The 57,671-nt window shown below is 50.1% G+C and carries 52 protein-coding genes, 1 tRNA gene and 1 pseudogene (2 of these 54 running past the window's edge); 27 read left to right on the plus strand and 27 right to left on the minus strand.

Going from position 1 to position 57,671, the window contains the following annotated elements; genetic code table 11:
- The 3 genes from guaB to GO984_RS01555 form a co-directional block, all read left to right on the plus strand.
- Positions 1 to 652, plus strand: partial view of an IMP dehydrogenase gene (guaB, locus tag GO984_RS01545; protein ID WP_157020820.1) — the 3' portion only. It extends 797 nt beyond the left edge of the window; the window shows 652 of its 1,449 coding nt (coding positions 798-1,449); the start codon falls outside the window, past its left edge; it ends in the stop codon at positions 650 to 652.
- 51 nt (positions 653 to 703) lie between these two features.
- Positions 704 to 1,882, plus strand: a complete 1,179-nt coding sequence (locus GO984_RS01550) for an RsmB/NOP family class I SAM-dependent RNA methyltransferase (protein ID WP_167740181.1) — start codon at positions 704 to 706, stop codon at positions 1,880 to 1,882.
- A gap of 92 nt (positions 1,883 to 1,974) precedes the next feature.
- The gene (locus GO984_RS01555; protein ID WP_157020821.1) at positions 1,975 to 4,281 is read left to right on the plus strand and encodes an ATP-binding protein; all 2,307 of its coding nucleotides are present in this window, start codon (positions 1,975 to 1,977) and stop codon (positions 4,279 to 4,281) included.
- 57 nt (positions 4,282 to 4,338) lie between these two features.
- On the opposite strand, the gene GO984_RS01560 is transcribed toward GO984_RS01555, so the two are convergent.
- Positions 4,339 to 4,935, minus strand: coding sequence for a gamma-glutamyl kinase (locus GO984_RS01560; protein WP_157020822.1), 597 nt, complete (start codon positions 4,933 to 4,935; stop codon positions 4,339 to 4,341).
- A 190-nt stretch (positions 4,936 to 5,125) separates the two neighbouring features.
- Here GO984_RS01560 and recA point away from each other — a divergent pair, with 190 nt between their 5' ends.
- From recA to GO984_RS01575, 3 genes are all read left to right on the plus strand, one after another.
- On the plus strand, positions 5,126 to 6,193 hold the full coding sequence (gene recA, locus GO984_RS01565) for a recombinase RecA (RefSeq protein ID WP_138163049.1): 1,068 nt from the start codon (positions 5,126 to 5,128) through the stop codon (positions 6,191 to 6,193).
- Positions 6,194 to 6,342: 149 nt separating this feature from the next.
- Positions 6,343 to 8,997 (plus strand): alanine--tRNA ligase, encoded by a 2,655-nt coding sequence (alaS, locus tag GO984_RS01570; protein WP_157020823.1) that lies wholly within the window; start codon positions 6,343 to 6,345, stop codon positions 8,995 to 8,997.
- A 2-nt stretch (positions 8,998 to 8,999) separates the two neighbouring features.
- Positions 9,000 to 9,287, plus strand: a complete 288-nt coding sequence (locus GO984_RS01575) for a DUF1330 domain-containing protein (RefSeq protein ID WP_157021193.1) — start codon at positions 9,000 to 9,002, stop codon at positions 9,285 to 9,287.
- A gap of 106 nt (positions 9,288 to 9,393) precedes the next feature.
- Here the strand turns inward: GO984_RS01575 and typA are convergent, their stop codons facing one another.
- The gene (gene typA / locus GO984_RS01580; RefSeq protein ID WP_157020824.1) at positions 9,394 to 11,214 is read right to left on the minus strand and encodes a translational GTPase TypA; all 1,821 of its coding nucleotides are present in this window, start codon (positions 11,212 to 11,214) and stop codon (positions 9,394 to 9,396) included.
- 123 nt (positions 11,215 to 11,337) lie between these two features.
- A complete protein-coding gene (locus GO984_RS01585; RefSeq protein ID WP_157020825.1) occupies positions 11,338 to 11,673 on the minus strand; it encodes a DMT family transporter in 336 nt (111 codons plus the stop codon).
- A 256-nt stretch (positions 11,674 to 11,929) separates the two neighbouring features.
- Between GO984_RS01585 and GO984_RS01590 the strand changes: the two genes are divergently transcribed.
- A complete protein-coding gene (locus tag GO984_RS01590) occupies positions 11,930 to 12,709 on the plus strand; it encodes a class II glutamine amidotransferase (protein WP_157020826.1) in 780 nt (259 codons plus the stop codon).
- Here GO984_RS01590 and GO984_RS01595 read toward each other — a convergent pair.
- The 4 genes from GO984_RS01595 to GO984_RS01610 all read right to left on the minus strand — a co-directional run bounded on the left by GO984_RS01595 (position 12,699) and on the right by GO984_RS01610 (position 15,583).
- A complete protein-coding gene (locus GO984_RS01595; protein ID WP_157020827.1) occupies positions 12,699 to 13,268 on the minus strand; it encodes a TetR/AcrR family transcriptional regulator in 570 nt (189 codons plus the stop codon). The genes GO984_RS01590 and GO984_RS01595 overlap by 11 nt on opposite strands.
- 256 nt (positions 13,269 to 13,524) lie before the next feature.
- Complete coding sequence (locus GO984_RS01600; RefSeq protein WP_167740182.1) at positions 13,525 to 14,685, minus strand: HD domain-containing protein; 1,161 nt, start codon at positions 14,683 to 14,685, stop codon at positions 13,525 to 13,527.
- Positions 14,682 to 14,930, minus strand: coding sequence for a hypothetical protein (locus GO984_RS01605; protein WP_157020828.1), 249 nt, complete (start codon positions 14,928 to 14,930; stop codon positions 14,682 to 14,684). Before GO984_RS01605 ends, GO984_RS01600 begins: the two co-directional genes overlap by 4 nt.
- Positions 14,930 to 15,583, minus strand: a complete 654-nt coding sequence (locus GO984_RS01610) for an alpha/beta hydrolase (RefSeq protein WP_138163040.1) — start codon at positions 15,581 to 15,583, stop codon at positions 14,930 to 14,932. Before GO984_RS01610 ends, GO984_RS01605 begins: the two co-directional genes overlap by 1 nt.
- Positions 15,584 to 15,774: 191 nt before the next feature.
- Between GO984_RS01610 and iscR the strand changes: the two genes are divergently transcribed.
- The 8 genes from iscR to GO984_RS01650 all read left to right on the plus strand — a co-directional run bounded on the left by iscR (position 15,775) and on the right by GO984_RS01650 (position 23,340).
- A complete protein-coding gene (gene iscR, locus GO984_RS01615) occupies positions 15,775 to 16,236 on the plus strand; it encodes a Fe-S cluster assembly transcriptional regulator IscR (protein WP_157020829.1) in 462 nt (153 codons plus the stop codon).
- Positions 16,237 to 16,291: 55 nt separating this feature from the next.
- Positions 16,292 to 17,335 carry a cysteine desulfurase family protein gene (locus GO984_RS01620; protein ID WP_157020830.1) on the plus strand — a complete coding sequence of 348 codons (1,044 nt, stop codon included), beginning with the start codon at positions 16,292 to 16,294 and terminating at the stop codon, positions 17,333 to 17,335.
- A gap of 15 nt (positions 17,336 to 17,350) precedes the next feature.
- Positions 17,351 to 18,874 (plus strand): Fe-S cluster assembly protein SufB, encoded by a 1,524-nt coding sequence (sufB, locus tag GO984_RS01625; protein ID WP_157020831.1) that lies wholly within the window; start codon positions 17,351 to 17,353, stop codon positions 18,872 to 18,874.
- Between the two features lie 147 nt (positions 18,875 to 19,021).
- The gene (sufC, locus tag GO984_RS01630) at positions 19,022 to 19,777 is read left to right on the plus strand and encodes a Fe-S cluster assembly ATPase SufC (RefSeq protein WP_157020832.1); all 756 of its coding nucleotides are present in this window, start codon (positions 19,022 to 19,024) and stop codon (positions 19,775 to 19,777) included.
- Positions 19,778 to 21,058, plus strand: a complete 1,281-nt coding sequence (gene sufD, locus GO984_RS01635) for a Fe-S cluster assembly protein SufD (RefSeq protein ID WP_157020833.1) — start codon at positions 19,778 to 19,780, stop codon at positions 21,056 to 21,058.
- A complete protein-coding gene (locus tag GO984_RS01640) occupies positions 21,058 to 21,543 on the plus strand; it encodes a YIP1 family protein (RefSeq protein WP_157020834.1) in 486 nt (161 codons plus the stop codon). The genes sufD and GO984_RS01640 overlap by 1 nt, the downstream gene beginning before the upstream one ends.
- Entirely contained in the window at positions 21,540 to 22,127 is a 588-nt protein-coding gene (locus tag GO984_RS01645; protein ID WP_157020835.1) for a YIP1 family protein, read from the plus strand. Before GO984_RS01640 ends, GO984_RS01645 begins: the two co-directional genes overlap by 4 nt.
- The gene (locus tag GO984_RS01650; RefSeq protein WP_157020836.1) at positions 22,120 to 23,340 is read left to right on the plus strand and encodes a cysteine desulfurase; all 1,221 of its coding nucleotides are present in this window, start codon (positions 22,120 to 22,122) and stop codon (positions 23,338 to 23,340) included. Before GO984_RS01645 ends, GO984_RS01650 begins: the two co-directional genes overlap by 8 nt.
- A gap of 243 nt (positions 23,341 to 23,583) precedes the next feature.
- Here GO984_RS01650 and GO984_RS01655 read toward each other — a convergent pair whose 3' ends face one another.
- The 3 genes from GO984_RS01655 to GO984_RS01665 form a co-directional block, all read right to left on the minus strand.
- Positions 23,584 to 24,447: an acyl-CoA thioesterase domain-containing protein gene (locus GO984_RS01655; protein ID WP_167740183.1), complete on the minus strand. Its 864-nt coding sequence runs from the start codon at positions 24,445 to 24,447 to the stop codon at positions 23,584 to 23,586.
- A gap of 18 nt (positions 24,448 to 24,465) precedes the next feature.
- Positions 24,466 to 25,677: a serine hydrolase domain-containing protein gene (locus GO984_RS01660; RefSeq protein ID WP_157020837.1), complete on the minus strand. Its 1,212-nt coding sequence runs from the start codon at positions 25,675 to 25,677 to the stop codon at positions 24,466 to 24,468.
- A gap of 94 nt (positions 25,678 to 25,771) precedes the next feature.
- Entirely contained in the window at positions 25,772 to 26,800 is a 1,029-nt protein-coding gene (locus tag GO984_RS01665) for a phosphotransferase family protein (protein ID WP_157021196.1), read from the minus strand.
- Positions 26,801 to 27,271: 471 nt separating this feature from the next.
- On the opposite strand from GO984_RS01665, the gene aroQ reads away from it, so the two are divergent.
- Together aroQ and GO984_RS01675 are read left to right on the plus strand one after the other, a co-directional pair.
- Entirely contained in the window at positions 27,272 to 27,721 is a 450-nt protein-coding gene (gene aroQ, locus GO984_RS01670; RefSeq protein WP_157020838.1) for a type II 3-dehydroquinate dehydratase, read from the plus strand.
- A pseudogene (locus tag GO984_RS01675) lies at positions 27,718 to 28,444 on the plus strand (helix-turn-helix transcriptional regulator). Before aroQ ends, GO984_RS01675 begins: the two are co-directional and overlap by 4 nt.
- Positions 28,445 to 28,851: 407 nt before the next feature.
- On the opposite strand, the gene tsf reads toward GO984_RS01675, so the two are convergent.
- The 5 genes from tsf to GO984_RS01700 all read right to left on the minus strand — a co-directional run bounded on the left by tsf (position 28,852) and on the right by GO984_RS01700 (position 32,642).
- Positions 28,852 to 29,727 carry a translation elongation factor Ts gene (gene tsf / locus GO984_RS01680; RefSeq protein WP_157020839.1) on the minus strand — a complete coding sequence of 292 codons (876 nt, stop codon included), beginning with the start codon at positions 29,725 to 29,727 and terminating at the stop codon, positions 28,852 to 28,854.
- Positions 29,728 to 29,805: 78 nt separating this feature from the next.
- Positions 29,806 to 30,573 (minus strand): 30S ribosomal protein S2, encoded by a 768-nt coding sequence (gene rpsB, locus GO984_RS01685; RefSeq protein ID WP_157020840.1) that lies wholly within the window; start codon positions 30,571 to 30,573, stop codon positions 29,806 to 29,808.
- Positions 30,574 to 30,745: 172 nt separating this feature from the next.
- Complete coding sequence (gene olsA / locus GO984_RS01690) at positions 30,746 to 31,591, minus strand: lyso-ornithine lipid O-acyltransferase (RefSeq protein ID WP_157020841.1); 846 nt, start codon at positions 31,589 to 31,591, stop codon at positions 30,746 to 30,748.
- Positions 31,588 to 32,349: an L-ornithine N(alpha)-acyltransferase gene (gene olsB / locus GO984_RS01695; protein WP_157020842.1), complete on the minus strand. Its 762-nt coding sequence runs from the start codon at positions 32,347 to 32,349 to the stop codon at positions 31,588 to 31,590. Before olsB ends, olsA begins: the two co-directional genes overlap by 4 nt.
- Positions 32,350 to 32,456: 107 nt before the next feature.
- Positions 32,457 to 32,642 (minus strand): DUF3553 domain-containing protein, encoded by a 186-nt coding sequence (locus GO984_RS01700; protein ID WP_157020843.1) that lies wholly within the window; start codon positions 32,640 to 32,642, stop codon positions 32,457 to 32,459.
- A 29-nt stretch (positions 32,643 to 32,671) separates the two neighbouring features.
- On the opposite strand from GO984_RS01700, the gene GO984_RS01705 reads away from it, so the two are divergent.
- A complete protein-coding gene (locus GO984_RS01705) occupies positions 32,672 to 33,268 on the plus strand; it encodes a histidine phosphotransferase family protein (protein WP_157020844.1) in 597 nt (198 codons plus the stop codon).
- Positions 33,269 to 33,322: 54 nt separating this feature from the next.
- Here the strand turns inward: GO984_RS01705 and GO984_RS01710 are convergent, their stop codons facing one another.
- From GO984_RS01710 to GO984_RS01740, 7 genes are all read right to left on the minus strand, one after another.
- A complete protein-coding gene (locus GO984_RS01710) occupies positions 33,323 to 34,588 on the minus strand; it encodes a glutamate-5-semialdehyde dehydrogenase (RefSeq protein ID WP_157021197.1) in 1,266 nt (421 codons plus the stop codon).
- Between the two features lie 71 nt (positions 34,589 to 34,659).
- Positions 34,660 to 35,766: a glutamate 5-kinase gene (gene proB, locus GO984_RS01715; RefSeq protein WP_157020845.1), complete on the minus strand. Its 1,107-nt coding sequence runs from the start codon at positions 35,764 to 35,766 to the stop codon at positions 34,660 to 34,662.
- Positions 35,754 to 36,788, minus strand: coding sequence for a GTPase ObgE (gene obgE / locus GO984_RS01720; protein WP_157020846.1), 1,035 nt, complete (start codon positions 36,786 to 36,788; stop codon positions 35,754 to 35,756). Before obgE ends, proB begins: the two co-directional genes overlap by 13 nt.
- A gap of 128 nt (positions 36,789 to 36,916) precedes the next feature.
- Positions 36,917 to 37,453: a GNAT family N-acetyltransferase gene (locus tag GO984_RS01725; protein WP_157020847.1), complete on the minus strand. Its 537-nt coding sequence runs from the start codon at positions 37,451 to 37,453 to the stop codon at positions 36,917 to 36,919.
- A gap of 157 nt (positions 37,454 to 37,610) precedes the next feature.
- Positions 37,611 to 37,880, minus strand: coding sequence for a 50S ribosomal protein L27 (gene rpmA, locus GO984_RS01730; RefSeq protein ID WP_138165500.1), 270 nt, complete (start codon positions 37,878 to 37,880; stop codon positions 37,611 to 37,613).
- Between the two features lie 11 nt (positions 37,881 to 37,891).
- Positions 37,892 to 38,485 carry a 50S ribosomal protein L21 gene (locus GO984_RS01735; protein WP_157020848.1) on the minus strand — a complete coding sequence of 198 codons (594 nt, stop codon included), beginning with the start codon at positions 38,483 to 38,485 and terminating at the stop codon, positions 37,892 to 37,894.
- 214 nt (positions 38,486 to 38,699) lie between these two features.
- Positions 38,700 to 39,551, minus strand: a complete 852-nt coding sequence (locus tag GO984_RS01740; RefSeq protein ID WP_157020849.1) for a DUF2059 domain-containing protein — start codon at positions 39,549 to 39,551, stop codon at positions 38,700 to 38,702.
- A 123-nt stretch (positions 39,552 to 39,674) separates the two neighbouring features.
- Here GO984_RS01740 and GO984_RS01745 point away from each other — a divergent pair.
- The 3 genes from GO984_RS01745 to GO984_RS01755 all read left to right on the plus strand — a co-directional run bounded on the left by GO984_RS01745 (position 39,675) and on the right by GO984_RS01755 (position 41,991).
- Positions 39,675 to 39,764: transfer RNA gene (locus tag GO984_RS01745), tRNA-Ser, on the plus strand.
- Positions 39,765 to 39,987: 223 nt separating this feature from the next.
- Positions 39,988 to 40,347, plus strand: a complete 360-nt coding sequence (locus tag GO984_RS01750; RefSeq protein ID WP_157020850.1) for a helix-turn-helix transcriptional regulator — start codon at positions 39,988 to 39,990, stop codon at positions 40,345 to 40,347.
- 375 nt (positions 40,348 to 40,722) lie between these two features.
- Positions 40,723 to 41,991 (plus strand): tyrosine-type recombinase/integrase, encoded by a 1,269-nt coding sequence (locus GO984_RS01755; RefSeq protein ID WP_157020851.1) that lies wholly within the window; start codon positions 40,723 to 40,725, stop codon positions 41,989 to 41,991.
- 239 nt (positions 41,992 to 42,230) lie between these two features.
- Here the strand turns inward: GO984_RS01755 and GO984_RS01760 are convergent, their stop codons facing one another.
- Positions 42,231 to 44,012 carry a putative Ig domain-containing protein gene (locus GO984_RS01760; RefSeq protein ID WP_280818066.1) on the minus strand — a complete coding sequence of 594 codons (1,782 nt, stop codon included), beginning with the start codon at positions 44,010 to 44,012 and terminating at the stop codon, positions 42,231 to 42,233.
- Positions 44,013 to 44,052: 40 nt separating this feature from the next.
- Here GO984_RS01760 and GO984_RS01765 point away from each other — a divergent pair, with 40 nt between their 5' ends.
- Positions 44,053 to 44,499 carry a hypothetical protein gene (locus GO984_RS01765; protein ID WP_157020853.1) on the plus strand — a complete coding sequence of 149 codons (447 nt, stop codon included), beginning with the start codon at positions 44,053 to 44,055 and terminating at the stop codon, positions 44,497 to 44,499.
- 303 nt (positions 44,500 to 44,802) lie between these two features.
- Here GO984_RS01765 and GO984_RS01770 read toward each other — a convergent pair whose 3' ends face one another.
- A complete protein-coding gene (locus GO984_RS01770) occupies positions 44,803 to 47,532 on the minus strand; it encodes an AsmA family protein (RefSeq protein ID WP_157020854.1) in 2,730 nt (909 codons plus the stop codon).
- 294 nt (positions 47,533 to 47,826) lie between these two features.
- Here GO984_RS01770 and GO984_RS01775 point away from each other — a divergent pair, with 294 nt between their 5' ends.
- A complete protein-coding gene (locus GO984_RS01775) occupies positions 47,827 to 50,532 on the plus strand; it encodes an AsmA family protein (protein ID WP_157020855.1) in 2,706 nt (901 codons plus the stop codon).
- Between the two features lie 8 nt (positions 50,533 to 50,540).
- Here the strand turns inward: GO984_RS01775 and GO984_RS01780 are convergent, their stop codons facing one another.
- On the minus strand, positions 50,541 to 51,035 hold the full coding sequence (locus tag GO984_RS01780) for a hypothetical protein (protein ID WP_157020856.1): 495 nt from the start codon (positions 51,033 to 51,035) through the stop codon (positions 50,541 to 50,543).
- A 462-nt stretch (positions 51,036 to 51,497) separates the two neighbouring features.
- On the opposite strand from GO984_RS01780, the gene GO984_RS23560 reads away from it, so the two are divergent.
- From GO984_RS23560 to GO984_RS01800, 4 genes are all read left to right on the plus strand, one after another.
- Complete coding sequence (locus GO984_RS23560) at positions 51,498 to 51,743, plus strand: potassium channel family protein (protein ID WP_280818020.1); 246 nt, start codon at positions 51,498 to 51,500, stop codon at positions 51,741 to 51,743.
- Between the two features lie 168 nt (positions 51,744 to 51,911).
- Positions 51,912 to 52,991 carry an AI-2E family transporter gene (locus tag GO984_RS01790; protein WP_157020857.1) on the plus strand — a complete coding sequence of 360 codons (1,080 nt, stop codon included), beginning with the start codon at positions 51,912 to 51,914 and terminating at the stop codon, positions 52,989 to 52,991.
- Positions 52,988 to 54,052 (plus strand): HlyD family secretion protein, encoded by a 1,065-nt coding sequence (locus GO984_RS01795; RefSeq protein WP_157020858.1) that lies wholly within the window; start codon positions 52,988 to 52,990, stop codon positions 54,050 to 54,052. Before GO984_RS01790 ends, GO984_RS01795 begins: the two co-directional genes overlap by 4 nt.
- A gap of 58 nt (positions 54,053 to 54,110) precedes the next feature.
- Positions 54,111 to 55,049 (plus strand): DUF2955 domain-containing protein, encoded by a 939-nt coding sequence (locus tag GO984_RS01800; protein WP_245230961.1) that lies wholly within the window; start codon positions 54,111 to 54,113, stop codon positions 55,047 to 55,049.
- 79 nt (positions 55,050 to 55,128) lie between these two features.
- On the opposite strand, the gene GO984_RS01805 is transcribed toward GO984_RS01800, so the two are convergent.
- Both GO984_RS01805 and GO984_RS01810 read right to left on the minus strand, forming a co-directional pair.
- The gene (locus tag GO984_RS01805; protein WP_425339636.1) at positions 55,129 to 56,874 is read right to left on the minus strand and encodes a SulP family inorganic anion transporter; all 1,746 of its coding nucleotides are present in this window, start codon (positions 56,872 to 56,874) and stop codon (positions 55,129 to 55,131) included.
- 783 nt (positions 56,875 to 57,657) lie between these two features.
- Positions 57,658 to 57,671, minus strand: the 3' portion of a protein-coding gene (locus GO984_RS01810; RefSeq protein WP_157020861.1) for an acyl-CoA dehydrogenase. The gene runs 1,210 nt beyond the window's last position; only the last 14 of its 1,224 coding nucleotides appear in the window; its start codon lies off the right edge, out of view; it ends in the stop codon at positions 57,658 to 57,660.

Here is a 57,671-nt window from a genome sequence, read left to right on the forward strand (position 1 = left end):
CTCGGTTCAAGTGATTGCTGGCAACGTTGCAACTGGTGCGGCAACCAGAGCCCTTATTGATGCTGGGGCGGATGCGATCAAAGTGGGCATTGGCCCTGGTTCGATCTGTACAACCCGAATGGTTGCAGGTGTAGGCGTGCCGCAGCTCACCGCCATCATTGATTGCTCTGCAGCTGCAGGCGACATACCTGTCATAGCAGATGGTGGTATTAAGTTCTCAGGCGATTTTGCTAAAGCGATTGCTGCTGGAGCCTCTTGTGCAATGGTTGGGTCTATGATCGCCGGAACGGATGAAAGCCCTGGAGAAGTCATTCTGTATCAGGGACGTTCGTTTAAGTCGTACCGCGGTATGGGAAGCATCGGAGCAATGGCGCGCGGGTCTGCTGATCGCTATTTCCAGAAAGACGCTGCCAGCGATAAGCTAGTCCCTGAGGGCATCGAAGGGCAGGTTCCCTATAAAGGATCTGCGGGCACGGTTGTTCACCAATTGGTCGGCGGCCTGCGCGCTGCGATGGGGTATACTGGCTGTGCCACAGTCGCCGAGATGCGCCAAAATTGTGAGTTCGTTCGTATCACCGGCGCTGGGCTTAAGGAAAGCCATGTGCATGACGTTCAGATTACTCGCGAAAGCCCAAATTACCGGATTGGCTGACCAACAAGGAGCGTAGACGATGAGCAATGAGATAGACCAAAGGGTATCGGCGTGACCCCCGGTGCCCGTTTGCAAGCGGCGATTGAAATTCTCGATCAAATCCTGGACGGCGATGCCGCCGAGAAAGCTCTGACAGGCTGGGCGCGGCGTAGTCGCTTTGCTGGATCTAAAGATCGCGCAGCTGTTCGTGATCACGTATTTACCTCTTTGCGTTGTCTACGCTCACATGCTGCGTTGGGCGGTGCCAGCACTGGACGCGGACTGATCCTTGGCGCTTTACGCGAGGCAGGAATAGATCCTGATACTCTGTTCAATGGCGTAGGTTATGGTCCAACCGAGCTTAGTGACGACGAGGGTTTGATCGCGCGAGAACCGACCAGCCCAGCTGAACGCCACGATATCCCCGAGTGGCTATGGCCTCATTTCGAGGCCAGCCTAGGCGAGGCCGCCGAGGCAGCGGCTGGATCGCTGCGCCATAGGGCCCCTGTACATCTGCGTGTAAACGCACGTCGTTCAAATATTGAACAGGCAATTGAAGACCTAAAGGAAGAAGGAGTCACCTGCTCTGCTCATCCTGCTTCTGAAATGGCACTGGAAGTTAAGGAAGGTGCGCGTAGAATTCGCAATTGCGACGCCTACCAAACAGGTGTGGTTGAATTGCAAGATGCTGCTAGCCAGGCAGTGGTAGAAATTTTGCCACTAACCAATGGCATGAGAGTGTTGGACTATTGTGCCGGCGGAGGTGGAAAAAGTCTGGCAATGGCTGCGCGCGCAAGCCTATCACTTTTTGCCCATGACAAAGCACCGCAAAGGATGGAAGATTTACCGTTGCGCGCCGACCGGGCAGGGGTCGATTTGACAGTGCTTACAACTGATACGCTTGACCAAACAGAACCGTTTGACCTTGTACTATGTGATGCGCCCTGTTCTGGATCTGGATCCTGGCGGCGCTCTCCCGAGGGTAAATGGCGCCTAAGCTCAGAGCAACTGGCTGAGCTACAGGATGTTCAGGGTGAAATACTAGACAAGGCTTCGCAGCTGGTCGCGCCCAACGGAGTTCTCGCCTACGTTACATGTTCGGTCCTGGATGGCGAAAACACGCATCAAATACAACAATTTATGGAACGTTCAACAGGTTGGAAATTGGAAACGGAACAGGCCTGGCCGGTTCAAGAAGGCACAGACGGTTTCTATGCAGCTGTGTTGACGCGCACAATTACCGATTGCTAGGTGTTCTGTAGGGAAAGCTTCATTTTCTTAACGTGGTCTTAACCCTGAATGCCGCGAAGTAGGCGGCAAAGAATCCAGCTAACGGAGCCGTAATGATCGGTCGCCAAAACTCACCTGTTCCTGACTTTCGCGTTTCAGCCCCTGAAAATGCCCGGCTTGCTGCCACGGTGCTGCTTGCAATCATGATGGTTTCTGCCTCCTGGCTTTTTGGCTGGCCAGACTGGGTGGCGCGCGGGCTGATTGCAGTAGGGCTGACATTGGTTGCAGTTGCCGCAATGATGGCGGCACAGGCTCGGCTCCGGATTCGCGCGCGCGCGATGGCTACCGATCTGTTGACTGGGTTCATCGAAAAGGATGCGAGTCCTAGTTTTGTTGCCGATGATGACGGTGTGATTCATGCAAGAAATCCAGCAGCTGCTAAACGGTTTGCGGATGCTGAAAAGGAAACTCTTGCCGGAACGTTACGGGCCGTGCTGGCAAACCCTTCAGCTGTTTTGTTCCGGCTGCAAAGCCGGGCCCGTGCAGACGGTGCTGCGCAAGAGGATGTGATTACACGTCGTGGCCATGTCAGGCTATCTGTTCACCAGATGCACGGTGGCAGTTTTTTGTGGCGGGTAGAAGATATTGTTGAACGTAGCAGTACCGGCCGAAATGCAGAAAGCATTCCAATTCCGCTTATGACTGTGGGACGCACTGGCGCCGTTTTGTTCATGAACGAAGCAGCACGCAGCTTGATTGGCAGTCGTGTAAAATCATTGGACCGCTTGTTTGTCGATCTCCCGGTGAGATCTGGTCAGATCAACACAATGACGACTGCAAACGGACCAATTCAGGCGATGGTGGTTGAAAATACGCGTACACAAGGGCGTAACGAACTGTATTTTCTTGAAACGGATGGGGCAGAAGGTTCTGAGGGGAATACTACTTTTGAAAACCTACCGGTGCCATTCCTAAAAGTAGCGCCCAGCGGTGAGGTTTTGTCCGTAAACAAACTTGCCCTTGCCCTAATGGGCGTTGCCAATTGTAATGATAAAAAATTGGGCCAGTTGATGGAGGGGCTAGGGCGCCCAATGTCTGATTGGCTACGCGATACTGCAGATGGTCTTGCCCCTAACAAATCTGAGTTTTTGCGCCTATCACGCCGCGACAAGGAAGTTTTTGTACAGGTTACCTTGAGCCGGGCGGTTGAAGATGGCGTTACTGTCCTGATTGCAGTTCTGAATGATGCAACCGAACTAAAGACGCTGGAAGCTCAATTTGTGCAAAGCCAGAAAATGCAGGCGATTGGCCAATTGGCGGGCGGTGTTGCGCATGATTTCAATAACCTGTTGACGGCCATCTCAGGTCATTGCGACCTTTTGCTACTGCGTCACGATCAAGGCGATCAGGACTACGGTGATCTAATTCAAATTCACGAAAACGCCAATCGAGCTGCTGCATTGGTAAGCCAGCTGCTGGCGTTCTCACGTAAGCAAACACTACTGCCCGAAGTGCTTGATCTACGTGATACTCTTTCTGATTTGACACATCTGTTGAACCGCCTGGTGGGGGAAAAAGTTACGCTTACACTTAGCCATGATCCTGTCATGCGGTCCATTCGCGCTGACAAGAGGCAGTTGGAACAAGTGTTGATGAACCTTGTCGTGAACGCGCGCGATGCGATGCCTCAAGGGGGCGAGATTCGTATTGAGACAGAGGTTGTCTCCTTGGATCGACCAATCGAACGCAATCGCGCTACTGTGCCCGCTGGTGACTGGGTTACCGTCAAGGTGTTGGACGAAGGTGAAGGCATTGACCCAGATAAGCTACAAAAAGTGTTTGAACCGTTTTACACCACCAAACGGACAGGGGAGGGGACTGGCTTAGGGCTTTCCACTGCCTACGGAATCATCAAGCAAACCGGCGGCTATATTTTTGTCGATTCTATTAAGGGTTCGGGAACAGAGTTTACCCTCTATTTTCCTGTTCATAATGCACAGGTCTTGCAAGCCAAATCCGCCAAATCAAAGATCGAAGATACTGCTCCGAAGCATGGTGAAGGCGTTGTGCTCCTCGTGGAAGATGAGGCACCAGTGCGCGCATTTGCGTCACGTGCGCTGCGCCTTCGTGGCTACACTGTGTTAGAAGCTGAATCTGCTGAAGACGCTTTGCGTACTCTAGAGGACCCAGGTTTGAGCGTAGATGTGTTTGTCACTGATGTGGTGATGCCCGGCATGGATGGCCCCAGCTGGGTACGTGAGGCGTTAAAAACACGCCCGGACACCCGTGTCGTGTTTGTTTCAGGTTACGCTGAAGGGGCATTTGGCGAGTCACAGCCCAATGTTCCCAATTCAGTTTTCTTGCCCAAACCGTTTTCGCTTAATCAGCTGACCGAAACGGTACATGAGCAACTTAACTGACCCGCCATCCATTCGAACAGGTCCGGGCTACCTTAAAGGGTAGCCCATTTTTTTGGGCTATAAGCCTATACTGCGATATAGGGTAAACTCATCCGCATATTTGCGTCGAAGAATGGTTTCGGTTTTGGAAGACAATGACAGCTCCATAACAGGACTGACATTTTCCTTTTTAAGGCAAATTTCAGTGTTCAACCTTTGCTGCAGAAAGGCAATCAGACGCTCTTGTTTTTCATACTTAAACAAATGGTTCACTGAACACCCATTTGGTTGAGCTGCAAGAAATACAGCCTGACTTCCAACATTTGCAAATGGCGGTTGTTTGCCCTTGCAATACGCACGCACGAACTCATCAAATTCGATATTTGTGGTTGCGTTGTCCTTACCCAACATGAATGGCCGACGGCGAAAACGATACCAGCTTCCCAACCAACTGATCGGCTCTCGCATGACCGCAACAACTTCCATTTCGGCATCGCAAACTCTCTGAAACATCGGCCTGACCCAGCGATTGTATCTATAAAGAGGCGCGTGTTTTAAATCTGGGGGACTCGAAATCACCATATCAGCACGCGCACGCAAGGCGGTATGCAAAGCGGTTGTTCCGGTTTTTGGAACAGAAAGGAGAACAAGACGTTCTTTAAAGAATACCAACATTTATGAGTTCCGGTCGTAAGATCATATGGTTAACACTCATAAACCATTCTTTAACAGTATTGATGAACAGTAAAGGCGTGAAGAATTAATTTGCAATGTTCTCACTTTGATCTCATAAGGAACATTAAGGGAACAAAGCAGTGATTGCCGCCCGCTTTAGGGTGTGACACATAGGGAAGGACTGGGGACAATGGCGGATCTTTTGACCATGAAAGACAAGAAAAGCGGCGATAAACAAAAAGCCCTGGATAGCGCTTTAGCGCAGATCGAGCGTCAGTTCGGTAAGGGTTCAATCATGAAGCTCGGTGATGGCAACGCCATCCAGCAAGTCGAAGCGAGTTCGACTGGCTCGTTGGGGCTGGACATAGCTCTTGGAATTGGCGGTTTGCCAATGGGACGCATAATCGAAATTTACGGACCAGAAAGTTCCGGCAAAACTACCCTGACTCTGCATTGTGTTGCTGAACAACAGAAAAAGGGCGGTGTTTGCGCTTTTGTGGATGCCGAACATGCTCTCGATCCCATGTATGCGCAAAAGCTGGGTGTTAATCTTGATGAATTGTTGATTTCTCAACCTGACACCGGCGAGCAGGCTTTGGAGATTACCGACACATTGGTCCGTTCTGGCGCAGTTAACATGATTGTTGTCGATTCAGTTGCGGCACTTACTCCCAAGTCTGAACTTGAAGGTGATATGGGGGATAGCAGTGTTGGTGTTCAGGCCCGCCTGATGAGCCAGGCAATGCGGAAATTGACGGGTTCGATCAGCAAATCTAAATGCATGGTGATCTTTATCAACCAGATTCGCATGAAGATTGGCGTGATGTTTGGATCACCGGAAACAACCACTGGCGGCAATGCGCTGAAGTTTTACTCATCAGTTCGCCTTGATATTCGCCGTATCGGTGCAATCAAGGATCGAGACGAGGTTGTTGGCAACGCAACCCGGGTAAAAGTGGTGAAGAACAAAGTGGCTCCGCCCTTCAAGCAGGTTGAGTTCGACATCATGTATGGTGAAGGCATCTCCAAAATGGGCGAACTTCTGGATTTGGGGGTGGCAGCCGGTGTCGTCAATAAATCAGGCTCTTGGTTCAGTTATGGTGATGAACGCATTGGTCAGGGCCGTGAGAACGCCAAGACCTATTTGCGTGAACATTCGCATATAGCCTTCGACATCGAAGACAAGATTCGAGCCGCTCATGGATTGGAATTTGACCGTCCAGCAGTTGCGGATGGAGACGATATCCTAGAAGCCTGAAAGTGTAGACTACGGGTACAAGAGGGCGCAATTTTGATTGCGCCCTTTTTTCGTTTGTGTCGGGGCAATGGCAACTGTGGACAGTAACCGACGTGGCAGCTAAACCTGATTGAAATGCTGTCCAAAGCCCGCCAAGAGATCATAAAAACATGCCGACTCTGAACGAAATTCGATCAACCTTTCTGAACTACTATTCCAAACAAGGGCACGAAGTGGTTGCATCTAGCCCGCTGGTGCCGCGAAATGATCCGACATTGATGTTTGTCAATTCGGGGATGGTTCAGTTCAAAAATCTGTTCACGGGTCTGGAAACACGTGACTATAGCCGCGCGACATCGGCTCAGAAGTGCGTAAGGGCAGGTGGCAAGCACAACGATCTGGACAATGTTGGTTACACCGCTCGTCATCACACTTTTTTTGAAATGCTGGGTAACTTCAGCTTTGGAGATTATTTCAAAAAAGAAGCAATCCCTTTTGCTTGGGAACTGTTGACCAAAGAGTTCGATATTCCCAAGGATCGGTTGTTGGTGACTGTCTATCATACTGATGACGAAGCCGCAGAGATCTGGAAGAAGGTTGCAGGGTTAAGCGACGACCGAATTATTCGTATCCCTACAAATGATAATTTCTGGCAGATGGGGCCAACTGGTCCTTGTGGTCCATGTACAGAAATATTCTTTGATCATGGCGATCATATCCCGGGTGGCCCCCCAGGGAGCCCAGATGAGGACGGTGACCGTTTTATCGAGATCTGGAACGTAGTGTTCATGCAGAACGAGCAGTTTGAAGATGGCTCGATGACGGAACTTGATATGCAGTCGATAGACACTGGTATGGGGTTGGAGCGGATTGGTGCCTTGTTGCAGGGCAGCCATGACAATTATGATACGGATCTGTTCAAAACATTGATCGAAGCCTCGGCCAATGCCACCTCAGTTGATCCCTATGGCGAACAAAATGTGCACCATAGGGTGATTGCAGATCATCTTCGCTCTACGTCCTTTTTAATCGCTGACGGTGTAATGCCCTCAAATGATGGCCGCGGCTATGTTCTTCGACGTATCATGCGCCGAGCCATGCGGCATGCACATTTGCTCGGGGCTAAAGATCCTGTGATGCATCAGTTGGTTCCTACACTGGTGCAACTTATGGGTAGTGCATATCCTGAGCTTGGCCAGGCTCAGATGTTGATCGAAGAAACCCTGAAACAAGAAGAAACTCGGTTTAAGCAGACCCTGGATCGCGGGCTGAAATTGCTCGATGACGAGCTGGATGGGTTGGATGAAGGAGCACCTTTGCCAGGGAGAGCAGCCTTCAAGCTATATGACACCTACGGATTTCCATTGGACCTGACGCAGGATGCTTTGCGTGAAAAAAACCGCAGTGTCGATACCGAAGGCTTTGACAGCGCTATGGCTGAACAAAAGGCCAAGGCCCGCGCAGCTTGGACTGGTTCGGGTGAAGCAGCAGATAGCACCGTTTGGTTTGATATAGCCGAAGAACAAGGGGCAACAGATTTCCTAGGTTACGACACTATCGTTGCTGAAGGCCAAGTCGCTGCACTCGTCCAAAACGGAAATCAGGTTCAAACTGCAGCTCTTGGGGAAGAGGTTCAGATTGTCCTCAATCAAAGCCCGTTTTATGCAGAATCGGGAGGCCAGGTTGGCGACAGCGGTATGATCCGCAGCGACACTGGAACAGCACGTGTTACAAGCACGCGTAAGGTGGCAGGAGTGTTCATTCACTTTGCAAATGTCACCGAAGGCAAGATCGATGCGGGCACTGGTGCACAGCTAAAGGTCGATTCAGAGCGTCGCGCTAACATCCGCGCAAATCATTCTGCCACCCACCTGCTACATGAGGCCTTGCGGGAAACCCTTGGAACTCACGTTGCACAGCGCGGATCGCTGAACGCTGATGATCGCTTACGTTTTGATTTTAGTCATTCAAAAGCCATGACAACTGAGCAGTTGTCAAAAGTTGCCGCTGATGTGAACGCCTATATTCGGCAAAACACTGTTGTTGAAACTAGAATAATGACGCCTGATGATGCGCGGGAAATCGGTGCGCAGGCTTTGTTCGGCGAAAAATATGGTGACGAAGTTCGGGTTGTGTCGATGGGGCACGCCAACACCGGCAAAGGGCGCGATGGCATGACTTATTCCATCGAGCTTTGCGGTGGTACACACGTACGCCAGACCGGCGACATTGGTACATTTGTATTGCTAGGTGATAGCGCCTCGTCATCCGGTGTACGCAGGATCGAAGCCCTGACAGGAGCAGCGGCCTTTGCGCATCTTGAACGCGAAGCGTCCCAACTGGGAGCTGTAGCCGGCGCGCTGAAGGCACAACCTGCCGATGTTCTAGAACGGCTGAAAGGCCTTATGGACGAGCGCAAGTCTTTGCAAAATGAAGTTGCTCAATTACGCCGTGAACTTGCGATGTCTGGTGGATCAGGACCGAGTGCCGAGGCAAAACAGGTCGGTGGGGTAGCCTTCATTGCACAGGTGTTGAATGGTGTGTCCGGTCGAGATCTTCCAGCCCTTATTGACGAACATAAAGAACGTCTGGGCTCCGGTGCGGTGTTGTTGATTGCTGATACTGGTGGAAAAGTGGCTGTAGCGGCGGGCGTAACAAAAGATTTGATCGGCACAGTTTCAGCCGTGGATCTGGTTAAGGCTGCTGTGGTTGAACTGGGCGGGAAGGGTGGCGGAGGCCGCCCCGATATGGCGCAGGGCGGTGCAAAAGATGTAACGAATTCTGACGCGGCGATCTCAGCCGCTGAAAACGTATTGGGAGGTTGATGATGGGCGCACTTTGGATTGCACATGTAACTGTGACTGATGACGAGGCATATGGCAAATATGCAAAGCTGGCCGGCCCTGCAATCGCAAAGCATGGTGGCGAATTTGTTGCCCGTGGTGGACGTTTTGTGCAACTGGAAGGCAAGGAACGTCCACGAAATGTTGTCGCCAAATTCCCCTCAGTTGATGCAGCCGTTGGTTGCTACCACAGCGAAGAATATCAAGAAGCTTTAAATCATGCGCGCGGTGCGTCGGAGCGCGAACTGATGGTTGTCGAAACCAGCGAGTGATTGGCTTTACGAACCGTTTGAAACATCTGTGTGTGTTCCTAATTAGATGAGTAAGGGGCGCCGGTGAAAACCGACGCCCCTTACTTTTTAGTATACCAATTTAGTCTTAACCGGCTGCGCGGGCGGCACGTTTACGCTCGTGTGGGTCCAGATGACGCTTACGCAAGCGGATCGCATTTGGCGTGACTTCAACCAATTCGTCGTTGTCAATGTAAGCGATCGATTGCTCCAGAGACAGCGTTACCGGTGTTGTCAAACGTACAGCTTCGTCGGTGCCGGATGCACGCACGTTGGTAAGTTTCTTACCCTTCAGCGGGTTCACTTCCAAATCATTTTCACGGCTGTGTTCACCAATAATCATGCCTTGATAGATATCAGCCTGAGCGCCGATGAACATTTTCCCACGTTCTTCTAGGTTCCACAGCGCAAAGGCCACAGATTGACCGCTCTCCATTGAAATCAGAACACCAGCTCTACGGCCTGGGATCTTGCCTTTGAAAGCTTCCCAGTCATGGAATACGCGGTTTAGTACACCGGTACCGCGCGTATCCGTCATGAATTCTCCTTGGTATCCGATCAAACCACGAGACGGCACATGGGCAATAATACGGGTCTTGCCGACGCCAGCTGGCTTCATTTCGGTTAGAACACCCTTACGAACGCTGGTCAGCTTTTCGATTACGACGCCAGAGTATTCGTCATCAACATCAATGGTGACTTCTTCAACCGGCTCCATTTTTTGACCATCAACGTCACGGAACAACACTTGTGGGCGTGAGATCGAAAGTTCGAAGCCTTCACGACGCATGTTCTCGATCAGAACACCCATCTGGAGTTCGCCACGACCAGCAACCTCAAAAGCGTCTCCGCCGGGCGTGTCGGTGATGCGGATTGCAACGTTGGTTTCTGCTTCTTTCAACAAGCGGTTACGGATAACTCGCGACTGAACGTGTTTACCGTCGCGACCGGCCAAGGGGCTGTCGTTGATCCCAAAAGTGACGGTAATCGTTGGTGGATCAATCGGCTGGGCTTCCATAGCTTCGGTAACCTGAGGGTCGACAATACTGTCAGCAACAGTGACTTTAGCCATACCGGCGATTGACACAATGTCTCCGGCCTCGGCAACATCAATCGGTTGCTGGGTCAGGCCACGAAACGCCAGGACTTTGGTTACCCGAAAGCTCTCTATCTGCGTCCCATCACGGGAGAGGCCCTTCATCGTTTCGCCGGCTTTCAAAGTACCACTTTCGACGCGGCCCGTTAGTAGGCGCCCAATGAACGGGTCATGCCCCAAAGTGGTGGCAAGCATCCGGAAAGGTTCGTCTTTGCGAGTTTGTTGTGCAGGTGCTGGTACGTGTTCGACGATCAAATCGAACAATGCAGACAGATCCTTGCGTGGTCCTTCAAGCGACATATCTGCCCAGCCAGAACGCCCCGACGCATACATCGACGGGAAGTCCAGTTGTTCATCTGACGCACCCAGGTTTGCGAACAGATCAAAGCACTCATCCAGAGCTCGGTCAGGCTCACCATCAGGTTTGTCGACTTTATTGACCACAACAATAGGTTTCAGACCTAATGCAAGGGCCTTGGAAGTAACGAATTTTGTTTGCGGCATAGGGCCTTCGGCAGCATCCACCAAGAGAACCACGCCATCGACCATCGACAGAATCCGTTCAACTTCTCCGCCAAAGTCGGCGTGGCCCGGTGTATCGACGATATTGATACGCGTCCCATTCCATTCCACTGAAGTGGCTTTTGCAAGGATGGTGATGCCGCGTTCACGCTCCAGGTCATTGGAATCCATGGCCCGTTCAGCCACAGCTTGGTTGTCGCGGAAAACACCGGATTGTTTTAGCATTTCATCCACGAGAGTGGTTTTACCGTGGTCCACGTGGGCAATGATCGCAATGTTGCGCAGGTCCATGAAGTCAGCCTTTGTATGGGAGTTGATGCGCCCATAGCCTGATCACAGCTCAAAGGCCAGAGAAAACACATATCTGTTGCATCAAACCTGTCAGATCACCGGATCAGAGCAACTTTTTGCCACTTAGTGATGTGAAGAATCCGAATAGAGGTGGATGATCAAGATGCCAATCAGAATGAGGGACATTCCAAGTATCGCGGGCAGATCCAATCGTTGGCCAAAAACTGCATATCCAATAGCTGCTATCGTAACGATGCCTAATCCAGACCAAATAGCGTAAACAATGCCAACAGGCATGACCTTAAACGTAAGTCCCATCATGTAAAACGAGAACCCATAGGCAAACAGGACGATAAGTGACGGAAGCAAACGTGAAAACTGTTGGCTGGCCTGTAGTGCAGTTGTGCCAATTGTCTCTGCGATGACTGCTACAATTAGATAAATATAATGGACAGGCATGTGGTGGCTTTCGAACAGTTCACAGGGAGGTGGCCCTTAAATTGCGCCTTTGATAGCGTTTGCGACAAACCGTGCTGATCAGAAAACGGCGTCAACTGTCGTCTCTTGACCGATATCGGTAAAAGGTCTGTATGAATGAACAACGGCCTGTGCGCTGGAACACTCGACCTCTTTATGGCTGCAGTATAGAGGAGTTCCGAAATCGTTTGACTAAACCAGATGAATTTTTTCGCCTTGAGTTCAGGAAGGAAACCCGATGTGCCGCTGGGCTGCCTATTTTGGAGACCCCATTTTTCTGGAAGATATCATCTCCCGACCTGATCACTCCTTGATTGCGCAAAGCCAAGAGGCAGAGGAAAGCAAAACATCAACCAACGGAGATGGGTTTGGAGTGGCTTGGTATGAAAACCGTCCGACTCCGGGGCAATATCGAGATGTCTACCCTGCTTGGTCGGACCCAAATCTACGGGCAGTGGCGCACCAGGTTCGTTCTGGTCTGTTTTTAGCCCATGTCCGCGCCTCTACAGGGTCTGCAATTAGTCGCAACAATTGTCATCCGTTCACCGCCGGGTCATGGAGTTTTATGCACAACGGTCAGGTTGGTGGTTTCGAACTTTTTCGTAAGCAAGCCGACATGAGTGTACCTGATGAACTGTATCAACATCGCAAGGGTGCCACCGACAGTGAAATCCTGTTTCTGCTAGCCTTAGGCGAAGGGTTGGACAGGGACCCGCAGGCGGCGCTTTCTCGCGCTGTCGCCCGAATGGAAAACCTTTCTCGTCAAAGCGGTATCTCACCACATATGCGATTGTCAGTCGCCTTTTCAGACGGGAAACGACTATTTGCAGCCCGATATTCTTCGGATCATATCGCGCCTTCGGTCTATTACCGCTGGTGTGAAACCCGGCAGGGCTGGGCTGTCGTATCTGAGCCATTGGAACCAGATGAGGAGGGCTGGACAGAACTCCTGCCGGGGAAGTTTCTCGAGCTAAATGGCAAAGGCACGGTGCTATCCGAGTTCCTTCCTAGCTTTTAGGTTTGGCGCCCTCTAGAATCGTTTCTGCGATAGTCTTTGCATCCTGCGCGGCCGTTTCGCTTTGGCTAACATGGGCTGCTATGATTGCGCCCTCTTTCAACACCATTAGCTGCCGGGTCAGAGTATTAGTGTCGTCGTAGCCTGCCAAAACAAGCAACTTTTCAATATGCTCCGCCAGAAGCAGTTTATGCTCGGCGGATTGGCGGCGAATGGGGTGGTTTGGTTCTTGAAATTCTGATGAAGCTTTGATGAACATGCAGCCATGAAATTCAGAACTGTTGAACCATTCGCCCAGCACATCAAACAATGCAAGAACTTGGCCTTTGGGTGTCTCTGACAACTCTTCTTGACGCCGTTGCACCATATTGCGAAATAGCTCATCCCTTAGGCGTAACGACGCAAGAATGAGATCTTCTTTCGTTTTGAAGTGCTTATACATGGATGTTTTAGAAATCCCGGTTTCTTTCACCAGCATATCCATGCCAGTTGCGTGAAAGCCATTTAGATAAAACACTGAAAGCGCTTTTTGGACCAGTTCATCTCGTTTGTTCGCACGCATTTTGTAGCCACCCAGATAAATGAACCATATTCGGCTGCCTTCATTGGCAAACTAGGGCGATGAATACTGGTATTCAAGTGTTCATTAATTACAGATCAGTACACCGCAAATTGGAGGCTACTGATCTGTTCATTTTTCATCAAACCAATACAAAAAATCGGATGGAAACCTAAGGAAAAGGTCAAGGTTTTGTATATGATCAGGCGTCAAAGCTAGGCAACCATGAGATCATACTTTGAGGATACAGGTGGAACTGCTAGTCGCGGTTTTGGCTCACAAACCAAGGTTCGATTTGGGAGCGCACAAAATCCCAAACTCTTGGCGCACCCAAATTGACCTTATCGCCGACACGAGAATCGACTTGAGCCAGAGACACCGAATATTCGATCCAGCTACCACCGCCATTTTTCAGATTCAAAAGAACAGGCTGAACTCTGTCGATAGATTTAGCATAGATTGCATCATTGCTTTGAGCGGCCTCGAATTCATGCCACAAAGCAGTGAATGACACCTTCTGCGCTTCAGGAAGCAATCCAAACAAGCGCTTTGCAGCGGCCTCTTCTTTGGCAGCCATCTCCGTATGATCGATGTCACCGTGAATAGGCGCATCTCCTGCATCAATCTCAACTAAATCATGCAAAAGAAGCATTTGCATCACTCGGTTAATGTCGATTTCAACAATTGAGTGCTCAGCCAATACCCACGCGTACAACATTATATGCCAGCTATGTTCCGCGGAATTCTCCCGGCGCGAACCGCTACCCAATAACGTGGCACGGTGAACGTGCTTCAATTGGTCTGCTTCATTTAAAAACGGCAACCGTGAAGTAAACGCTGTACAATCTAAGGTATTGGGCCGCCCCAATAACAACGAGGCATGGGCAAAGGCTGTGGGGAGATTCTGCTCTAGTGAAGCAGCGCGACCACCATCAATGTTGCCTTTAACTATCTCTAAATGTTCAGGAACTGGATCAATGCCATAGAGGGTTTGAAAAATTGGCTGACAACGGTCCAGTTGCTTGGCAAACATTGCATCAATGCTTTGGTTTGCCTCAAACTCGCGCCATAGATCTAACATTTCCAAGCCCAGATCATCGGGAAGGAGGCCAAACAAACGTTGCGCTGCTACTTCTTCGGCCTGCGCTACTTTTTGCCAGTCTGTAACTTGATGTATGGGGTGATCGCCTACATCAATTTCAACCAAGTCATGCAACAGCAGCATTTTGATGACACGTGAAATCTGCACCTCTGGGGCGGCAAGAGGGGCGAGAACGAGGGCGTAGAGCGCTAAATGCCAACTATGCTCTGCCGAGTTTTCACAGCGTGAACAATCAATAACTAGATTTGCGCGTACAACATTGCGGAGCTTGTCAGCTTCCTCAAGAAACTCAAACTGCGCAGCCAGCCGGTCTTTCACGATTTTGTCTTCGCGGCTGCTTCGGCTGCAACTTGAGCTTCGGAAATCTTGGAATTGAGGAACTTACGCGCAGTACGTTCAGCCAAACGCACACGGATTTCGGTTAGAAAGGCTTCTTCCAGTGTTTGTGAGGAAGCGGCCAATACGCCGCTTACCTCCATGAATAAACGGTCCTGACCAGTGGCATCCTGTACTTTCATAGTGTCGTCTGCCAGCTTTTCTGCGAGCCGTTCTAACGTACCCATCAGCGTGTGTTTTCTGTAAGTCTGCGCTTCACGTATTCGGACACGTTACCAATCATTGTGTCCATGTGAGGCTCCTGGAAAAAGTGGTCGGCCCCTGGGATTTCCTGATGGGTAATTGTGATACCTTTCTGCTCATGAAGTTTGTTCACAAGGTTAACGGTATCAGCAGGAGGTGCGACGCGGTCAGAGGTACCGTTGATGACCAGACCCGAGGACGGGCAGGGCGCAAGGAATGAAAAATCATACATATTCGCCGGCGGCGAAACTGATATGAAACCTGTAATTTCTGGGCGGCGCATCAACAGCTGCATGCCAATCCAAGAGCCGAAGGAAAAGCCCGCAACCCAGCAGTGTTTCGAGTTGTTGTTCATCGATTGCAGGTAATCGAGTGCCGAAGCTGCGTCAGACAGCTCTCCGACCCCTTGATCGTATTCACCTTGACTGCGCCCAACACCTCGAAAATTGAAGCGTAAAACAGTGAACCCCATATTGTAGAACGCATAGTGTAGATTATAGACCACCTTGTTGTTCATGGTGCCGCCGAATTGAGGATGCGGATGCAAGACGATGGCGATGGGGGCGTCTTTTTCTTTTTGTGGATGATAGCGGCCTTCAAGGCGGCCTTCGGGTCCGGGAAAAATGACCTCAGGCATGGGCGGTTGGATCCTACTCTGACTTTTGCGGGAAGTACCTGCAGGGTAAACTTGACGAATTCCCTAGGGCACCTTAGAACAGTTCTAAATACTGGCGCAAGCTAATGCATTGCACTGTGTCGCTGAGATACTCAACGATGTGGTGAAGGTCAATGTTTTCGCAAGGCTCAATCCGTTTGGAGACCATAAACATGAAGCTTTCGACAAAAGGACGCTATGCGATGGTGGCCTTGGCCGACATAGCGTTGCATTCAGAAGGCAATTTGGTTGTTCTTGGCGATATCGCCAAACGTCAGGATGTTTCACTTCCTTATCTGGAGCAGCTCTTTGTAAAACTTCGTCGGGCAGAACTAGTTTGCTCGGTGCGCGGGCCAGGTGGTGGCTATCGTTTGGCGAGACCTGCTTCGGAAATTAGAGTTGTCGACATATTGTCGGCAGTGGATGAAACTGTCGATGCTATGCATAAAGGAGCGGGTGCTTCTGGTGGTGCTTCCGGTAGTCGTGCACAGTCTTTAACCAACCGCTTGTGGGAAGGTTTAAGCGCACATGTCTATGTTTTTCTTCACCAAACCCGATTGTCGGATGTGATAGACAACGAATTGGCACCTTGCCCAGCTGTTCCTAGCTTGTTTTCGGTTGTTGACGCGGAATGAATGCTTCACAAGACAATTCTGTTGCTAGACGACACAGCTTGGAAAACATACATCCATGACTAGGATTTATCTGGATCATAACGCGACTACGCTCTTACGGCCCGAAGCGCGCGCTGCCATGATTGGAGCAATGGACGTTTGTGGAAATCCGTCTTCGGTACATGGTGAAGGCCGTGCTGCTAAAGCTTTGGTTGAGAACGCACGTGCTCAAGTTGCATCCGCCGTTGGTGCGGATGGCGCAGATATAGTATTCACCTCTGGTTCGACTGAAGGTGCCTCGTTGGCCTGTAGCGGGCGTGGCTTACAGGGCTCAGTAGTTGAACATGATGCTGTAAGAGCTTGGATAGATGAAGTTCTACCCGTTTCGACGGATGGAGTGGTTTCGGTCAAAGACCCTAAGAACTCGGTACTGCAGTTTGCCAATTCTGAAACTGGTATTTTGCAGAAATTGCCGCAAGGTCTTGCCGTGACCGACGCCACCCAGGCATTTGGAAAACTGCCGATTGCGTTTAACTGGATGGACGCCACTATGGCGCTGATTTCTGCTCATAAGCTAGGCGGTCCCAAAGGGGTTGGTGCAGTGGTATTGAAGCGAGGTACCGAACTAAAGACCCAAATAAAAGGAGGCGGGCAGGAGATGGGGCGACGGTCCGGTACCGAAAACGTAATCGGGATCGCTGGGTTTGGAGCTGCCGCTGAAGCCGCAAGTCGAGATTTAGAAAATGGTGTCTGGGAGCGGGTAGAGGGGCTGCGAAATCTTCTTGAACAGGCCCTTGCGGCTGGAACTAAAGATACTATTTTTGTCGGGAATTCTGCAAGGCGCCTGCCAAACACATCGTGTTTTGCGACGCCTGGTTGGAAAGGCGAGACACAGGTAATGCAAATGGACTTGGCCGGTTTTGCGATAAGCGCTGGTTCAGCCTGTTCTAGCGGAAAGGTACGTGCAAGCACAGTCCTGACCGCTATGGGATACGATGAGACAACTGCCCAGGGCGCCATAAGGCTGTCACTTGGCCCCGAAACATGCGAAAGCGACGTGCTGCGGTTTGCAGACACTTGGCTGGCAAAAGAGAAGATATTCCGCGCTCGGGTAGCGTGAGTCTAGGAGACTAAAATGGTTGCTTTGGATCAGACACAAGTAAAAGACGGCGTTGATCAAGAGACTGTCGATGCCGTTCGGGAAGTGGGCGGCGAATACAAATACGGCTGGGAAACCGAGATTGAAATGGAATACGCGCCTAAAGGTGTGTCGCCGGATATTGTCCGACTAATTTCGGAGAAGAATGAAGAGCCCGAATGGATGACAGAATGGCGTTTGCAAGCTTACGAACGCTGGCTTCAGAAAGAAGAACCAACCTGGGCCATGGTGAATTATCCGAAAATTGATTTTCAGGATATCTACTATTATGCCCGCCCAAAATCGATGGATGTCAAGCCAAAGTCACTTGAAGAGGTCGATCCTAAGCTCCTGGCTACATACGAAAAACTTGGAATCCCCTTGAGAGAGCAAATGATACTTGCCGGTGTTGAAGGCGCCGAAAAAGCCCCAGCAGAAGGGCGCAAAGTGGCCGTCGATGCGGTTTTTGACTCCGTGTCCATTGGCACGACCTTTAAAGACGAGTTGAAAGCCGCAGGGGTGATTTTCTGTTCCATTTCGGAAGCGATTAAAGACCATCCTGAACTTGTTAAAAAATACTTGGGAACCGTCGTCCCAGTAACTGATAACTATTACGCGACACTGAATTCAGCGGTGTTTTCTGATGGATCATTCGTCTACGTGCCGCCTGGTGTTCGGTGCCCCATGGAACTGTCTACGTATTTCCGTATCAACGCGGAAAACACTGGCCAGTTTGAGCGTACTTTGATCATCGCTGATAAGGGTTCATACGTCTCTTATCTAGAGGGTTGCACAGCACCTGCTCGTGATACGGCTCAATTGCATGCAGCTGTGGTTGAAATCATCGTCGAAGAAGACGCCGAAGTAAAATATTCCACAGTGCAGAACTGGTACCCAGGAGATGAAGACGGCAAGGGCGGAATTTACAATTTCGTGACCAAGAGAGCTGATTGCCGCGGTGACCGATCCAAAGTGATGTGGACACAAGTAGAAACAGGTTCGGCAGTGACCTGGAAATATCCATCTTGCATCCTACGCGGCGAGGAAAGCCAAGGAGAATTCTACTCGATCGCTATTGCAAACAACATGCAACAGGCTGACACTGGTACCAAAATGGTGCACCTCGGCAAAAACACAAAGTCACGTATCGTGTCGAAAGGGATCAGCGCTGGCAAAGCCCAAAATACTTATCGCGGCCTCGTGTCGATGCACAAGAAGGCTAAGGATGCGCGTAACTACACCCAATGTGATAGTCTGTTAATCGGCGACAAATGTGGTGCCCACACAGTACCCTACATTGAGGTCAAGAATAATTCTGCACGCGTTGAACATGAGGCAACAACTTCTAAAGTCGACGAAGACCAGCTTTTCTATTGCCGTTCTCGTGGAATGGACGAAGAAGAGGCGGTTGCATTGGTGGTAAATGGGTTCTGCAAAGATGTTTTGCAGGCCTTGCCGATGGAGTTTGCTATGGAAGCTCAACAGTTAGTGGCAATTTCTCTCGAAGGATCAGTGGGGTAACAACCTCTAACGGGGCAGTCTCATCTGAATTTGTCCTGGTCGGCATCTGCCATCAGGGAGTGATAGACGCCTTGGGGTTATTGGAGGACTAGCCAATGGCTTGGCCCGCCCCAGGGTAAGTTGAATGTTCGCGATAAGGAGCGAAAAATGTTGAATATCAATAACCTGCACGTCCAACTTGAAGAAGAAGATAAGCAGATCCTAAAAGGTGTGAACCTGACTGTTGAGCCTGGAAAAGTGCATGCAATTATGGGGCCGAATGGGTCTGGCAAGTCGACACTTTCTTACGTTTTGTCGGGCAAAGGCGGCTACGAAGTCACTGAAGGTTCAGCCACTCTGGATGGCCAGGACCTGTTGGAACAAGAAGCTGAAGAACGGGCAGCTGCTGGCCTGTTCTTAGCTTTCCAATATCCTGTTGAAATTCCGGGTGTTGGTAACATGACGTTTCTACGTACTGCAGTGAATGCCCAGCGAAAGGCGCGTGGTGAAGACGAATTGAGCGCAGCCGAGTTTTTAAAGGAAGTTCGCGCTCAAGCAAAATCTCTGAAAATCGACGCGGAGATGCTGAAGCGTCCTGTAAACGTTGGATTTTCGGGAGGTGAGAAAAAGCGCAACGAAATCCTTCAAATGGCGATGCTTCAGCCAAAGATGTGTATTCTGGATGAAACCGACTCTGGTCTGGACGTGGATGCGATGAAGTTGGTAGCCGAAGGCGTAAACGCATTGCGTAGTGAGAACCGAGGGTTTCTAGTTATCACACACTACCAACGTTTGTTGGATCACATCAAACCGGACGTAGTTCACATCATGGCCAACGGTCGCATTGTGAAAACAGGTGGCCCTGAGCTAGCGCTGGAAGTTGAAAACAACGGTTATGCCGACATTCTGGCAGAGGTGGAATAAATGGCACTGCCTGAACTGAACCAAACGGCCACTCAAGCACGCCTGTCGTCGCTTTCTCAACCCGAAGGTGGATGCCTTGCTGGTGCACGTCATGCGGCGCTGTCGCGCGTTCAGACAACAGGTTTGCCCGGCCGACGTGATGAGTATTGGAAGTATACGCAACCTGATACCTTGGTACAGGCTGTAGCACCGGAAGCCTCCGTTTTTCATCACGACGAAGAACCGATGTTTGGCGGTTTTGATCGTTTGAAAATTGTGTTCGTTGACGGTGTGTTTGACGAAAGTGCTTCGGATGATCTGGAACTGGAAGGTGTTCGAATTGACCGTATCTCGGACATTTCGAACCAAGACATACATTGGGCCAAAGACTTGTACGGTGTTCTTGAAGCGCGTGGGCAATCCCCCGTGGCTCGTCCGTTGGCTGCTTTAAACACCGCGTTTGCCCGCGAAGGTGTTGCAATCCACGTAACAGGTAAACCAAGTAAACCAATTAACCTGATCTACATGCACAAATCCGAAAAATCGGATGTAATGTTGCATCATGTGATACGGGTTGACCCTGGAGCCTCGGCTACGATCCTTGAAAACGGTCCAGCCGCCTCACGGTTTAACAAATGCACCGAAATCGATATCGCTGATGGCGCATCGTTGCATTTAATTTGCGCCCAAGGTCGAGACCACGAACGCCGCGCTGCAACTCATATGTTCGCCAGGTTGGGCAAGGAAACGACATTTAAGAGCTTTACCTTGACAGTTAACGGCGTGTTGACGCGCAATGAGACTGTCGTAGAGTTGTTGGGGGATAACGCTGTAGCCCACGTTTCTGGCGCTTGCGTCGGTGACGGTGATTTCCACCACGATGATACGGTTTTTGTGACGCATGATGCGGTCAATTGCGAAAGCCGACAAGTGTTCAAAAAGGTGCTTCGCAACGGCGCAACAGGGGTATTTCAGGGCAAAATTCTGGTTAAGAACAAGGCGCAAAAAACTGATGGATACCAGATCAGCCAAGCGTTGATGCTCGATGATGACAGCCAGTTTCTCGCAAAACCAGAATTGGAAATCTACGCTGATGATGTTGTTTGCTCACATGGCTCAACATCAGGAGCGATTGATGAAAATGCCCTGTTCTATCTTAGGTCTAGAGGCATTCCAAATGATGCGGCAACGGACTTGTTGACACTGGCCTTTCTTGGAGAGGCGGTCGATGAAATCGAAGATCAGGAGATTGCCACAGATATTGTTGAGCGCCTCGAAAACTGGTTGATCCGGCGGCGCTGATGTCGGTTATTGCTGATATTGCTGCCACATATAGAAGGCCGCGCCGCGTTGTGGCGCGTCTTTTGTTGAACGGAAAACGAGAAGACAGCGCATTGGCAATCCTGATGGGTAGCTGCATTTTTGCTTTTGTTTCTCAGATGCCAAATTTGGCGCGCAAGGCGCATTTGGACGGACAAGAGCTCAATATGTTGCTTGGCGGGGCGCTGTTTGGTTGGATATTTATAGCGCCACTGATGTTGTATACTGTTTCATGGCTGACGCATTTGGTGGCCCGCTTGATTGGCGGTGAAGGCGATAGTTTTGGGGCCAGAATCTCGCTGTTTTGGGCAATGTTATCAGCCAGCCCATTGATACTTCTTAACGGTCTAACAGCTGGGTTTATCGGACCCAGCCCAGCCCTGAACCTGGTTGGCATACTTTGGTTGGTGTTTTTTTTGTGGTTTTGGATTTCCGGTTTGTTCGTAGCGTACTGGAGCAAACAATGAACATACAGCTACAGTCTCTGGTGATGTTAACACTCACCGCACCAGACCAAGCTGCAGGTAAGATTCTAACCTTTGAATGGCCTAGGCAAGTCCTTTGGACTGGTCTCATATTGGCAATTGCCCTAAATTCAATGGTTTACTCTTTTCAGGAACTTATGTTTCCTCTCCCCAGTGATTTAGGCCTCCCTAAACTCTCGCCACTTACTTACTTCGGCGTAATGTTGGCCATTCAAGTGGTGTTCGTATGTGCGCTAGTTGTTATGGGACGTTGGCTAGGAGGGCAGGGTAGTCTTGAAAACCTTCTGGTCCTCGTTGTTTGGCTTCAACTGCTTCAGGTCGCTTTGCAGATCGTCATGACGCTGCTATTTCTTGTAGCCCCCTTGTTGGCAGGTCTCTTGAACCTTGCTGCAACGCTGTTTGGGCTATACATATTTGCAAATTTTATCAACGAAGCGCACCGGCTGGGTTCCCTGTGGCGAGCTTTTGGCGTTTTGTTGATGGCCAGCATTGCCATTGCATTAGTGCTGTCGTTTATTCTAGGCCTCGCAGGGCCTTCCTTACTAGGACTTTCTGCCAATGTTTGACGTGGACAAAATCCGTTCCGATTTCCCGATCCTCTCGCGAGAAGTGAATGGAAAACCCTTGGTCTATCTGGACAACGGTGCTTCAGCACAAAAGCCAAAAGTGGTTATTGATGCAATAACACGGGCCTACGCAGAGGAATATTCCAATGTACACCGGGGCTTACACTTCCTTTCTAACCTGGCAACAGAAAAGTACGAGGCGGTTCGACAAACCGTATCGCAGTTTTTGAATGCTGGTGACGAAAATACAATTGTTCTGAATTCGGGTACGACTGAGGGCATCAATCTCGTGGCCTATGGTTGGGCAATGCCTCATCTCGAGCCTGGCGATGAAATCGTATTAAGCGTCATGGAACATCATGCCAACATAGTTCCTTGGCACTTACTGCGCGAGCGTCAGGGAGTAGTGTTGAAGTGGGTTGATCTTGAAGCTGACGGCAGCTTGGACCCACAGGCCGTAATTGACGCAATCGGGCCCAAAACAAAACTGGTTGCAATTACTCAATGTTCCAACGTTTTGGGAACCGTTGTAGATGTAAAATCTATCACACAGGCCTCACAAGCGAAGGGCGTCCCAGTACTGGTGGATGGGTCTCAAGGGGCAGTTCATATGCCTGTGGACGTTCAGGACATAGGTTGCGACTTCTATGCGATCACAGGACACAAACTTTACGGACCATCTGGTTCAGGAGCCATTTACATACGACCTGAGAGAATGGCTCAAATGCGTCCATTCATAGGTGGCGGTGACATGATCAAAGAAGTTACCAAAGACCACGTTACCTATAATGACCCACCAATGAAATTCGAAGCTGGCACGCCAGGTATTGTCCAAACGATTGGTTTTGGTGTTGCGCTGGACTACATGATGAATTTGGGGATGGAGAACATCGCAGCGCACGAAGCAATGTTGCGCGACTATACCACTCGACGCTTTGCAGAATTGAATTGGCTGAAGGTTCAAGGGCAAGCGGTTGGCAAGGCTGCGATTTTCAGCTTCACAATGGAGGGCGCTGCTCATGCGCACGACATTTCGACTATCCTTGATAAGAAAGGTGTAGCGGTCCGGGCCGGACATCACTGTGCAGGTCCGTTGATGGAACATCTGGGTGTCTCAGCAACGTGTCGAGCATCGTTTGGACTATACAACACTAAGGCTGAAATTGATACGCTTATAGAAGCGCTTGATCTGGCACATGATTTGTTTGGTTGACCGGCTTTGTAGTTGGTTAGAGAACTGCAGCTAAACGCCGTGTAAGCAATTTCTACGAGCACGGTGCGGCAGCCAGACACCTAATTAGCCGCACCGTCTTTGGCATTTCTGGGCCAGAGAAATCATTGCGTTTTAACTCTCGGAAGGTCGCTCACAGCAAAACAGCTAAATTCATCGTATAATCGGTATTATGTCATATCGGTAAAGGATCATCTGAAGGTATTTGATACCGCACCTTCAACATTATGATCTCAATGGACGCATCAAACCTTCTTGCGCAACGCTGGCCACTAACTGACCGTCCTGAGTATAAATTGAACCACGATTGAATCCACGACCTCCGCCAGCAAACGGTGAATCCATTGAATACAAATGCCAGTTTTCAAAATGAACTGGTGCATGAAACCACATTGTATGATCCAGGCTCGCGGTCATAGCTTCAGGACGATACCAGGTTAACCCATGTGGCCGTAACGCAGATCCGAGTAAGCCAAAATCAGATGCATAGGCCATCAAAATGTGCTGCAGTTGCGGATTAGCTCCTTTGGCTGCTTCCATTCGTATCCACATGTGGTTGATATCGCTGGTCTCCACAGGATTAAGTGGATCGCGCGGATCAACTTCTCGAATTTCGAACGGACGCTCGCGTGTGAATTCAGTTCTTTGGCTCGATTCTATACGATGTGCGTGCTGGCTGTGCTGCTCAGCCCTGGAAACCAATTGATCAGGTTCAGGAACGTTCGGTATAGAATGCTGATGCTGCCAACCACTTTCTGAAATGTGAAACGAAGCAGCAAGGTTCAAAATCTGCTTACCATTCTGCATAGCGACGACACGCCTGGTCGTAAAACTACCACCATCTCGGGATGGATCTACTTCATAGATCACTGGCAATGACGGATCACCAGCCCGAATGAAGTAGGCATGAAGCGAATGACATAGCCTGTCTGGTACAGTGGCATAAGCTGCTGCCAATGCCTGCGCAATGACTTGTCCCCCGTAGATACGGGTTGGCGTCTCTCCGCCCGATCCAATACCTCGATACAGATTTCGATCTAGCCGTTCTAAGTCAAGCAAGTTGAGTAAGATCAGTGCAGCATCAGTCACTTACAGCTCTCCCTTAATTCAATCTAAGATGGCCGCATGGACCAGCGCTTTCAATTCGGCTCGCGCAGGATACGAACTTGAAGGCGACAACTGAGTAAAGAACACAACGGAAAGGTCCAGTTTTTGGTCAACCCAAAAGAACGTTGAAGCCATTCCTCCCCAACCAAAGTCACCAATCGATCCAGCACAGCGCGTACGTCTTGGATCCAAAACAACGGATCCCCCCAAACCAAATCCCATGCCTTCCATCGGTTGTTCGGCGAAGCTTTTAGGACCCAATGAAGCGATGTCACCTGCCAAATGGTTGTTCAACATGAAGTCAACTGTTTGAGGCGCAAGAATTTGCAAATCCTGATGTTTGCCGCGGCAACGTAACATTTCAGCAAACCGCATATAGTCATCAATGGATCCTGTTAGGCCGCCTCCCCCCGACATCATTTCAGCTGCCAGAAATGGCGAGTTATCATAGCTATCTATCAAACGAAGGCTTTCACTGCCCTTTTGGGCCGCAGTCAAAGCCATGGCCTCACCCTCGAGTGGTGTATACAGTGATGCAAACCGATTTCCGGCCCCGTTAACAACTGAAAAGCCTGTTTCGGTCATTCCCAGGGGGGTGAAAATTTCTTCATCGAAGAATTTGGCTAACGTGCGTCCGGAAATAACTTCAATAACGCGCCCAATAATATCTATGCCGATGGAGTATTCCCATCTCACCCCAGGCTGGAATGCAAGTGGATAACTGGCGGCGTCTGCTGCCAGGTCAACAAGTTTCCCCTGATCTGCTTTAAAAACTAAATCGCCTTTTGCCATCGCGTCTCCCAGTACACCTGGGTTGAAGGGATAGCTCAGCCCACTGGTATGGGTCAGCAATTGGTGGAGCGTTGGCGAACAGCTAGGTTCAGTTTGATCAATCGATGCCGCACCTGGTACCAAGGCCGTCATTCGGCCAAATTCCGGAATAAAATCTGAAACAAGTGCATCCAAATGAACTAATCCACGTTCAACCAACATCATCATTGCAACCGAAGTTACGGGTTTGGACATTGAATATATCCGGACCAAGGTGTCGCGGTCGAACGCAAGGTTTTCTTGGATATTGCGTAGCCCTACAGCGTTGAAAAGAACTTCACGCCCAGCCCGTTGGATCAGAACAGAGCTACCAGAAAACTTTCGTTGATCTACATAACGTTGCTGCCATTCTTTTAAGTATTTGAGGCGCGCTTGATCCATCGAAGGGCCTTTTCTATTTGGGTCGAGTTGTCGTTTTGTTGGCACTATTTAGTGCAAATTATCGCCCTATAAAAGTGATCCCTCTAACTCCGGGCTACTTTACAAGAGTTTCCAGACCTTTTTGGGCAAAAACAGGCACAAACTCTCCCAATTTCTGAGCATGACCAGGATTAGACGCGTTGCCCTCTACTGCCCGTTTGAGCACTCCCTGGAGGATAGCCGCCATCCGAAAAAAACTGAATGCTAGATAAAATTTGAAGTTTTCAATCACTTTCAACCCTCGGTATTCGCAATAGGTATCAATGAACTGCTGATCAGTAGGCAACCCAAGTTCTTTTCGGTCAACACCGGCTAGTCCACGACCCTCCTGCCCCGGCGGCATTTGCCACTGCATGATCACTGCGGCCAAATCAGCATACGGATGGCCGATCGTTGACAGTTCCCAATCTAGCAACGCTTGGCAACTGGTACCATTGTGCTGAAAAATCATATTGTCGATGCGATAGTCGCCATGAACTAGACTACGTTGCCCGTCATCTGCTGGCATTTGTGTTTGCAGCAATGACATCAATTGGTCCATCGCAACAATAGGTTGCGTTTGGGTGAGAAGGTACTGCTTGGACCAGCGTGCCAATTGCCTTTCAAAATAGTTTCCTGAGGGGCCATAGTCCGACAGCCCAACTAGATCGATATCTACTTTGTGGAGTTCAGCCAAAATCCTGGCCATCTCATTGATCACCAACCTTCGACTGTCATGATCTAGCTTTGTAAGTGTTGGTTCTACAAAATTCCGTCCGTTAACATGGTCCATAATATAGAAAGATGAGCCGATGACGGCGTTGTCCTCACATAAGTGCAACATGGTAGCGACCGGTACATTGGTCTCTGAAAGTGCTTTTTGAACACGAAACTCGCGTTCCACCGCGTGGGCCGATTTCAACAGAACCCCGGTTGGTTTTCGTCTAAGAACATAGTTTCGGGAAGGGGTGTTGAGTAAGAAAGTTGGGTTTGACTGGCCTGTTTCGAATTTTTTTGCGTCCAATGGTCCTTTGAATTCACGCAGATGCAGACGCAAGTATTTTTCGACAGCCGCCAGGTCCAGTACTTGGCTGCTTTTGTCCATTTTGAGCTCCCGTTTGTACTGCTTCAGGTAAATGTTCAGCTGAAAATGCAACAGATTTTCATATCGGTTACGCCACGGATGAACTAGGATATGCGACTTAGCTAACCCCTGCTCAGATTTGCAATTACCATTTGGGTTGACAATGTATGAACTGGCACAGGACCTGACGTAAGCTAGCCACAGAGGCCATGCATTTTAGAGTATATAGAAATTCGTATCCGCTCATAGATCCACAGTTTAACATTTGCACACAAAAACACTCTCTTCCAGCTCTGTGGTTCTACTTTTAGCTGCATGACCTCCGTTGCAGCGTACACTGAACTGATCCGTCATGAAGAGATGATGTTTGCATAATTGCCCCAATTCACAATTTAATTGGATATTTCCAACCAGTTTTTCCACAACCCTTTCACCATATTTAGATGGATGCCATAATACCTGTATTATCAGTTGGCTAAGGAAGCGAGCGCAATGTCCAATATTTTGGTTTTGAATGGCCCCAACCTTAACCTCCTCGGAACGCGACAACCCGATGTCTATGGTCGGGAAACCCTCTCCATGATTGAAGCAGACTGCATTAAATATGGTGGAACCCGAGGGGCTCTTATCAGCTGCCTGCAATCAAACCATGAAGGTGCATTAATCGATGCGATACATGCAGCTAAGTCTGGCCAACAGGGTATTGTTCTGAATGCTGGTGCATATACACATACATCGATTGCATTGATGGATGCGATTGCCTCGGTGGAACTACCATGTGTAGAGGTACATTTGTCGAACATACATGCGCGTGAAGAGTTTCGACATGTATCATATATTTCAAAGGTAGCCATTGGTCAGATTTGTGGATTTGGTTCCCGAGGCTACATAATGGGAATTGACGCACTTCTCGCACATTTGGACATGTGTGACGACAAATGAAACTTACCGAGTATCTGCATTTTGTATCCGGCTGCCGCAGCTTAGAAGAGCTATGGGTCGGTCATGTCGAACAGATGGCACAATACGGTCTGGATCGGCTCATCTATGGATACACTCGATATAAGACTGAAACATCACTTGGCGACCCTGATGACTTTGTCATTTTGTCGAATCATTCCAGCGAATACCTAAATGGCTTTATGCATACAGGTCTCTACTTTCATGCACCTATGACACGATGGGCCTTAGGTACATGAACAAATGGCCAAACAGGAACTCAGTGCTGAAGGTCAAAAGGTCATCGAGTTTAATGTTGGTCAAGGAATGACTGCTGGATACACCATTAGTTTCCATTCGATTTCTAGACGCTTTAAAGGGGCAATTTCGCTTGCTGCAAAACGGGGCGTTAGCCAAGATCAAGTGGATGAAATGTGGGAATTGCATGGGGAAGACATTGTTCTAATTAACAATATTACCCACCTAAAAATTTTGTCCCTGCCCTACTCTCCTCCCAATAGAGGCCTGACCAAACGCCAACGAGAGGCGCTGCAATGGGTCGGCGATGGAAAAACGACCCAAGATATCGCACTTCTAATGGGTCTGACTACTGCTACGGTGGAGAAGCATCTTCGGCTAGCACGTGACGCCCTCAGCGTGGAGACAACAGCCCAGGCTGTGCTAAAAGCCGCCTTACAAAATCAAATGTTCGTTATGGAAGCCTAGCGCGCAAAACGTCCAAGTTTTTCGCCGTAACTATCTGTTGCCTAAGCTTTCTTTGGGTTTGAAAAGGTAAGGTATTCACTACTTACCCTTTAGCGAGAATCGTTGCATTCTCCGGTTGTTCCGTGAGTGGAGGCTTTAGCCTAAGGGACATGCGGTCAGAGGGGTTCTTATTTTGAACTGTCCTCATCCGTATCTCAAATTTGGTGTGTATTTTCACACCAATTAGGGAGTCCTGAGAGGACCTTCCATCCCCATCTAGAGGGGCCTTTCAAATATAGAACGGAGTCGCATTTTGCGGCTCCGTTTTTTTTTGGGCTCTTCAATATGTAATAAAATGACCCGCACCAGGACGGCGCGGGTCAATGTAACTGCGATGATGGCACGCACTTGATACGCGCAGAAAGAAGTTAGCCCTGTGAAACCTTGGCAACTTCGGCCGCAAAGTCTTCTTTTACAACTTCGATTCCTTCGCCTACTTCAAGGCGAATAAACCCGGTGATTGTTGCACCTGCTTCTTTTGCAGCGGATTCAACTGTCAGGTCAGGATTTACCACAAAGGACTGGTTCAGCAAAGTCGACTCGCCGATGAACTTCTTCATCCGGCCTACGATCATTTTTTCAATCACGGCTTCTGGCTTGCCGGATTCGCGCGCGATGTCCATCTGGACCTGCTTTTCCTTTTCAACAACCGAAGCGTCCAAATCAGCTTCGCTCAGCGCAGCTGGGTTGACAGCAGCGATGTGCATCGCAATCTGCTTGCCCAAGGCTTCGTCGCCACCAGTAAGTGCAACCAGAACGCCGATTTTACCCATGCCTGCAGTGACCGAGTTATGTACGTAAGACACAACAACGTCGCCCTCAAGCGTGGACATACGACGTACCGACATGTTCTCACCAATGGTAGCAACCTTAGCGGTTACAACATCGGCAACAGTCTTGCCTCCCATGTCCGCTGCATTCAGAGCATCAACATCAGCCACGCCCAAAGCAACCTTGGCGATGCCGCCAACCATTTCCTGGAATTCGGCGTTCTTACCAACAAAGTCGGTTTCAGAGTTAACCTCGACAGCCACACCTTTGTTGCCATCGACTGCAACTGCAACCAAGCCTTCAGCGGCGGTACGGCCGGATTTTTTGGCAGCTTTAGCCAAACCTTTGGTGCGAAGCCAATCCACTGCGGCCTCCATGTCACCATTGGTTTCAGTCAGGGCTTTTTTCGAGTCCATCATGCCTGCGCCGGTGGTGTCGCGCAGTTCTTTCACGAGTGCTGCTGTGATTGCCATGTTTTGGCTCTCCTCAAATCAAAACGGAATTGGGGCAGGTCATACCCTGCCCCATGTACTAAATCTGTGACAGTCGGATTAAGCTTCAGCGCCTTCAGCCGGAACTTCTTCAACCAGCGCCTCTTCGAACTCGCCCAGATCTACGCCAGCGGCGCCCAGCTGAGTGGACATACCTTCCAGAGCTGCGCGGGCTGCCAGATCACAGTACAGCGAAATAGCGCGCGATGCGTCATCGTTACCTGGGATGATGTAATCAACGCCATCAGGCGAACAGTTGGTGTCGACGATTGCAACAACTGGGATTCCCAGTTTGTTGGCTTCGGCGATAGCCAGTGCTTCCTTTTTAACATCGATAACGAACAGCAAATCAGGCACACCGCCCATTTCGCTGATACCGCCGAGCGAAGCTTGCAGTTTACCGTGGTCACGCTCCATGCCGAGGCGTTCTTTTTTGGTCAGACCATCAAAGCCGACTTCCATCTTCTCATCGATGTCTTTCAGGCGCTTGATCGACTGGGAAACGGTTTTCCAGTTGGTCAATGTGCCACCCAACCAACGGTGGTTCATGAAATACTGAGCAGATTTCTCAGCAGCTTCTGCGATTGGTGTCGCGGCCTGACGCTTGGTGCCGACGAACAGAACCCGGCCACCCTTGGCAACGGTGTCGTGGATAACCTGCAGAGCCTGGTCCAGCATTGGAACAGTCTGGGTCAGATCCATGATGTGGATGCCGTTGCGTGCGCCGTAGATATACGGACCCATGCGTGGGTTCCAGCGCTGTGTCTGGTGGCCAAAGTGTACGCCTGCTTCAAGAAGCTGACGAAGAGTGAACTCAGGAAGAGCCATATTCGTATTACCTTTCCGGTTTATTCCTCGGCGGGGGTCTTAGAGCAGATGCTCCAACCGGCGGTCTGTTAGGGATGTCTCCCCCAATCAGGCCAAACCCCGCCTGCGGGTTTGAATGCCGCGCGTATAGATCACTGTAGAAACTGGTGCAAGCGCAAATAGCCTGAGATCGCTATTCATTCGACAAGTTTCGTTTAAGGGCTTTGGCATGACTTTCATGAACTTTTGCCTCGCAATAGGCCGCTAGGGATTTACGATTGTTGAAGTCCGAAACACGGACTGGGGGAAGATAGATCAACTCGACAGCTCCCTGGCGCAGGATCGAGAGCGTTTTGATTAGGTGCGGACCAAAATCCATATCTCCCCACCAACCATAGAACCTGGCCGGTTCACCCCTTGGCGGGTGGTAGATTACGGTGACTGGTTGAACAAACATAAAATCGCGCAGTTTTTCACTAAAGAACGCCGCAAAGAGAGTTGTTTTAAATGGCAAAACACGAAGTCCATCTGTCGACGTCCCTTCTGGGAAAAACAGCAACTTGTGATCCGCTTTGAGACGCTGTTCAAACAAATTGGTCTGCTCGACCGCTTTTTTGGGATTGCGTTCAATAAACACGGTCCCTGTTGCCCGCGCCAGCCAGCCAATACCTGGCCACTTTGCCACCTCTGCCTTGGACACAAAATAGATACGCTTTCTGGCATTGAGTGCAAAAATATCCAACCAAGATGAATGATTGGCAACAACGGCCCCACGCTCCCGCATCAATGTTCCCGTGCTGTAAAACCCGATTCCAAGTACGCGGAATGCGTTTCGGCAAACAAATTGCGTTATGTATGGGGTTGCGGGTCGCTTCTGACCAAAAAGCGGGCGTTCAATCAGTCTGAGTAGTAAAAGAACAAATAGACCACCAAAAACGAGAGCGGCGAGCGCTATTCCACGGACAAAAACTAACCCCCACCCCAGTCCTGTTACATGGACTGGGTCCGGATCTGAACTGCTTTGCCAACTAACACTCATGATCTCTTTCTTTCGCTCGCGTAAATACGTTTTTGACCGTCAGTCATCCGAGCGGAATCAAGAATCAAACACACGTCGGTAGTGTTGAACTTATGATCAACAAAAGCGCCATCTCCGACGCATCCTCCCAAACGCAGGTAGGCCTTTATCAACGCCGGGGTTTCAACCATCGCTCTTCGGCGGTCCAATCCGTCCCGTGCAATCAGGTCCATAGATTGATAGGCCTTTGCTTTCGCTCTCAAAGTATCTGGCGCCAAATGGTTGTGGTGCAACATCGACAGAGGATGGGCCAATTTTTGCAGATTGGTCCCATGAAAGCTGGCTACCCCAAACAAAATTTCGATGCCGTGGAGCGTCACATAATCAGCCAAACCGGCCCACAAATGGTAAATGGCTGTACCGCCGCGAAAATCGGGATGTAAGCAGGAACGCCCTAGCTCCAACAGCTTACGGCCACTATTTCTGAGTAAAGATAAATCAAATTCGTCTTCAGAATAAAACTGGCCAGCCTGAGATGCCTGATCTTCTCGAAGTAACCGGTAAACACCCACGACAGCTTCGCTAGCATTGTCTATCAACAGCATGTGATCGAAGAAAGGATCAAAACGGTCACGTTCAAGTTGGTCATGATGGTCAACCAAGTCGCCATTTCCACCCAATTCTTGGATAAACACTTGGTAACGTAGGGCTTGAGCTGCCATCAGTTCGTCTTTGGTTTCGGCCATCTTAACGGTGAACGATGGTGCATCAACAAGCATAATTTGGAATTGCCACTTTTTGGGGTTGCGCGCAGGTAGCCTGTTTTGCGATGAACTAGCAAGTTTTTAGGCAAAATTTGCGGAAACTGTTAACTTTTCGTCAACGGTTATGACGGATCAAACACAGGTGAAAGGGCAACACGGGAGCCATCGATTACCAGCTTGCCCTGATCACGAAAATTTACGGTAATTTTGCCGCCGATATTGGACTGCACTTGCCCTAAACCCCATTCGGGATGATTGGGGTGCCGGACAAACATACCCGGCGCTAAAATTGCGTTGAGGTCACTCATCAAGGATTGGCCTAATTCGGAGGAAAGACATGAGTGTGAATAGCGTCAATTTGGCAGCTTTGATAGGGTCACGGATCTGTCACGATTTGATCAGCCCAATCGGCGCCATTAATAATGGGCTTGAACTGCTTGGAATGTCAGGAGATCTTGGTGGTCCCGAACTTGAACTGATCTCCGATAGTGTAGGTAACGCAAATGCTAGAATTCGATTTTTTCGAGTGGCATATGGTGCCGCTGGCGATCAGCAATTAGGTCGTGTTGAATGCGTTTCGATTCTGGAAGACATGTGTAAGGGTGCGCGGCTTCAATATAGCTGGTCACCACTAGAACCTTGCAACCGTCGGGAAGTCCGCCTTGCATTCCTAGCCCTGCAATGCCTAGAGACCGCAATGCCTTATGGCGGATCTGCAAAGGTGTTTTGCGCAGATGGAAAGTGGACTGTGATTGGCGAAGCTGAAAAAATAAACGTGGACGATGACCTCTGGGCGCGGATTAGTGGCGGGCAATCGAGCACCACGGTGACCCCATCACTGGTACAATTTGCCCTGCTGCCTGAGGTCGCTAAAGAAATCGGCCGAACTGTCAGGGTTGAGCAAAGCCTTGATAAGATAACGATCAACTTCTAACGTTTGCCAAAAAAAACAAGGAGTGTCAGGAAAACAGACTGACACTCCATAGTTCTAGTTCCGGATAGTACCATTCCCGCGCACAAGGTACTTAAAGCTGGTCAACTGCGCTGCTCCAACGGGGCCGCGTGCGTGCATCTTGCCTGTGGCAATCCCAATTTCAGCCCCCATTCCAAACTCGCCCCCATCAGCAAACTGGGTGGAGGCATTATGCATCAGAATTGCACTATCAAGACGAGCAAAGAATTCATTTGCCGCATCCAAGTCCTCTGTCACGATACAATCAGTGTGCTGAGAATGATGTTTTTGTATGTGGTCAATGGCGTCTTCCAAGCCATCAACACGTTTGGCAGCAATTATAAGATCTAGATATTCGCAGCCCCAATCCTTGTCGGAAGCTATCTTCATGCCCTGAGGGCCCGGAAGGTCCTGTTCAGCACGTATTTCAACATCAAGCGATGAAAGTGCCGACAGAATATCTCTGCCCAAGGTGTCCGCTATATCTTTGTGGATCAACAGACATTCGGCTGCCCCGCATATGCCCGTCCGACGGGTTTTAGCGTTTACAACGATATCAATCGCTTTTTGCGGATCTGCCTTTTTATCAATGTAAATGTGTACGATTCCCTCAAGGTGAGCAAACACTGGGACACGTGCTTCTCGCTGGACCAACCCAACAAGACCCTTGCCGCCGCGCGGGACAATCACATCGATATAGTTGGTCATGGTCAGCATCTGCTGAACAGCAGATCGATCACGTGTGGGCACCAGTTGGATGGCATCCTCCGGCAGACCCGCCGCAGAAAGCCCTGCCACAAGACATGCATGGATTGCTAAGCTCGAGTTAAAACTTTCCGAACCACCACGTAAAATTACCGCATTGCCGGCTTTCAAACAGAGTGCCCCTGCATCAGCTGTTACATTAGGTCGGCTTTCGTAGATGACCCCAATCACCCCCAATGGCGTTCGTACCCGCTGAATATTCAATCCAGTAGGTTGGTCCCAGTCTTCGAGCACCTGTCCCACTGGGTCAGGCTGATTAGCAACAGCGCGCAGCCCATCAACGATACCTTGGATGCGTGGTTCGTCCAGCATCAACCGATCCATCATTGCATCGGACAGACCTTTGTCGCGTCCGTACTCCAGATCCAGTGCATTGGCCGCAATGATGTTGCTACGACGTGCCCAGACAAAGTCGGCTGCGCTGATAAGCGCAGTCCGCTTTTGTTCTCCGGTTGCCGTGGCCAGTACTTGCGACGCAGCTTTCGCGCGGGCACCCAAATCTGCCATCACTGCGGGTATGTTATCTATGTCTTTCATCATTTTCGGCCTTTTCCCAAATGGGTGTCAGAGATAATTTTCTGACCGAGTTTTTTTAGCAAAGAAAAGTGTCAGAGCGCCATATCATCACGGTGGATAAGCGCTGCACGACCTGGGTAGCCAAGGATAGCTTCGATCTGATGTGTCTGACACCCAATTATTGCGCGGGTTTCAGTATCAGTATACCGGCTAAGGCCCTGCCCCAACTTATGTCCTTCCGGGCTTACAATGGCCAGCGGCTCACCGCGGCCAAATGTGCCCTCCACATGTGTAATACCTGCCGGCAAAAGGCTCTTTCCGCTTCTCAGAGCCCGATCGGCACCTTGATCCACGGAAATTTCGCCGCGTGGTTTCATTGCAGCGATCCACCGCTTACGCGCAGCCTGGGGATCAGTCTGTGCTGAAAACCAAGTGGAGTTAGCTCCGTCATAAAGCCTTTTCAATGGGTTATGGTGAAAACCTTCTGTGATTACCATGGCGCAACCAGCTGCTGTTGATACCTTGGCGGCAAGAAGTTTGGTGATCATACCACCTTTTGACAGTCCAGAAACGCCGTCGCCGGCCATCGCTTCAATCTCTGGGGTGATTTTATCTATCAACTCATACCGGGTCGCGCTGGAGTCGAGTGATGGGTTTGCACTGTAAAACCCGTCGACATCTGACAGCAAGATCAAACAATCCGCCCCTACAGTTACAGCCACCTGAGCTGCAAGACGATCGTTATCACCATAACGAATTTCATCTGTGGCAATCGTGTCGTTTTCATTGACGATTGGCACCACGCCCAAACTCAGCAATGTCTCCAATGTGGCACGCGAATTCAAATATCGACGACGGTTTTCGCTGTCTTCCAGTGTTACCAAAACCTGGGCAGTCTTGATGTTATAGGGAAACAAAGCTTGTTCGTAAGCTCTTGCCAGACGGATCTGACCAACAGCTGCCGCTGCCTGCGATTGCTCCAACGCAAGATCGGCCTGTGGCAACTCCAGTACGCCGCATCCCAATGCGATAGATCCTGAAGAGACAAGAATAACATCCTTGCCTAACCCCTTGAGCCAAGCCACATCAGCAGCAAGTGAGTGCAGCCACTCAGCTCGCAACTCACTTTTTTTCCGATCAACCAACAAGGCTGACCCGATTTTGACGACGACGCGATTAGAGGAGACTAGGGTTGCCAAGTCTCCGCCTCCTTAGCGGGCTGTTGCCGGATACGGTCGGCTTCAATTTCAGCTCGTACAGCGCGAAGCACTTCAGGCATACCTTCACGGCTGACACCGGACATCAGCAACACGGGCCCGCCTACTGCAGCTTCCAATTCGGCCTTTGCTTCGGCGCGTTCATCATCGTCCAAAGAATCAACTTTATTCAAGGCGGTAATCCGCGCTTTGCTAGCGAGCGCGCCACCATACGCCTCCAGCTCACCGATTATGGTATTGTAGTCTTCGGCAATGCTAACTGAGGTACCATCAACAAGGTGTAAAAGAACCGAGCAGCGTTCAACATGGCCTAGAAAACGATCGCCGATGCCACGTCCTTCATGTGCTCCAGCAATCAGACCAGGGATATCGGCAATGACAAACTCAGCGTTATCAATGCCTACCACGCCAAGATTCGGGTGAAGTGTCGTGAAAGGGTAGTCTGCAATTTTTGGGCGGGCATTGGAGCTGGCGGCAAGAAAGGTCGACTTTCCGGCGTTGGGTAACCCCAAAAGGCCGGCATCTGCGATCAGTTTAAGCTTCAGCCAGATTGTCCGCTCAACGCCTTCCTGTCCCGGATTAGCACGACGTGGTGCCTGGTTTGTCGCGCTTTTGAAGTGCAAGTTACCAAAGCCGCCGTTGCCACCTTTTGCCAATTGGATACGCTGGCCAACTTCGGTCAGATCCGCAATAACGGTTTCCTGATCCTCGTCCAAGATTTCAGTGCCAACCGGCACCCGCAGGATAATGTCATCACCGTCTTTACCTGTGCGCTGTTGGCCCATACCGCTTTGACCACTTTTGGCAAAGAAGTGTTGTTGGTAGCGAAAATCAATTAGTGTATTCAGCCCATCGACGACCTCGACCCAAACAGTCCCTCCTTTGCCTCCATCGCCGCCATTGGGACCACCATATTCAGCATTCTTCTCGCGCCGAAAGCTAATACAGCCATTGCCGCCGCCACCGGACCGGATATAGACCTTTGCCAGATCGAGGAATTTCATGACTGCTCCTTTTCGTCTGGAGCAAATGGTTGCCCCAAACGTGATAGTATCAAGTGATCCAAAGCAGGGAAATGTTTCGCCCAGCCTCGCTTAACGCCTGCCTTACCGCATCATAGGCGGTACGCCAATCACAGTTTTCTGCTGTAGGTCCAAGTTGGCACTGCGGAATTGCGTGAAACAGAAAAAGTTTCTGCATCACCCAGATACTCAAAGCCACAATGGGTCAACACCTTCGCTGAAGCCGGGTTGTCCTGAAAAACTGAGGCAAACATCGCAGCGTTGGTTAGCGGATTTGCATCGACCAGGGCTTTCAAAGCTTCTGATGCAAGTCCCGTGTTCCAGAACACCGGCGCGATCCAAAACCCCGCTTCCGACTGGTTGCGATCCATTCGCTTTAAACCAATCACACCCTTTAGCTCTGCGCCGCCATCCCGGGTGCCGTCGATCGCCCAGATATCCTCGTCTCGTTCATTGGCCAACGCGCGCTCGATGTAGGCCTCTGTTGCACCTGGCGGCAGTGGGTGAGGAATAGAACTGGTCATTCGGGCGACACGCTCGTCACTGCTATACTGCAATAGCAGCCCTGCATCCGACTTTCTTAGCGGACGTAAAACAAACCGCTCAGACTCGATGAACGGCTGTATAGATGTTTGATCCAGGCTCATTTAGATGTTCCTCATCCAATCGGTACTAGTTGAACGGACAACAGCGTCCAAAAGCGTCAGGCGAAAACGGTCTCAAATCGCGCCATATGCCAAAAACAGAAAGAGGGACCGGCTTATCACCGATCCCCCAAATTTTTGTTAACCTTGTGGGTTCGGTTTATTCAGCGGCCTCCGCCACTGGCAGAACCGAAATAAAGGTGCGGCCTTTCAGGCCTTTGTGGAAGGTAACAGCGCCTTCGGATGTTGCAAAGATTGTGTGATCTTTGCCCATGCCTACGCCTTCGCCCGGCCAAAACTTGGTGCCGCGCTGACGAACGATGATGTTACCAGAGATGGCCGCTTGGCCACCATACAGTTTCACGCCAAGGCGGCGACCAGCTGAGTCGCGGCCGTTACGGGAGGAACCACCAGCTTTTTTATGTGCCATTCTGTCTCTCCTTAGCCTTTAGCCAAATCTTTGGCTTGCTCAACCCACTCGGGCTTCACTTTGATTGCATCGATAGCAGCAATATCATCTGCAGACAATGCAGCAACCTGAGCAAAGCTTGTCAGACCAGCTGCTTCCAGTTTCTTGGCGGCGGCAGGGCCTACACCAGTCAACTGAGTCAGATCGTCAGAACCAGCAGCAGGAGCTTTTGCTTTAGCAGCCGGAGCAGCTTTGGTAGCAGCTGGTGCATCACCTTTACCGGTGGCAATTTTAACACCAGATTTGTCAGCGCCCGAAGCCAGAATCTCAGTGATCTTGACGAGGGTCAGCTTTTGACGGTGACCTTTGGTACGCTTCGAAGAGTGCTTACGACGGCGCTTGACGAAGTGGATCAGCTTTTCGCCTTTGATTTGATCGACAACTTCTGCCTGAACAGCAGCGCCTTCAACAAAGGGTGCACCCACAACCGGAGCGTCGCCGCCCAGCATCAGGATGTCGTTGAACTGAATTGTTTCGCCAGCATCTGCAGCCAATTTTTCAACGCGGAGGATATCGCCCGCTTGAACTTTGTACTGCTTGCCGCCAGTCTTGAGGACCGCAAACATGCGTCTTTCCTTTTTCAACCGCGTTCTGTGGTCCCCTGGTCGGGCGTTTCGGCCTAAGCCACCTCGAACGGCGCGTCCCTTTGGGGACGGATTACGTAATGAACCCGGCACAGAGATTCCGGGCCGGGATGCGGGCTTATGCGGCAGTTGTCATTTGCTGTCAAGCACCTCACCAAAAGGAAAGTCATTTCCAACGTAAACATGTCGTTCACGGTCAGATATCCTGTCCATTTCCGAGTTCAAGCAATCGAGATGCCAATAGTTCAAACCTATTCGCGGTAATTTCGTACTGCACCGCATTGAGAAGCTCATATACCGTTTGCATCAATGGCTCTTCTAGAGCTTCAACATAGTCAAGCAGTTCATCATCAGTGAAACTCTGATAAGTATAGGCCGATCCAGCAAGAGCGGAGCTTTGCAATGCCAGACGCATGTCACCTTCTTGCTCCTTCATCAATGCACGCAGCCCCTCCTCATCCAGATCTAATTCAATAACTCCGGCATCTCTGGCCGCCATTAGAAACCGAAGCTGGATCTGTTGTACGGCTTTAACCCCTGTACCAGCGGCATCGATCGCCGCGCCCATGCGCTTTAGTGTCTCCAATCGTTCGGATCCTTCGCGAACCAGATCAGAGATGATACGACGTCCAGCACTTTGAATAACGTCATCTTCCTCCACTAAGTGTGACGCGTTTTCAACGGCTACCAAACGTTGCCCCAAATCGCTCGCATAAAACTCAGCAGCATGTTGGAGCGCATCTTCATCTAGTGTTTCGGTTAGAATTTGCAGCGCCAGATCATGCATCACATCGGTATCGAAGACCTGTTGGGATAGCCTCCCCCAGGAGGCACCAAACTCACCAGGTTCTAGTCCCAACATGTCTGGTGCGCTGCTCGCGGAAAGAGCGATGCTGTCCAATGCAACATCAAAACCAGTCACTTCCAGGAAAGCTTCAATCTGATTTCGCTCTGCGGCTTTCGCGCTTGAGCCTGTAAATAACGACACGAAAACAACCGCTAACAAGCCGTGCATCATGAAGGCGGGAAAAGAAGTGATTTTTTTCATACAACAACACCTAGACGGTTCAATTCTGCTGACAATGAAAAACCGACTTTCTTGACTTAACTGTGAAAACACTCTTGCGCCGCTTCGACAACATCCTTAAACGCTGCCTCACCAGACCCCCGCGGAGAGGTGCCGGAGTGGTCGAACGGGGCGGTCTCGAAAACCGTTGAGCCTTCACGGGTTCCCAGGGTTCGAATCCCTGTCTCTCCGCCATTAACTTCCGCTAAGACATTGAGTTAGCGGCGATAATTGTTCGGACAATGTAGTTGGCCCCACATTTACAGTCAGTGAAATAGCCACTTGACCAAACAGCAGTATATTGTTTCAAATAGCCTCGATCCATATGGATAAGTCTTCAGCAGAATGAAGGCGTGATACCCAACTATTTCCTGATGCAAGATGTGTCTCGAAATCCTTAAGAAATAAGGAATTCGACATGCCTAAAAGAATCCCCACTGGGTTAGAAACCACGGATCTTTTTGATCACTCGCATTTGCAGAATGAGGCGAAGAGTCGTTTCAGGACGAATCCGCAAAATGTTCAAATAGAAGGCAAATCCTTAGCGCATCCCGACACCACCGGTCCGTATGGTTCTATCCTTGCCCCTGCCGATGAACGTTATTTATCAGATAAGCAAGTTGCTGAGCGCTTTGGGGTGTCGCGGCCAACAATTTGGCGCTGGGTCAAAACGGAGAAGGCGTTTCCACATCCTGTTTCGCTGTCCTCCGGGACAAGTCGATGGCGGCTTTCGGACCTTTTTAGTTTACGAAGCAAAGTTCGAGAAGGAAGGTCCTAGAGCCCTTTTAAAGGCGAAGGGGAAGAGCAAATGAGCCGCGCCTACAGGTCTGTTCGCCCAAAAGCAAATCGCGTTTACTCTGTCAATGGAGTCCTGGAACTGTATAAAGTGTGCCGAAATACTCTCTCCAACTGGGTGGGGTCGGGACTCAGATCAATTGGCGGGATTGGGCTACAGTTGTTTCGGGGGGCTGAATTAACTCGGTTTCATGAAGCGCGAAAAGCCAAAAAGCGAGTGGATCTTCGGCCGGGAGAATTCAAGTGTGTCGCCTGTAAGTCGGCGGTTTTTCCTGAGGTGCATTCGCTGGGATTTGTTTCAGCAAAAAGGGCCCATTCAAATGCCTTGGCGACTTGCCCGGATTGCGGTGCTCGGGTGATGAAGTTACTGGATAAGACGGAATGCGACAGTCTTAAAAATTGCATCGATACCAATACGAGCCTCGCCCAATTACACGAAGAGAATGTGCCTCGACTGGGGAGTATTGGGAAGATCTCCGTTATTGAAGGCGTCGATCAGCACGTTTCCAATGATCGGGTCATACATGACTGGCTTGTCTACGCCGGGCGCTATGGTGAAAAGACAGTCGATGCACACCTTGCGAGCATCCGAATTTTTGAGAGTTTTCTGGATGGTAAGCCCTTTGACAGGGTGTCACAAAAGGACGCTGCAGCCTATCGGGATGTTCTGGTGGGGTTGGTGAAAACCTCCAAAGAAAGTGGCGGTCTGGGTCGCTCGACAATCCGCCATCGTGCCTCACATTTGGGTAAGTTCTTCGAATGGCTAAGACATCAGGATGGGTTTCGCCGTTTGAGTGGTGGTATCCCTGACTATTTTGCTCTTCCCAAAGGTATCAGTGCAAAGAACCTGCAAGATACTCCGAAACCATATCCCACGATGGAGGAGACGATCGCAATGGTCCGTGCGATGCCCCACAAAACCATCTCAGAGCGTCGTGACCGTGCAATGGTTGCCCTTACGTTTGTGACGGGGTTGAGGGCTGGGGCTTTAACCTCATTGCGATTAAGGCACTTAGACGTAGAAGCGAATGAAGTCGTGCAGGACGGCACTGACATGCGCGCTAAAAACGGTAAGTGCTTTCGCGTGTTTTGGTTTCCACGCACTGACGAGATGCAAAGTGTCGTTCGTGACTGGATAGCGGAGATGCAACGGTTAGGGTTTGTGACTAGGGACGCGGCTTTTCCTGCTTGCACGCATCTGACGTGTCAAAAACTTGGGCACAAGCCCATTGACCCAATGCGAACTGAAGGTGCACTGAGCTCTGCTTTTTCCGTGGCCAGCAATAAAGTCGGCAAAAGTTTCTCACCGCACTCTGCGCGACACTGTCTGGCTTCTCTGGGCGATAGCCTTTGCCTCACCCCAGAGCGTCGAAAGGCCTGGTCGTTGAACCTGGGACACAAGACTGAAGGCATCACCGAAACACATTATGGCAAGATGTCGGACGGTCGACGGTGCGAGGTTATCGACGACCTAAGGTCCCGTGAGGTCTGGACCGAGGATGAGAAGGATTTGATGCTAGATTACTTCCAATGCAAATTGGCCCATGGATCGGCAGACTTCATGCGGGCTCGCAAACTTGCGCGGACGAGAGAGGGAAGTTTGGGTTGTGAGGATGTATTGGATTAGGGGCAGTGATTTTGTTGCTGCAGCAAAAATGTGATTGGGCCAAATGTATAGCGATGCAGAAGGTTGCCGCGACGACTGTCGGATCAAGGGCCAAAGTGAGTTAAACTCTGGGTATACATCACGCCAACAAATGTTTTTCCTGATGTCAGACCAACAAGCTCGCCGATGAAGTGCGAGAAGTAGCTAAACCTGCTCCGACACATGCAATCGGTCGGAACAGGTTTCAGTTGGTGGTCGCCTCAGAGAAGCAGATCATTTGGATCAATAATTCCAAGGACTGTTTCGAGCAGCACCGACGAAGAGTCGCTAAAGGTAATCAATGTAGCATCGTCTCCACCGATGCCATCGGTATCCACTTCCGTAATGGAGCCAATGGATTGAGCACCCGTCAGTGACAAAAAGTCCGTTCCAACCACAAAGTCCTGAATGATGTCAGCTCCTTCCCCAGAACTAAACACAAATGTGTCAGCCCCGGCCCCACCAGACATGACATCATCACCGAAACCGCCAATAATCAGATCATCATCTTCGCCACCATCCAGAACATCAACACCGTTTCCTCCGTCAAGAGTATCGTTACCGGCAAAACCAGAGATGTCGTCATCACCAAACGAACCGGTCAACGCGTTAGCAAACCCGTCGCCATTTTGAACGGCACCAAAGACTCCTCCCCCATCTGGATCGTACCCTTGTGAAGTCGCGGCATCGATCAAGAAATTCTGGTCCGAGAGGTCGTCAATCAATGTGTTCTCAAAGATAAACATCGACTGGAAACTGTCCCCGCCACCATTGGTGTCGATTTGCACCACTGCGCTGGTTCCATCTTGAATTATTCGCAAGTAACCTGCGCCAAATGGATTTGACGCACCATCCCAGCCAGACAGGCGCTGAGAGAGGAAGTCATCAAACACAATCCGATCCTCGCCGACATTGAAGTCAGTAAAGGTTGCTGTCGTATATTGATTGAAATTTGAGTAGCGAGTGATTTCGACCGTGTCGGCCCCAGCACCCAATGTTATTGTAGACTGTCCCGGACGTGCGGAATAGCCGTTGGCGTAGATCTGAACATAGTCGTCTCCGGCCCCCATATCGACTATGTCAGTCGAATAATAGCCGACGCTATAAGCGTAATCATTGCCATTTCCGCCGTTCAGAATTTCGGTAAAGTTGCCACTTGAATCGGTGCTGGCGTACATGGTGTCATTGCCTTCACCACCATCCAGAGTGCCGCCATCATTGCCTTGCTGCAGCTGGTCGTTTCCTGCACCGCCATAGAGACTGTCATTGCCATCTTCACCGTACAGATAGTCATTTCCATCACCACCCAGAAGAACATCATCACCAGCCGCGCCGTACAACCGATCATTGTCGGCGCCACCATCTAAAACATCAGACCCAGTCAAACCATACAATGTATCGTTGCCTGCCAGGCCCTGAATAAGGTCTCCTTGGATCGTCCCGGTGAGGTTGTCATTGCCTGATGTACCTTGAATTAAAGCACCATCGAGCACGCTGAGTGTAAAGGTTGTTGTTGAACTTTGCCCATCCGGTTCGCTGGCAGTCACCAATAGTGTATACAGGCCGATATCACCTATCTGAGGTGCATTTGCTGCAAAGCTGACGGTACGTGTACCCGCGTCGAAACTCAGGAAGCTAGGCAGCGGGCTGCCATCAGACAGAGTAACGTCATAGGTGATGGCCTCGCCTTCGTCGTGATCGGTAAACAAATTTTCCGCAAACTGATAAGTGAAATCCTGATCGGTGAACCCCGATTGGGCAGTGGTCGTTCCGGTTAGGATTGGAGGATCGTCAACCCCAGACACTGTTAAGGTAACAGTTGCAGTGTCAAACCCTCCATTGCCGTCAGACACTGTGTAGGTAAAGCTGTCTTCCAGTGTCTCACCTTGAGCCATCTCGTCCAATACACTGGAGGATGTGGGGTCATATGTCACGGACCCATCGCCATTCAGGATCACAGTTGCGCCCAACGCGCTTACAGCCGATACTGCTGAAATGCTCAGCGTGTCACCATCTCAATTGCTTCATATTGAGGATTTCCAAATGAGAATTGTAAATTCGGGTTATTTGACCGCAGCAAGTCTGGCCTTGGCCACAGTAGTGTCCACCCCAGCTTCGGCGGATTTTTGGTGGGATACACGCGAAGGAGCTCTGTATTTTGATGGCGTCAGTGGCAACTACGGCGTGTTCTACTTTTTGGATGAGAACAACAACCGCCGGAAAGAAGTTGCCATCTATATCGATGGAATGGGACCACAGTACGCAGACACCCACCCTGGCGTCTTCCCAGGACGATATGGGGCGTTTTGGTTCAACTATGATGGCGATAATTGTGAAACACAATCAACCGACCCAGACGGACGGGTTGCAAACGAATGGGGTAAGATGTGGTTCACTGTAGACCAAAACAGCGATTATTTCACCGCAGAGGTTTACGATTGCGACGAACAGACCCCTTCGGAAGAATTCAATGGAACGCCGGGCACTTAAGCGGAACTGTTCTAGCTGACTATTAGTATTTCCCATCGGTTTCAGGGATCTCGGAGGAACAGGATCGCACCGTCCCAATCTTGACAACACTCTGGCCTCAAGATTGGGACGCAAATTGGACTGTCTCTTTGCCAATACAATTTGCTTATTGGATACATCGACTAAGGCCGCCTTGCGTCATTCACCTCCCGGTTAAGAAATACACTCTGGGATTTCATTCCAATATGGTCCGCAAAATCATCAAGTTCATTCCGAAAAACCGTAGAGCCGAGGCCAATCGCAAGTTCCTCAATTAGGGAAGTTCTATTGTAACTGCAGAATATCAGGAACACAGGGTCGCCGCTTCTGAGGCATGTTTGTTGCCCCATCCGAGCGAGCAAGCCGCCGTGGTCCGTCTTTTACTTTGATCTTCGGTTTCGCAAATGGACCAACGACGGTGAACGGCCAGGGGCTTCGAGACAAGGGTTTTCCGATCTTGCGAGGCTGTCCCGCGAGATCCAAGGATTTTCCTGCTAAGCTCACGTCGCCATAGACTACCAGCTGCACTTGGTCGGTTTCCACGACAGTCTGCTTGGTCGTTATGTGCCCATTTGAAAAATAAAGGGGTGCTCGGGCACAAACAATAGGAACGGCTGCGCCTTTGTCCTTTGAGAAAAGCCACGGAATAACACCCAATCCCGCCAGATCCAGCAGTTGTGTATCTATGCTCCCGTTTCTCATAGACACCGTTGCGGACCCTGTCGCCGTTCCCAAAAAGTCGCTTACAGAAGTATGGTGGCCCGAGATGTCGAAACTTCCCTTCAAAATGCCATTTGCTTGTTTCTCCACCTCGAGCGCTTGCAACATCTCACCGAAATCCCACCCTCCGGACGATCCCGTTAGCGTCAAGATATCCGGCGTCTCACCCAGATCTATCACTCCAGTCAGGTCAAAATACGCGCCGCCATACTCTATTTTCATGGGGCCCAGTCGTGCTTTTTGGCTTTTCATCTCTAGCTCGCTAGACAAACTGCTAACGCCTTTTTCCCCCTCGATCTTTCGAAGCTCGATCGTTACCCCAAGATCCAAACCCGACATCAAAACCGCCTGCCCCAAAGGTCGCAACGTGACATTCCGAATGGGACCTTGGTTGCCCGCCTGCTCGTCTATCTCCGGATCGGAGGGTTTTGGGGAATTCAGAACCAATGGCTGGATTTCAACGACGTCTTCAGACGCTTCAGTTTCTTGAGCACCTTGTTTTGCCTCCACTTCAAGCTCTTCGAGCTTCTTCAACTGTATGTAGGCCGCAACAATCTGACGTAGATGCTCAATCCGGATCAGGTCGCTTTCAATTTGCCCTCGTAACACCGGATGCGGTTCAACTAAGTCAAATTCGGCGTTTAAGCTAAGGTCAGTTTCATCCATTACGATAGCTGCAGCGACCTGCCATTTGGTGGCCTCGCTTGATACATCGGCTCTCAAACCGACCGCCCCCGTTTCGACACCAACCAATCCCATGGTTTCGAGCAAAGCAGATCCCGATGGAACATCCGCCGAAACACTGAGCGCAATATCCTCGAATTTCAGCGCGTTACGAAGCGTTCCGGTGATATCCAGGTTCCACAGATCAGTACCACGTGTGGCAGCCTGGAGCTCAGAAAGTTCAAGCACTCTACCCGTCCCTTTCAAACGAAAACCGCCAATAACCGTCCCAAGGGCATCTGAGGTTTGAAAGAGCTCCGGAGCCACCAGACTTGCAGCAGGCAAGTCAAGCGCTGCCTTGAAATCAATACCTTCAAGCCGCAACGCGTCTGCTATCTCTCCATCTAGGATGATAAAAGGTGTTTCCGGCGGCCCAATCCGCAATACTGCCTTACCCAATCTTAACTTGCCGTCTGTTGTGCGAGAAATCTCGGAAACTTCAATCGGAGGCGGCCCCTCACCTGTGGTGTCTAATATGAAACCATTGGTCTTAATCACCATGGCTCGCTTGGGGATTCCGTTGGGTTGGGCGACCAGTTCCATCACAACCCCCGTCAGCTTCAAGTCCTGTCGTGACGTTGTTGAGGGCGGCATATTGGAAGCGGAATACAGGCTGATATCAGTGTGAACTGAGATATCCGTCGGATCACCCAGCACACCTAAATCACCAGTGACCTTCACGGATTGACCACTATCCAGCTCCGCAACCACTGTGAGTTCAGGGATGCGGCCAACACCCTCTTCAATTTCATACATCACCGTCAACTGCGCAGTACCGGAAACTGATTTTTCTAGTTTCAGAGCGTCAAGAAGTTGCCCAATCTCGTCCACAGACAAGGAGAGTTTCCCTTTGTATCCCTCTTGATCCACGGTTCCGTCCAAAGAAAGGTCCATTTGGCTCAAATCCGCAGACACCTTGAAGGACTTATCTACCGATAGTTCCCCCTTGAGCGTCAATTCCTCACCGTTCAGGGCACCTTTTGCAGATAAAACAAGCGGCGCCGATGCATCCGTATGGCCAACGTCCACACTGGCCAGCAGCAGATCTAGGTCCAATCCGTTTCTGGCATCTTGATAAATCACATGCGAATTTGAAAACTGAACGCTGATGTCAGACAGGAACTTCCAAAGTTCATTCTCATTGGTATCCGATGGCTGCGGAGATTTGTTTTCTGAGCCGCCTGACCAAAAGTTCTTTCCCTCCGCATCAACAGCAAACATAAGGTTTGCCGCGTCAATGCTTAGATCCCGCGGACTAATTTGACCGTTTAGCACATCCCGCAGAGAAAGTTCGAATTCCAATTGGCCAACAGTGGCGAGATTGGCATCGGACAAACCTTCGTGGCTCAAAACTATACCATTTGCTTTGACTTTCACATTGGTCCCAACTGAAACCGTCAAACCGTTTTTGATTTCAAAATCTTGTCCAAATCTGTCTGACAGAATCCGCGCCGCCAAATCTCCTCGGGGTATTGCCAAAAGCGATGATGACACCAACATCCATGCCGCAAAGAACGTCAGCGCTACCAAGCCCAACAACCAAAGTGAGATTTGTTTTATCCGTGGCAGCATGGACTTCTCCGCATAATCTAACAAAATCTGTCGATGAGACTGGATTTCGCACGGCCTCAAACGAAAACCGCGGTCCTAAAGCGGTTCCCCCATCTAAACAGGTCAGCAACTAATCCGATAGTCCGAGATCGCCATACAGATCGACGTTCGGCCAATCGTAGCCCTAGCAGCGACATATTTTCAGTTGGCAGACAGCTACTAAAGGCTAAGTTGTATTCATTAAGCCTCTGCGGGCGCCCCATTTACTTGCCGCCCGTGCGAGCAGATCAGTTTTGAATTTTGGGGTGCTGGATTATGGCAAAATGGATTTCCCGGATCGTAAAATGGGCGCTTGGAACTACAGTCCTTTTACTTGTCCTTGGCTGGATGGTCCTTGCAGCACCATTTTTCTCAAATTTTAGAGCCGGAGTTGTAGAAGCCGTCTTATCCGAGCAGATCGGGCAACCGTTATACGTCAAAGGCGATGTAAGCGTGTTTCCTGGCCGGATCAGCCGGATTATGGTCGCAGGTGTTACTATCCCCAGTGAGGACGTCTCGGGTACCAATTTGGCGGAATTGAATTTGCTGGAACTGGACCTAAATTTGGTGGCTCTGCTGAACAGACGAGTTGATCTGAACAATTTGACGGTGGACGGCCTGCGATTGAATCTGCTGACTCAAGCTGACGGGTCAACCAGTTGGACACCAAGGAATAGGTTTCCAAATCCAGAAATTGAGACGAAGGTCGATGCCCAGACGATTGCTCCAGATAGTCCGATAACAGAGAACGGTGGCATTCTCGATTTTCTACGACACCGAACTGTTTCGTTCACCTCTGTTGGATTAACTGTTGACGACCAAGTGTCTGGGTTTTCGTTTATTTTTAGCCTTAATAACCTAAACCTTGACCAGCTGGACGATGGCGCACGACTTGGTATCACCAGCCTCGGTTCGGTAAATGGGCAGGCCTTTGAAATTGATGGCAGCTATCCCACCGGGGCCCCATTCACCACGCGGGCGAAATTTGGTGAACTCAAGTTGAGCTTTGATGGCAGTGCCGTCCCTCCCGAGCGAGGCGGAGGATTCATGGGAACTTTGGAATTGGATACCGGAGAGTTTGGCGACTTTCTGGATGTGATTGGATTGGAGCGTGTGCTGGAAGGCTCAGGTAAACTCTCTGCTAACCTGACAAGCCAGTCCGGAGCTTTAAACATAGCGAACTTGTCTGCGGTCGTTGATCTCGCCGAAGGCCAACAGATAATGGCAGAGGGATCGGTGGAAAACCTTCTGAAGGCTGACGGGTTCGATTTGTCTTTCAACGCACGCTTTCATCCAGAGGGTCATCCTCCGGCGCCCGCAAAAGAGTTGAAGGATCTCAAATTGGCAGGGATTTCAGCGCATATTATCAGCGCAGGTCAATCACTTAAGTTCGACGACTTGCTACTAACTACGAACGCATTTGATCAGGGACTGGATCAAGTTGGACCAGTTTCAATCGGACGTATCCGCCGCACGCCCATAGGGCAGCTGGCGCTTGAAGACATCTCGCTTCGGGTCGGCCCTCGCGAGCGACCCTACATCGTCGCCAAAGGCAATATCCGAAACCTATTGCAGCTAAATCAACTTGATCTGGCTGGAACCCTTACAGCCCCAGCTTCATTAGTTCTGAAAGATCTCGGCGATGACGTGGCTAAATCTTTTGGAGGAATCAAAGCGGATTTTGCAGTTGACGATACCCAAGGTTTCCTGAGTCTGAACAAGCTAGATGCTGTTACTGTCAACACAGACGTCTGGGCATTGAAGGCCCATGTTGCTCTTGGCAACATTACTGATCTTGATGGCTTAGAATTCGACTTTGATCTCGATATCGAGGACGGCGCCCTGTTCCTTGGTTCGCTTAAACTGGAAGAAGTGGATACAGGGCCTTTGGAAATCAGTGCCTCTGCCCGCGGGCAAGGCAAGGATTTCTCTACAACGTTGGGGTTGGCTGCTGGAACTTCTCGGCTGGACGCTTCGCTGAATACCACCGTGTCCGAAGGGCGACCAAAGATTGACGGGCTCATCTTCAGCGAGCAGCTCGACATTAATGACCTGAAAAATGCGATTGCTGGCGTTGTGCAACTGGGTCGGATCGGCGAACCAGACGAAGTGGAAGAACTAGAAACAGAGAAACCAAAGGTGCAACCCCTGATCCTTCCCAAGGAAGAGGGCAAACCAACCGATCTGGTTGATTTTGAGAAACTGTTCCTAGGCTCCGACCTGACGGTGTCGATCGACATTAAGCAAATCAGCGGTCAGCAAGGTGTTTCGAGTGTTTCAAGCGAACTTACCGCTCAGGAAGGACAAGTCCAGTTGGGCCCACTGGAAGTGACCTATGGTGGCGGGTACTTCAATATTGAAGCCAAAATGGATCTGCTGGAAACGCCCGAACTCTTGTCGGTATCTGGTGCCACCAGCGGATGGGATTTTGGGAAAATTCTTGATGCCGTCGGACTGAGTATCGATGCCCATGGTAAACTGCGCGGTCGGTTTGATGTCACCGGCAACCGAAACTCGATCAAAACATTCATCAATTCCATGTATGGCTCGGCATCCATCTCGATGAGCAATGGTGATGTAGCCACCAGCCTGCTGGAGCTGGCCGGTCTTGGGATTTTTCCATGGCTGTTTTCCGAGGAACTGCACCAGGGCTATACTGACATTACCTGTGTTGTCGCCCCAGTGCGGATCAATGCAGGTAATGTGACATTCGACTCTGTGGTTGCAGAAACAGCCAGCGTTCAACTTGTTGCCAGAGGGGCAGTGGACTGGAGGCAAGATACAATCACTTTGCGGGCCGAACCGCGTCGCGTTGGCAGGCCTCTGGCGCGCAGCGCATGGCCGTTTGATGTGACTGGCAAACTCTCCTCACCAAATTTCAAGCTGGATGTCGGCGGAACGCGGACCAAACGAACCGATGGAGCGGATGATATGCCAGCGGATCGCAAACCCTGCGTGCCAGATCTTCAGCAGTTGGAGTGACCCGAAATTTAATCTGAGGCCGGTTCAGGCTGCTCTTTCTGGCAGTCCAGAACCGCTTCTATTGCACGCTTAGATCCGGTTAGGTCGATCTCGATCAATCGGCCACTTTCACCAGATATTTTGACTGATTTACGTTGGCCAAATTCGGTAACAAAATTCGGATTATCGAAAAATGCGTAACCGCCTGGCAAGTCTTGATTGATTTTACCAACCACATCACCGGCAAACCGAGCATCACCAAAGTCCATATTTACAATGCCAGTTGCGCCGATCTCGATATCCGACCACTCTGCATTATATGCTGCGAAGAAACCCCCATTACGTGCCGGTACAGCGCCTATCTGCACTAGCGTTCCGTCTTCAAAAACTCTCTGCGCCAGGCAACCATTGCCAACAGATGCATCAACCAGAACCTCCCAAGCCCCCACTTCTTCCCAGTGTTCCACATCGGAAGCAGATGCCGAAGCGCCAAAAGAACACAAGACAACAATCAAAACACGCATTCTCGTTCCCTCCTTCAATCTTACATCAACATGTTGATCTGAAACGCCGTAAAAACAAGCATTGCATTTTGCAATTTTTTGATCAGCATACTGGAAGCCGCAATAAAGCCCGACGCTCTTTGGCGATCCAGAGTCGGTTCGAAAAGTTCGCCGACTTATTCAAGTCGATTTGACTTCTGAATGTAGTCAGGAAACGAGCCGTTAAAAATGTGCTACACCCACAAAGCACAACATCAAACTGGACCACCGCACAAAGTGATTTAGCTACTACGGGTACGATCCAAGTTTTGGAACCTTAGCTGAAATATATATGACATAGAAAACAACGTAAATTCATCCCATAGTCTGCGGGAAGATCTACCATTGGAGGAAACATTGCATTCTCTAAAGCAACTAATGCGCGGATTACGTTTGGCTTTCAGGGACGGTCGAGTAAAGAGTATCTTAGCTTTTACAATAGCGATGGTTTTGTGGGCCTCAGTTTTCTATCGTTATGTGGAAGGGTGGAGCTGGTTGGATTCCATATATTTTTCCGTCGTAACAATATCGACCGTTGGGTTTGGTGATTTCTCACCCGAAACCGCTGCCGGTAAAATTTTCACCATGTTCTACATTGTCATTGGTCTTGGGGTTTTCGTCACCGCGGTGACCACAATTGCGGATTCAATTCTTTCGCAAGGGGGGCAAGATGACGGTGACGTACGGTGAAGACGGGCACAATGAAAGCGTTTCGTGAACAACTACCGACCTACCCGGAGCCGTTGATTGGCCTTTGAAATACCAATCAGTTTCCGCGATGAGGAAAACGTACTAGGGTAGTCTGCAAACAGATGCCTACACTGTAGTAACGGGTGAATAAGGCCTGAGGGGACAGAAATGGAAAACACTCAAAACGCTAAGTTTGTAGACCTGATAATTAGATTGATATTCTTGGGTCTATTCATTTACAGCGCGATTTTAATGGTGGCACCGCTTGCAAGCGCAGTTTTATGGGCTCTCATCTTGTGCGTGGCCCTCTACCCTCTTTTTGATTGGCTTCAGAGTAAACTTGGCGGTCGAAAAAAGTTGTCTGCAACGTTGTTGTCCCTTCTTGGTTTAGCTCTGACATTGGGGCCTGTGGCTTCAGCAGTGTTTGGCGCGACCGAACTTTGGTCCGAATTTGCCAACAAAGCCGCCTCTGGGGGCTTAAAAGTTCCACCTGCCCCTGAAGGTCTTAAAGATATCCCTGTGGTTGGCGCCAAGGCTGCTGGAATCTGGTCGTCGTTCGAAAGAAATTTGGATGGGGCACTGGCAAAATATGCACCGCAAATTCTGGAAGTTGCCAAAACAGTCTTTGGCAAAGCTCTGGGAATTGGACTTGGCCTTCTCGGAATGGCACTTTCTGTGATCATCATGGGAGTGTTGTTTATTCCCGGCCCAAATCTGGTGCGAGGCCTGCAAAAATTTGGCAACCGTATATTTGCCCCGCGCGGCGGTGAGTTCGTTGTGCTGGCTGGTGCCACGGTGCGCAATGTCACCAAAGGAGTCATCGGAGTTGCCGCCATTCAAGCCGTTGTTGTTTGGATACTGTTAAAGGCCTTCGGAATTTCATCAGCAGCCACGCTTGCCTTGATCAGCCTGATCCTTTCAATCATTCAGATTGGCCCCGGTCTGGTTCTTTTACCCGTGATTATATACGCTTGGAGCTCGATGTCGGGCGGAGCTGCTCTGGCGCTGACTGTTCTGGCGGTTCCTGTCAGCATTATGGACAGCTTTCTGCGACCGGTTTTTATTTCCAAGGGATTGGATACGCCAATGCTCGTCATCTTGATTGGCGTGTTGGGCGGGATGATGGCCTATGGCCTAGTAGGGATTTTCATCGGACCAGTGTTACTAGCCGTGTTCTATGAGCTGTTTGTACTTTGGATAGAGGCAGAGCCAGACGCCAGTGATGCGGTTCCCGGAGAGGCGGAATGAAACGCGCAATTTGGTCTACATTGGCAATTCTGGTCCTGTTCCTTGGTTGGTATATAACGGCCGACCGGCGGACACCATTTACTGGAAATGCAAGGGTCAAAGCTGTCGTCACCTATATCGTACCACAAGTGTCAGGCACAGTGGTCGAGGTTCTGGTTGAGAACGGCCAAGTGGTTTCTGCCGGTACCGTTTTGGCACGCATTGACCGCAGGCCATATGAAATTGGTAAGTCCCGGGCGCAGGCTGATCTCGAGGCCGCGACCCAAGACGTCGGGGCTTCATCAGCGCAGGTCAGCGCTGCTCAGGCGAGTTTGACCAGAGCCCAAAGTGATCTCGACACCACCCGCCTACAGGCTGAGCGTGTCTTTGCGCTAGAAAAGAAAGGCCTGATTTCACTGGTACAAGCAGATGACGCGCGTGGGGATCTTGCTGAATCCGAGGCCAATGTGGAAAATGCCGCGGCAGATCTGGAACGCGCAAAACAGCAACTTGGGGAAGACGGGCAGGAAAACCCAAAAATTCAACGTGCACTTGCTGCTCTTGCAGAAGCAGAGTTGAAATTGGAATGGACTGAGTTAAAGGCACCTTCCGAAGGGGTTGTTTCTAATATTTTGCTCGCTCCGGGTACGTATGCCCATTCTGGACGTGAACTCTTAACCTTCCTCGATTCAACAGATGTTTGGATCGAAGCCTATTTGACAGAAAACAATTTGGGGCTCGCAAAGGTGGGCTCACCTGTTGATGTGGTGCTTGATATGCACCCCGGAAGAGTCGTTCGGGGTGTTGTTGATAGTTTCAGCAGTGCTGTGTCGATCAGTGGAGGTGATGAAGTGGGTCAACTCGCCAGCGCGCCCACTTCAAAGGGGTTTCTACGCGAGCCTGAAAGGTTCCCTGTCCGAATTGTACTACCAGGCTACGAAGCTGGCAGCCTTGATGATGATCTCCGATTTCAACTCAATGGACAGGCGGATATCATTATGTATCTCAGTGACAATACAGTGATGAACGCTATCGGCCGTGCTTATATTGGCGTGGTGTCTGTCTTGTCTTATGCTTACTGAAGACCGACGATCCGTTATTCGCCTGACTCTTGGAACCACAGGGGTGTTTACACTCGGATTGGGTCTGGGCTGGCCATTAGCATCTATTGGGGCGGTTTTCACCGCGCTCTTTTTGCAGGCGCCGGTCGGGTTGACGTTAAAAGCATCAGGAAGTTTGTTTGCTTTTGCCCTTATCGTGATGATGTTCTCTTGGATATTATCGTCAATTTTGATGCCCTATCAAATTGTCTTTCTTGCAACGGTCTGCATTGCGATCGTCGCATCATTTGCTTGGTCCCTCTCAGGTGCGGGGCTGTTACCTGGTGTTCTTGCGCTGATGGCCGCCATGATGGTTCCAAACCTTGTCCTGCAATCGAAAGACTTAGCACTTGTTCTTGCCGGCTGGGTTCCTGTAAATCTTTTGATTGCTGGGTTCACATCAGGATTGATGTTCACTCTTCTGCCCGTGAAACCACCAACCGCAACGAAGAAAGCCCAACAAGCAGCACCTGAATTCGACAAAGGACGGCGAATGTTAAGAATGTCCTTGGTGACCGTTCCATTTGCACTTGTCTTCTTTGTTTCAGGCGGCACTGCCCTTTTGGTCTTGTTTTTTGTGGCTCTGCTTAGTCAGCAGCTGGCTGCTATGCCTGCAGCTGGAAAGAGTGTTGCGAAAGCCATGTTAACGGCTAACGTCTTGGGCGCTGGCGTCGCAATTGTGTGTTATGAGATCAATGTTCTAGCTCCTAGTATCGTAACCCCTGCTCTTCTTTGCTTTCTGTTCTGCCTGTCGCTAGGCACTTTGGGCAAATCCAGCAACAGTCTCGCCCCCGCAGCGGGCTCGGCGATTACCACAGCATTGATAATTTATGGCGGTTCAATCGCGCCTTTTGCAGACGAAGCAGACGTCAAAAGCGTGACACGGGTCCTACAAATTGCAAGCGCCGCAATCTTTGTCATTCTGGCCTATGTCGTGGTGGATGAGTTTTGGCCTGAAAAAGAACAACAAAAGGCATAGTTTTAGTAAAGCACCCCCTGCTCGGACATCAGCTTGGAGTGCGTGTAACGATGCTGGAGACAAGTCGTTTTAACCCGCGCTAGCTGGCTGTTCCCCCTTTTAGTTCGCTGTATGCATCGTATTGGGACAAGTAAATTTCACCTGTCAGTTTGGTCAAAAAATGACCACACTTCAAACGATCCATGACCGGCCCCTTCACCTCTGATAGATGCAACAAGACACCTAGGTCGTTTAGTCGTTGGTTGATTGTCTCCAAAGACTCTAAGGCGCTGAGATCAATGTCGTTAACGGCAGAACACATCAGCACAACATGCTCCAATGAATCGCGATCCATGTGTACCCGCTCTAGCACTAAATCTTCCATTCTGCGTGCGTTAGCAAAATAGAGGCTTTCATCGATCCGAAGAGTCACCAAACGAGGGTCAGTTAAGACGTTGTGACGATAGATGTTACGAAAATGCTGTGAACCGGGTACCAAACCGACTTCGGCTACATGTGGGCGTGATGTCTTCCAGATGAATAATAGCAACGAAATCAATACGCCAGCGGCCACTCCTGCTTCCACTCCAACCAGAAGTGTCAGAAGCATCGTCGTGGCCACTGCTGCAAAATCGGCTTTAGAATAACGCCAGGCCGTTTTTAGAATTGAGAAATCTACCAGCGACAATACGGCAACGATGATTGTCGCAGCTAAAGTAGCCTTAGGGAGAAAGTATAGCAGCGGCGTCAAGTAGACCGCTGCAAACAGCAGTCCAATGGCCGTATATGCCCCGGCTGCCGGAGTTTGCGCGCCAGCATCATAGTTCACAACAGAGCGAGAGAAGCCACCGGTGACTGGAAAGCCCCCCGATAGTCCAGATGCCAAATTCGAAGCGCCAAGCGCGGTCAATTCCTGATTTGGATCTATGCGGTGTTGACGCTTAGCGGCCAGAGTTTGCGCTACCGAAACACTTTCAACGAAACCAATGATTGAAATCAGCGCAGCCGGCCCAATTAAAGCAGACAACACGGACCAGTCTGTCAAGGGGACACTAAATGGTGGCAAACCTGTAGGAACCACACCGACAACACCGACCCCTAATTCTGGTAGGTCTAAACCCCAGGACAGCAAAACTGTACCAACAATCGCAAACACGGGTCCAACCCGCGCAATAGTTCCCGCTAACCCTATCGGCATATCTAGTCGCTCCTGAAGAACGCTCGCTAGGCTCTGACGCATCCAAACCAATGATGTGAGCGCAAAGGCAGCAATCATCATCGTAGAAAGATTGATATCACCAACATTGGACCAAAGCGTTTCGATAATTTCAGGTAAATTGTGACCACTAGAAGAGACTCCAATTAGGTGTTTAACTTGCCCTACCGCGATCAACAAACCCGACGCTGTGATAAATCCGGCGATCACAGGGTGTGACAGAAAGTTCGCCACCACACCTAGCCGAAGAAGTCCCATACCGAGTAACATTATCCCGCTCAAAAGTGCTAGCATGCCAGCAGCCGCAATATAGTCAGTAATGCTACTAATCCCCAACGGTGCCAACGCAGACGCTGTCATTAGCGACACAACTGCGACAGGTCCCACTGCCAACGCCCGTGAAGTACCAAATAGTGTGTAGGCAACCAGTGGTAGAATTGACGCATAGATCCCCACCTGTGCTGGCAAGCCTGCTAACAGAGCATAAGCCAACGACTGAGGGATTAGCATGATCGTGACGATGCCTGCTGCCGTCAAGTCTCCCGCTAGCTCACTCTTACTATATCGCTGCCCCCAATCGAAGATTGGTAGATGTTGCTTCACGCATAGGATCCGATTGATAGATTTCACTGCACGCCTCTCTGGCCTAGTAGCCAGTTACTACAACACACCGACATATACAAAAAATCATATATGTACAAATGAGAGGAAAAGAAAGCCATTTTTGATCTTTCTATTCTACGATACTCTCAGCTAAGCCGAGAATCGATTGCAGACGTTTGCTCACTTTGACAACTCAGCTCCCCCATCTCCACACCGCCAAAAATGCAATAGTTTCAAGAAAAAAAAGCCCGTTCAGCCGCAAAAAGCGCAAAGAAAAGATCGCCTGCGTTAACCACAAAATCGTTAATAGCGAAAACCTTAGCCATCAAGAATTTGCAAATTTGTCATTATCATGCTCTGGAAACCCACGGATATGAGGAGATGCAATAATCAACCACACCAGAAGGAGAAAACAAAAATATACCTGCAAAAAAGCAAAGGTTTTTCTTCGAAATTGGACAAAGTACACGCCATTACTATTCCGCTCGCTGCAACCGCTGCCATGTGAATAAGGAGCAATCTCCTAAAAATGACAAAGTCCAACGTGTAGGACCCCGTAATCTTTGCAGTTGCGATATCCCTTCTGACGACGACCCCTGAGTGCCAATTTTCTTAGTTTTGCTTTGCACAAATACCTGAGCCTACAAGGGGTGCGTTTTTGCAAAGCAGATTTTCAAGAATACAGCTACACACAAACCGTTAACTCGAAAGAAGCACGCTGACCGCATATCTCTCAATACGCTCAATGTGCGTTCAACGGCCGCACTTCAATCCACTAGGAAGAGGAAACACGGCCGCAAACTCAGCAAATTAGAAAAATGCCT

Source organism: Parasedimentitalea huanghaiensis (genome assembly GCF_009753675.1).
In the GTDB taxonomy this organism is placed as follows: domain Bacteria; phylum Pseudomonadota; class Alphaproteobacteria; order Rhodobacterales; family Rhodobacteraceae; genus Parasedimentitalea; species Parasedimentitalea huanghaiensis.

Excerpts from the sequence above, each read along its gene's own strand:
- sufC (WP_157020832.1), top strand. The coding sequence starts at position 19,022 with ATGTTGAATATCAATAACCTGCACGTCCAACTTGAAGAAGAAGATAAG.
- obgE (WP_157020846.1), bottom strand. The coding sequence starts at position 36,788 with ATGAAATTCCTCGATCTGGCAAAGGTCTATATCCGGTCCGGTGGCGGC.
- recA (WP_138163049.1), top strand. The coding sequence starts at position 5,126 with ATGGCGGATCTTTTGACCATGAAAGACAAGAAAAGCGGCGATAAACAA.
- GO984_RS01700 (WP_157020843.1), bottom strand. The coding sequence starts at position 32,642 with ATGAGTGACCTCAACGCAATTTTAGCGCCGGGTATGTTTGTCCGGCAC.
- GO984_RS01725 (WP_157020847.1), bottom strand. The coding sequence starts at position 37,453 with ATGAGCCTGGATCAAACATCTATACAGCCGTTCATCGAGTCTGAGCGG.
- GO984_RS01645 (WP_157020835.1), top strand. The coding sequence starts at position 21,540 with ATGAACATACAGCTACAGTCTCTGGTGATGTTAACACTCACCGCACCA.
- GO984_RS01710 (WP_157021197.1), bottom strand. The coding sequence starts at position 34,588 with ATGAAAGACATAGATAACATACCCGCAGTGATGGCAGATTTGGGTGCC.
- GO984_RS01750 (WP_157020850.1), top strand. The coding sequence starts at position 39,988 with ATGCCTAAAAGAATCCCCACTGGGTTAGAAACCACGGATCTTTTTGAT.
- rpmA (WP_138165500.1), bottom strand. The coding sequence starts at position 37,880 with ATGGCACATAAAAAAGCTGGTGGTTCCTCCCGTAACGGCCGCGACTCA.
- GO984_RS01585 (WP_157020825.1), bottom strand. The coding sequence starts at position 11,673 with ATGCCTGTCCATTATATTTATCTAATTGTAGCAGTCATCGCAGAGACA.
- GO984_RS01770 (WP_157020854.1), bottom strand. The coding sequence starts at position 47,532 with ATGCTGCCACGGATAAAACAAATCTCACTTTGGTTGTTGGGCTTGGTA.
- GO984_RS01795 (WP_157020858.1), top strand. The coding sequence starts at position 52,988 with ATGAAACGCGCAATTTGGTCTACATTGGCAATTCTGGTCCTGTTCCTT.
- alaS (WP_157020823.1), top strand. The coding sequence starts at position 6,343 with ATGCCGACTCTGAACGAAATTCGATCAACCTTTCTGAACTACTATTCC.
- GO984_RS01590 (WP_157020826.1), top strand. The coding sequence starts at position 11,930 with ATGTGCCGCTGGGCTGCCTATTTTGGAGACCCCATTTTTCTGGAAGAT.
- tsf (WP_157020839.1), bottom strand. The coding sequence starts at position 29,727 with ATGGCAATCACAGCAGCACTCGTGAAAGAACTGCGCGACACCACCGGC.
- rpsB (WP_157020840.1), bottom strand. The coding sequence starts at position 30,573 with ATGGCTCTTCCTGAGTTCACTCTTCGTCAGCTTCTTGAAGCAGGCGTA.
- GO984_RS01555 (WP_157020821.1), top strand. The coding sequence starts at position 1,975 with ATGATCGGTCGCCAAAACTCACCTGTTCCTGACTTTCGCGTTTCAGCC.
- GO984_RS01620 (WP_157020830.1), top strand. The coding sequence starts at position 16,292 with ATGACTAGGATTTATCTGGATCATAACGCGACTACGCTCTTACGGCCC.
- GO984_RS01790 (WP_157020857.1), top strand. The coding sequence starts at position 51,912 with ATGGAAAACACTCAAAACGCTAAGTTTGTAGACCTGATAATTAGATTG.
- GO984_RS01665 (WP_157021196.1), bottom strand. The coding sequence starts at position 26,800 with ATGGACAAAAGCAGCCAAGTACTGGACCTGGCGGCTGTCGAAAAATAC.
- GO984_RS01755 (WP_157020851.1), top strand. The coding sequence starts at position 40,723 with ATGAAGTTACTGGATAAGACGGAATGCGACAGTCTTAAAAATTGCATC.
- GO984_RS01640 (WP_157020834.1), top strand. The coding sequence starts at position 21,058 with ATGTCGGTTATTGCTGATATTGCTGCCACATATAGAAGGCCGCGCCGC.
- sufB (WP_157020831.1), top strand. The coding sequence starts at position 17,351 with ATGGTTGCTTTGGATCAGACACAAGTAAAAGACGGCGTTGATCAAGAG.
- GO984_RS01575 (WP_157021193.1), top strand. The coding sequence starts at position 9,000 with ATGGGCGCACTTTGGATTGCACATGTAACTGTGACTGATGACGAGGCA.
- GO984_RS01605 (WP_157020828.1), bottom strand. The coding sequence starts at position 14,930 with ATGGGTACGTTAGAACGGCTCGCAGAAAAGCTGGCAGACGACACTATG.
- typA (WP_157020824.1), bottom strand. The coding sequence starts at position 11,214 with ATGGACCTGCGCAACATTGCGATCATTGCCCACGTGGACCACGGTAAA.
- GO984_RS01780 (WP_157020856.1), bottom strand. The coding sequence starts at position 51,035 with ATGCGTGTTTTGATTGTTGTCTTGTGTTCTTTTGGCGCTTCGGCATCT.
- GO984_RS01660 (WP_157020837.1), bottom strand. The coding sequence starts at position 25,677 with ATGGATCAAGCGCGCCTCAAATACTTAAAAGAATGGCAGCAACGTTAT.
- aroQ (WP_157020838.1), top strand. The coding sequence starts at position 27,272 with ATGTCCAATATTTTGGTTTTGAATGGCCCCAACCTTAACCTCCTCGGA.
- GO984_RS01705 (WP_157020844.1), top strand. The coding sequence starts at position 32,672 with ATGAGTGTGAATAGCGTCAATTTGGCAGCTTTGATAGGGTCACGGATC.
- GO984_RS01735 (WP_157020848.1), bottom strand. The coding sequence starts at position 38,485 with ATGTTTGCGGTCCTCAAGACTGGCGGCAAGCAGTACAAAGTTCAAGCG.
- sufD (WP_157020833.1), top strand. The coding sequence starts at position 19,778 with ATGGCACTGCCTGAACTGAACCAAACGGCCACTCAAGCACGCCTGTCG.
- olsA (WP_157020841.1), bottom strand. The coding sequence starts at position 31,591 with ATGAGTGTTAGTTGGCAAAGCAGTTCAGATCCGGACCCAGTCCATGTA.
- GO984_RS01595 (WP_157020827.1), bottom strand. The coding sequence starts at position 13,268 with ATGCGTGCGAACAAACGAGATGAACTGGTCCAAAAAGCGCTTTCAGTG.
- iscR (WP_157020829.1), top strand. The coding sequence starts at position 15,775 with ATGAAGCTTTCGACAAAAGGACGCTATGCGATGGTGGCCTTGGCCGAC.
- GO984_RS01740 (WP_157020849.1), bottom strand. The coding sequence starts at position 39,551 with ATGAAAAAAATCACTTCTTTTCCCGCCTTCATGATGCACGGCTTGTTA.
- GO984_RS01650 (WP_157020836.1), top strand. The coding sequence starts at position 22,120 with ATGTTTGACGTGGACAAAATCCGTTCCGATTTCCCGATCCTCTCGCGA.
- GO984_RS01765 (WP_157020853.1), top strand. The coding sequence starts at position 44,053 with ATGAGAATTGTAAATTCGGGTTATTTGACCGCAGCAAGTCTGGCCTTG.
- GO984_RS23560 (WP_280818020.1), top strand. The coding sequence starts at position 51,498 with ATGGTTTTGTGGGCCTCAGTTTTCTATCGTTATGTGGAAGGGTGGAGC.
- GO984_RS01560 (WP_157020822.1), bottom strand. The coding sequence starts at position 4,935 with ATGTTGGTATTCTTTAAAGAACGTCTTGTTCTCCTTTCTGTTCCAAAA.
- olsB (WP_157020842.1), bottom strand. The coding sequence starts at position 32,349 with ATGCTTGTTGATGCACCATCGTTCACCGTTAAGATGGCCGAAACCAAA.
- GO984_RS01775 (WP_157020855.1), top strand. The coding sequence starts at position 47,827 with ATGGCAAAATGGATTTCCCGGATCGTAAAATGGGCGCTTGGAACTACA.
- GO984_RS01610 (WP_138163040.1), bottom strand. The coding sequence starts at position 15,583 with ATGCCTGAGGTCATTTTTCCCGGACCCGAAGGCCGCCTTGAAGGCCGC.